Here is a 57,158-nt window from a genome sequence, read left to right as displayed (position 1 = left end):
CGCCGTACCTGTGCCACGTGTTCCCGCAGGCCGTCGGCGAGCGAGCCGGTGAGGTCCCGGACGGCGCCCGGATCCCGGAGCAGCCAGCCGCCGACCGGCAGTTCGATCCCGGCCGCCAGGGTGAGCGGGCCGGCTGCCTGGATCTTGAACGTGCCGGTGAACTCGCCGGCCTGCTCGGTCATCTGGTCCAGGTCACGTTCCCACAGGTCGAGGGCGCGACGCAGGTCACGGCCCGGACGGCCGGCGATCCGCCAACGGCCGGCGTACAACTCGACCGGCAGGTCGACCAGCAGCGCGGCGCCCCGGCCGACCAGGTCGGCGCCGGGGCCCCGAGCGGGCAGCTCGGGCAGGTGGGGCAGGGCGAGTTCACCCAGCACGATCCGCTGTGCCTCGGTGATGTCGGTGCCCGGCATCGACCCGACTCCGGTCGCGGCCCCGGCCGGCCAGGGCCAGGTCGGTCCGGTCGTCCCGGTCGGTTCCGCCGTCTGCTGTTGATCGGTCACGTCGGCAGGTTATCCCGACGTCGGGCGTCAGCTCCGCGCCTCCCCGGCACGTTGCCGCGCTCTCCGGCGCCGGCCGTCAGCTCCGCTCCTCCTCGGCCGCCCGCCGCTCTGCTTCAAGCCGCTTGGCGTGAGGGCTGGGCAACAGGACGAGGAGAAGGGTCAGGGCCAGCAGTACGACGTCGACAACCAGGCCCACCGCCAGCGGCGGGAGTCGGACCAGACCGGGAGCGCCGGCCAGCAGGAGCACCAGTGTCCCGAGACCGCGCCAGGGCAGGTGCGCGTAGACGAGCAGGGCGAGCAGAACCCGCCCGACCAGGAACAACACCGCACCGCCGATGATCGCCGTCGACCAGGAGATCCGCACCTCGCCGAGCGGATGCATAATCATCAACTCGGCGCCGACCGCGGTGAGCACCGCGCCCGCGACCATGATCGCGTGGCAGTACGCCGCGTAGACCCCACCTCGGGCCTGGTTGCGTTCGATCGCACCGCCGAGCCGCCCACTGGACGGCACGAAGTACAGCCAGAGCAGCAGGCCGGCGTTGACGAAGACCACGGTCAAGGCCACCACCCGGAGCAGTCCCAGCCCTTCGCGGGTGTACGTCAACCCGCCGACCAGGATGACCTCGCCGAGCGCGACGATGAAAATCTGCCGGTACCGCTCGGACAGGTGCTCGCCGACCACCCGCAGTTGGGCCGCTGGCAGGCGCCCGAGCCCCGGCACCCGCCAGCCCTGGGTGGGGATGAAGTAGTCGATCAGGATCGCCACCAGCCAGAGTGCCAGTCGCACCGGACCGGTGAGAAAGCCGCCGAGCAGCCAGAGGATCCCGGAAAACCCGAACCAGACCGCGACCAGCACGCTGCGGCGCCGGATCGGGTGCTCCCGCACCGACAGCAGCAGCACGGCCCGACCAAAATGGATCCCGACGTACGCCCCGGCGAAGAGCAGCCCGTGCGGGCCGTACGCCTCGGGGATGGCTGCGGCCGCCAGGAGGCCGACGAACATCGCGCCGAGGACGAGTACCCGGATCCGTGGATGCTGGGGGTTGTACCAGTCGGTCGACCACGCGGTGGCGATCCAGATCCACCACATCGCGGCAAGCAGGATCGCCGTCTGCCCGGCGTTCCACCAGTCGAGGTCGTCGACCAACCGCCGGGAGAGCAGGGCGAACGAGACGATGAAGGCCAGGTCGAAGAAGAGTTCGAGGAAGGACGCCTGGCGGGAGTGCGCCTGCCGGCGGAGCAGCCGTTCCGAGCCCAACCGTTCGCCGCCCGACCGTGCCGGATCCGACCGTTCGTCGCCCAGCCGTTCCGATTCTGGCCGTTCCGGCCGGCGCTCCTTCGCCAATTCGTCCGCCTTGCCTGGTCTGCCCAGGTATTCGTACCACGCGTGGGCGGAGCGAGCAGCGACGAACAGGCATTTCCCCGTCACCGCGAGGGCGACGGACGCGGTCAGACGGTGTCGCTGATGGTCGCCGAGCCGAGCACCACGTCACCGGCGGGATCCGGTCGGTAGGCGACGATCGCCTGACCCGCCGCCACTCCCCGGACCGCACTGTGCAGCTCCGCCCGCAGCGACCCGGCGTCGACCCGGACCGTCGCCGGGACCACCTGGCCGTGCGCCCGCAACTGGACCAGGCAGTCGACCGGGTCGGTCGGCACCGGTCCGCCGGTCCAGACCGGCCGCTCGGCCCCGACGGTGGAGACCTCCAGCGCCTCGGCCGGCCCGACGGTCACCGTGTTGGTCTTCGGGGTGATCGAGAGCACGTACCGGGGACGGCCGTCCGGGGCGGGCACCCCGAGCGCGAGCCCCTTGCGCTGGCCGACCGTGTAGGCGTAGGCACCGGCGTGGGTGCCGACCACGGCACCGGTCCGGGCGTCGACGACGTCACCGGGGGCCTCGCCGAGCCGGTCGGCGAGGAAGCGCCGAGTGTCGCCGTCGGCGATGAAGCAGATGTCGTGCGAGTCGGGCTTGTCGGCCACGCCGAGGCCCCGCCGGGCCGCCTCCGCGCGTACCTCGGCCTTGGTCGAGTCGCCGAGCGGGAACATCGACCGGTCCAGCTGCTCGCGGGTCAGCACGGCCAGCACGTACGACTGGTCCTTGGCCTCGTCGACGCTGCGCCGCAGCAGCCCGTCCGGGCCGAGCCGGGCGTGGTGGCCGGTCACCACCGCGTCGAAGCCGAGCGCCACCGCCCGGTCCAGCACCGCGGCGAACTTGATCTTCTCGTTGCAGCGCAGGCACGGGTTCGGGGTACGACCCGCCGCGTACTCGGCGACGAAGGTCTCCACCACGTCGTCGTGGAACCGGTCGGCCATGTCCCAGACGTAGAACGGGATCCCGATCACGTCCGCGGCCCGCCGGGCGTCCCGGGAGTCCTCCAGCGTGCAACAGCCCCGGGCCCCGGTGCGGTACGTCTGCGGGTTACGGGACAGCGCAAGGTGCACGCCCGTCACGTCGTGCCCGGCCTCCACCGCCCGCGCGGCGGCGACCGCCGAGTCCACTCCGCCGGACATGGCTGCCAACACCCTCACCGGTCCACCTCCATCCCCCGAGGGTAGCCGGCCCCACCAGCGGGATATTCCCGGCGTCAGCTCCGGGCGGACCGGATCGCACCGGCCCGGCGGGCCCGCTCGACCGCGCCCGGCAGGGCGGCGACCAGCGCGTCGACATCTTCGGTCGTCGAGGTGTGGCCGAGCGAGAACCGCAGCGACGACCGGGCCCGGTCGTCGTCGGCCCCCAGCGCGAGCAGCACGTGCGAGGGTTGGGCCACCCCGGCCGAGCAGGCGGACCCGGTCGAGCAGGCGATTCCCTGCGCGTCGAGGAGGAGCAGCAGCGCGTCCCCCTCGCAGCCGGGGAAGGAGAAGTGGGCGTTGCCGGGCAGCCGGTCGTCGGGGGCCCCGTTGTAGACCGCTTCCGGTACCGCCTGCCGCACCCGGGCGACCAGGTCGTCGCGGAGCGCGGCGACCCGGGTGGCGTACTCCTGCTGGGTCTTGACCGCGGCCTCGACCGCGACGGCGAAGGCGACGATGCCGGGCGCGTCGAGGGTGCCGGAGCGGATGTCCCGCTCCTGCCCGCCGCCGTGCAGCACCGGGGTCGCGGCCACGTCCCGGCCCAGCAGCAGTGCGCCGACCCCGACCGGCCCGCCGAGCTTGTGCCCGGTGACGGTGAGTGCCGCCACCCCGCTGGCGGCGAAGTCGACCGGCACCTGGCCGACCGCCTGGACCGCGTCGGTGTGGAACGGGATGCCGTGCGCGGCGGCGACCTCGGCCAGCGCGGCGATCGGCTGGACCGTACCGACCTCGTTGTTCGCCCACATCGCCGAGACCAGGGTCACCTCGGCACCGTGTTCGTCGAGTACGGCGGCGAGTGTCTCCGGGGCGAGCCGACCGGTGCCGTCGACCGGCAGCCAGCTCGGGGTGGCGCCCTCGTGCCGGGCCAGCCACTCGACCGGGTCGAGCACCGCGTGGTGTTCGATGGCGCTGGCCACCACCCGGATCCGGGCCGGTTCGGCGGCCCGCCGCGCCCAGAAGATGCCCTTGACCGCGAGGTTGTCGCTCTCCGTGCCGCCGCCGGTGAAGATGACCTCGGAGGGCCGGGCACCCAGCACGGCGGCGACCCGCTCCCGGGACTCCTCGACCCGGCGGCGGGCCAACCGCCCGGCGGCGTGCAACGACGAGGGGTTGCCGACCTCGCGGGCGGTCGCGACGTACGCCTCCAGTGCCTCGTCGAGCATCGGAGTGGTCGCCGCGTGATCCAGGTATGTCATCGGGTCCAGCCTAGTGCCAGGTCCGGGCCGACCGGCTCGGCCGGGACCAGGAGATGGCGGCGCCGGTGCCCCGGACCGGTCGGACCACCGTCGGTGGTGGTCCGACCGGTTCCGCCGGAACCGCCGGCCCGGCACGGGTCACCGGCGCTTACGGATCTCCTCGGCGGTCTGTGGTACGACCTTGTGCAGGTCGCCGACCACGCCGAAATCGGCCAGTTCGAAGATCGGCGCCTCGGGGTCCTTGTTGACCGCGACGATCGTCTTCGAGGTCTGCATGCCGGCCCGGTGCTGGATGGCGCCGGAGATGCCGAGGGCGATGTAGAGCTGTGGGGAGACCGTCTTGCCGGTCTGCCCGACCTGGAACTGGTGCGGGTAGAAGCCCGAGTCGACCGCGGCCCGGGACGCGCCGACGGCACCGCCGAGCAGGTCGGCCAACTCCTCGACCAGCTTGAAGTTGTCCGCGTTGCCGACTCCGCGACCGCCGGAGACCACCACGGACGCCTCGGTCAGCTCCGGCCGGCTGCCCTTCTGCTCGGCCACCCGGTCGACCACCCGGACCAGCTTGTCGGCCTCGCCGAGCACCACGTCGAGCCGTTCGACGGCGGGCGTCGTCGGAGCGGAAGCCGGGGCCGGGGTGACCGAGTTGGGGCGCAGCGTCGCCAGCGGCAACCCCCGGGTGACCCGGGAGGTGACGATGGTCGAACCGGCGAAGACGACCTGGGTGGCGGTGCCCTCCGTGGTCAGTTCCGTCACGTCGGTGAGCAGGCCGTTGTCCAGCTTGACCGCGAGTCGGCCGGCGATCTCCTTGCCCTCCTGGCTGGAGGCGAGCAGTACGGCGGCCGGCTGTACCCGGCGGACCAGGTCGGCCAGCACGGTCGCCTTCGGTGCGACCAGGTGGCCGTCGATCTCCTCGTGCTCGGCCGCGTAGATCTTCTCCGCGCCGTACTCGCCGAGCGTGCCGGAGAGCGCGTCGACCGCGCCGGGGCCGCCGAGCACCACGGCGGACGGGCTGCCGAGCTGGCGGGCGAGGGTGAGCAGTTCGAGCGTGACCTTCTTGACGCCGAACTCCCGGGTGGCTTCGACGACGACAAGTACCTCAGGCATGGCCATTCCTCTCCTGTCTCTCCGGCCCGCTCACACGAACTTCTCGGTGGCGAGGAACTCGACCAGTTTGATACCGCCGGCGCCGTCGTCGGTGATCCGCTGCCCGACCGAACGCGGCGGACGGCGGTGGTGGCTCAGCACCTCGGTCGTCGCGCCGGCGGCGCCGACCTCGCCCGCCGGCACCCCGAGGTCGGCCAGGGCGAGGGTCTGCACCGGCTTCTTCTTGGCGGCCATGATGCCCTTGAACGACGCGAGGCGAACCTCGTTGATGGTGTCCCAGACCGAGACGACGGCCGGGGTGACGGCGGTGACCACCTCGTAGCCCTCCTCGGTCTGCCGTTCCACGGTCAGCGTGGCGCCGTCGATGGTCAGCTTGCGGGCGCCGGTCAGCGCCGCGACACCGAGGCGTTCGGCGAGCATGTGCGGCATCACCTGGACCCGGCCGTCGGTCGACTCGGCGCCGCAGAGCACCAGGTCGGGGTTGAGCTGGCCGAGCGCGGCGGCGAGCACCCGGGAGGTGGTCACCGCGCAGGAGCCGGCCAGCGCGTCGTCCAGTACGTGCACCGCCTTGTCGGCGCCGAGCTGCAGCGCCTTGCGGATCGACTCGGTGGCCTGGGCCGGTCCCATGGTCAGCACGGTCACCTCGCCGCCGTGCGTCTCCCTGATCCGCAACGCCTCCTCGATGGCGTACTCGTCCATCTCGTTGATGACGTTGCTTGCCGACCCCCGGTCGACGGTGTTGTCGTCACTGCGCAGGTTGCGGTCCATGCTCGAATCGGGCACCTGCTTGACGAGTACGACGATGTTCATCGCGCTTCGACGACCCTCCTGTTGATGGCGATCCCGCCGTCGGTGAACAGCGGTCCCGCCGTCTGCAACGCTGCCCGCCCGGTTAGGTCCGGGCACCCCTCTCGTTACCTTAACGATCGGTCAGGCGTCCCGGGCGACCAGCATTCCGGTCGACGGCACGACGCTGCCCACGCGGCTATGTTACCCACAAGTAGCATAGGGTCCCGAAACCTCCGAAGTGACCCGGGTCACCGCCCGTCGCACCACCGGCCGGGACCGCTGACGCCGACCGGTCAACCCGGAGCAGCGGACGACCGCCCGTCAGCCGGCGGAGTCGAGCGCCTCCCGGATGCTCGCGATCATCGCCGCCTCGTTCGGGCTGATCCCGTCGTGCGCCCGGGCCACCTCCTCGGTGGCGTCCAGCACCGTCGAGCGGTAACGGGTCGCCTCGTCCGGCGCCTTCGCCCGCAGGACCTCCATCGCCCGCCGCAGCCCGGGCAGCACCGTCGCCCGTACGTCGTCCGCGCCGGTCGGCAACTGTGGCAGCGCACCGGTGGTGAGCACCTCCTGGACCAGACCGGAGGCCTCGGCGAAGGCGTTCGACGCCGCGAGGCTCTCCTTGATCATCGAAAGCGCGCCCGGTTCGGCATTGGACACCAGGAAAACCGCACCGAAGGCGGCCCGCTTCAGGTCCGCCCGTTCCTCGTCGGTCAGCGTCTGCGTCACGGCTTCGGAGTGTAGACGTAGGGGGTCGTGGTGGTGACCGTGACAAAGCCGAGCCGCTGCAGGATCGGCCGACTGTCGTCCGAGGCGTCCACCTGCAACAGTCCGAACCCGCGCGCCTCGGCCAACCGCGCCCGGTAGGCGACCAGCGCCCGGTAGATCCCCCGACGCCGCCACTGCGGCAGGGTCGAGCCGCCCCACAGGGTGGCGAACCGGGTCCCCGGGACGTACCGCACCCAGGCGGCGCTGACCAGCTCACCCTCATCGCTCTCGGCCACCACGATGGTCAGCGGCGGCTGGTCCAGCATGGCGCCGGCAGCCAACTCCCGGGCCAGACCGTCGGCCAGCCAGCCGCCGTCGCCGCCCCAGATCACCGACTTGAACCCACCGATCCGGTCCAGGTCCGCCCGGGCGGTCACCTCACGCAGACGTACGCCCTCCGGCAGGACCGGCAGCGTCGCCGCCAGCGACGCGACCGGACCGATCACGACGGTCTCCTGCTCCTCCGGCTCGAAACCGGCGGCCCGCAACCGCTCCGGCAGGTCGGCCGGCTCGTCGTGGCCGTGCAGCTTCCACTCCACCTGCTGGCCGAGCGCGGCGAAGTGGTCCCGCTGCCGCACGATCAGCTCGTCCAGCTCCGCGCCCTGCAGTCCGCCGAGGTCCCGGTAGGTGAGGAAACCACCCCGGTCCAGTCCCTGGATCCGCAGCAGCGGACCGTCCCGGTCCACCGTCACCCCCTCCGGCACCGGCTCCGGCGGCCGGGCCCGCAGCTGGGCGTCATACGCGGTGAGCAGCAGATCGGCGTCGAGATCAGTCACCTGACCAGGCTATGCCGCCCGTCCACCGGATAATCGTGATCGTGCTCCGGGCGATCAGAAACTGGTTCGACCCACGGGAACTCCGTGAGGTCGGCGAAACTCCCGACTACCGCTTCTCGCTCGCCAACGAACGGACCTTCCTGGCCTGGCTGCGTACCGGACTGGCGCTGGTCGCCGGCGGACTCGCGGTCGCCCAGTTCCTGCCGCCGATGCCGGTGGCGCACCTGCGCGAAGCACTCGCGGTCGCCCTGCTGCTGCTCGGCGGGACGGTCGCGGTCCGCGCCGTCGACCACTGGGCCCGGGCCGAACGCGCCATCCGGCTCGGCGAGGAACTGCCCGCCTCCCGGTTCCCGGCGCTGCTCGCCCTGCTCGTCGGGCTCGGCGCGGTACTGCTGGTCGTCGCCGTACTGGTCCAGGCGGTCCAGCGCCGGTGACCGGCGCCCCGGATGCTCCGCGCGCTCCGGCCTCGTCCCGGGACGCCGGACTGGCCCGGGAACGGACCCGGCTGGCGTGGCGGCGTACCACCCTGTCGGTCACCGTCGTCGCGGTGCTCGCCGGACGGCTGGCCCTGACCCGGGGCACCGTCGGCGCGGTGGCCGCCGCGCTGGCCGGGCTCGGCTGGCTCGCCGTACTGGTCTGGACCGTGCCCCGGTACGGCAGCCGGACCCCCGGCGCCGGACGTACCCTGCCGCTGATCGCCCTGGTCGTGGCCGGATTCGCCATACTCGGCGTGCTGCTCGTGCTGACGCCGGTGCGCTGAGCTGACCCGGTACGTCATCATGGCCACATGGTCCGCCTCTATGCGCTCCTCGCCATCGTGCAACTCGTCCTGGCCGTCGTCGCCCTGATCAGCTGCCTCTCGGCGGAGGAGGACGAGATCCGGGCGCTTCCCCGGATCGCCTGGGTCCTGATCATCCTCTTCTTCCCGCTGGTCGGCTCGATCGCCTGGTTCGTCGCCGGTCGACCGCAGCCCGCCCCGGGCAGCGGCGCCGCAGGCCTCCGGCCGAGCGGCGGAGGTGCCGGGCGCGGTCATCGTCAGGTCGCGCCCGACGACGACCCCGAGTTCCTCCGGTCGCTCGACGAGAACCGGGCGAAACAGGACCGTCAGATGTTCGACCGCTGGGAGCAGGACCTGCGCCGCCGGGAGGAGGAACTCCGCCGCCGGGAGGCCGGCGACCCGCCCCGGGAGCCGGACAAGCCGGAGAGCTGAGCCCGGCACGCCGGTCCGCCCCACGGCACAGCCGCACGCCACACCGGCGTCATGTCGGTACGGCGGACCGGGGTCACCCAGGCACAATCGACGACGTGCAGATCGGGGTGCTCGGCCCGCTCGAGGTGACCGCCGACACCGGGACACCGGTGGCGGTCGGCGGTGCCCGACTGCGCCGGCTGCTGATCCTGCTCGCGCTGGAGCCGGGCCGGATCGTCGACACCGGCCGGCTGATCGACGGTCTCTGGGCCGACGCCCCGCCGGCCGGCGCGGCCAACGCGCTGCAGGCACTGGTGTCCCGACTGCGGCGGGCGATACCCGGCCTGCCGGTCGAATCGCACCCCGTCGGCTACCGGCTGGCGGTGGATGCGACGGCGGTCGACGTCCACCGGTTCGAACACCTCGTCCGCACCGGGCGGGACCTGCTGGCCTCCGACCCGCCCGGTGCCGCGACCGTGCTGGCCGACGCGCTCCGGCTCTGGCGGGGACCGGCGCTGGCCGACGTCGCGGACGCCGACTTCGCCCGCGCCCCGGCGGCCCGCCTCGACGAACTGCGGCTCACCGCCACCGAGCAGCGCGTCGAGGCCCGCCTCGCGGCCGGCGAGGCCGCCGCCCTGGTGCCGGAACTGCAGGCCCTGGTCACCGCCCATCCACTCCGGGAACGGTTCGCCGGGCAGCTGATCCGGGCGCTACGGGACACCGGCCGGGCCGCCGAGGCGCTCACCGCGTACGCCCGACTGCGCGGCACCCTCGCCGACACCCTCGGCACCGAGCCGTCAGCGGAACTCGCCACCCTGCACCTGACCCTGCTCCGCGACACGGCACCGCCACCTCACCCGACCGCCAGCGACAGCAACGGCGGCCCGGTCCCGGCCCGGTCGTCCACGGCGGCGCCGGAACCGACGCACAACCTGCCCACCCCGCTGACCAGTTTTGTCGGCCGGGCACCGGAGATCAGACGGGTCGGCGCACTCCTCACCGACGCACGTCTGGTCACGCTCACCGGCCCGGGCGGCGCGGGCAAGACCCGGCTGGCGATCGAGTCGGCGCGTACCCTGCTCGGGCAGGTGCCGGACGGCGGATGGCTGGTCGAACTCGCCCCGGTCACCGACGGCGCCGAGGTGCCGCAGACCGTGCTCCAGGTGCTCGGCCTGCGGGAACCGGGCCTGCTGGCCACCGCGCGCAACCGGGCCGCCATCCCCGAACCGTCGCCGGTCGACCGGCTCGCCGCCGCCATCGGCACCCGGCGGATGCTGCTGCTGCTCGACAACTGCGAGCACCTCGTCGACGCCGCCGCCCGGCTCGCCGACCGGCTGCTCGCCACCTGCCCCCGGCTGCGGGTGCTGGCCACCAGCCGGGAGCCGCTGGGCATCACCGGCGAGACGCTCTGCCCGGTCGACTCGCTTCCGCTGCCACCGCCGGACGCGGATCCGGAGATCGCGCTGACGTACCCGGCGGTGGGGCTGCTCGCCGACCGGGCCCGCGCGGTACGCCCCGACTTCACGGTGAACACCGGAAACGTCGCCCCGGTGGTCCAGATCTGCCGCTCCCTCGACGGCATGCCACTCGCCATCGAACTGGCCGCCGCCCGACTGCGCAGCATGACCCCGGCCCAGGTCGCGGACCGGCTCGACGACCGGTTCCGGCTGCTCACCGGCGGCAGCCGGACGGCGCTGCCCCGGCACCAGACCCTGCGCGCGGTCTTCGACTGGAGCTGGGAACTGCTCGACGACGCCGAGCGCGCCCTCTGGCGTCGGCTGGCGGTGTTCAGCGGCGGCGCCACCCTCGACACCGTCGAGCGGGTCTGCGCCGCCGACGGGCTCACCCCGGCGGTGCGCCCGGAGGACGTCCTCGACCGACTGGCCGCGCTGGTGGACAAGTCGCTGGTGGTGGTGGGCGGCGACGGCGAGCCGCGCTACCGGATGCTGGAGACCATCCGGGAGTACGGGCTGCGCCGGCTGGCCGAGGCGGGCGAGGCGGAGGCGGTACGCCGCAGCCACGCCACCGATTTCCTGGCCGTGGCCCGCCGCGCCGACCAGGGGCTGCGCCGGGCCGACCAACTGCGCTGGCTCGGCTGGCTGGACGCCGAGCACGACAACCTGCACGCCGCCCTACGCTGGGCGATCGGGGCCCGGGACGCCGGCCTCTCGGTCGGGCTCGTCGCGGCCCTCGGCTGGTACTGGTGGACCCGTGGCCTACGGATCGAGGCGGTGGAACTGGCCAGGCCGGCGCTCGCCCTGCCCGACGTCGAGCGGGTCCCTCCCGAACAGCTCGGCGTCGCGCAGCTGATGGCCGCGATGAACCTGCTCAGCACCGGTGAGTTCACCGAGAGCGTGCACTGGCTGGCCAGCGCCGCACGGACCGCCGCGGGGCACGAGGCCGACGAGCCGATGCTGCGCCTGATCGGACCGGTCTCCGTCGTCTTCCACGTTGACAAGGCGGCGACGGCGGTCGACGTCCTGGTCGACGGCTTCGCCGACCCGGACCCGTGGGTCCGGGCGGTGAACCGGATGTTCCGCGCCCACCACGAACTCAACTTCGGTCGGTCCCTGGAGGTCGCGGAGGCCGACACCCGGGCCGCGCTCGACGGGTTCCGGTCCATCGGCGAACGCTGGGGTACCGCGTACACCCTGGCCGCCCTCGGCGATCTGGCCAGCCGGCGCGGCGAGCCGGCCCGGGCCGCCGCCCTGCGCGGCGAGGCGCTGGAACTGATGCGGGTGGTCGGGGCCGCCGAGGACCTGCCGGTGATGCAGGCCGGACTGGCGCACGACCGGTGGCGGCTCGGCGACCGCGACCAGGCGTACGCCCTGCTCGCCGACGCCGACCGGCAGGCCGGGCGGATCAGCGACAACGAGTGCCGGGCCGCCGTCGCGCACATGTACGCCGAACTGCTCCGGCTCGACGGCGACCTCGTCGGGGCGCAGCGGCGGCTGACGCAGGCGGGCGACCTGGTCAGCGAACGCCTCCTGGCACCGCAGTGGCGGGCGACGCTCGCCTCGTCGAACGGCTACCTGGCCGGCATGCTCGACGATCTCCCGGCGGCCCGCGGGCACCACGACCAGGCGCTGACCTGCGCGCTGGAGTTCTACGACGCTCCGGTGCTGGCCACCGTGCTGGTCGGCTACGCCGACCTGGCCCTGCGCACCGGTCGGTCGACCGCCGCCGCCCTGCTGCTCGGCGCGGCGTACGCCCTGCGGGGTGGCGCCGACCTGTCCAGCCTCGACGGGCTACGGGTCGAGTCGACGGCCCGCGAGATCCTCGGTGAGGCCGCCTTCGCCGAGGCGTTCACCCGAGGTCGGAACAGCGACGTCACCCCCGCCGCACTGCCACACCTGGTCCGGACCCAGCTCGACTGATCAGGTCCGAACCGGCTCGACCACCCAGGTCCGGTTCGGCGGATCCGCCGCGGCTGCGCCGAGCCGGACCGGGTCGGCGGGTCAGACCCGGCGGCGGACCGCCCGGACCGCCAGCGGGGCGAAGACCAGCACGATCCCGAGCGCCCAGAGCAGCGAGGTGACGATCGGCCGCGGCTGCGGACCGGAGACCAGCAGCCCACGCAGCGCGTCGGCGAGGGTGGTGACCGGGTTGACCTTCACCCAGGCCTGCAACCAGCCCGGCATGCTCTCCGTCGGTACGAAGGCGTTGCTGGTGAAGGTCAACGGGAAGATCACCACGAAGCCGAATACCTGCACCTTCTCCGGATCGCTGGCCAGCACCCCGACCAGCACCGAGAGCCAGGACGCGGCCAGGGTGAAGACCAGCAGCAGGGCGACCGCACCGAGCAGGCCGGACACCCCGGTGCCGACCCGGAAGCCGAGGATCACCCCGACCCCGAGCAGCAGCCCGATCGACCACGCCTGCTTGACGGTGTCCGCGAGGATCCGGCCGGCCAGCGGCGCCCACCGGGCGATCGGCAGCGACCGGAGCCGGTCGAAGAAGCCCTTGGTCAGGTCCATGTTCAGCCCGAAACCGGTGGTGAGGGTGGCGAAGAGGGCGTTCTGCACCACGATGCCGGGCAGCATGAACCGCAGGTACTCACCCGGGCTGTTCGCGATCGCGCCACCGAAGACGTACGTGAAGAGCAGCACGAACATCAGCGGCTGGATGCTGAGGTCGATCAGCTCCATCGGGTTGTGCTTGATCTGCACCAGGCTCCGCCAGGCCAGGGTCATGGTGTGCCGCAGCCCGGTCAGTGGTCCCGTCCGGTGGCCGGGCAGGGCAGCCGGTGCGTTCAGAACGCTCATGCCCGCGCCCCTTCCAACTGGTCGGCACGGGAATCCCCGCGTTCCGGTTCTCCGGCGCGGTCGGCGTCCGGTTCCTCGGCCCGGTGGCCGGTCAGCGACAGGAAGACCTCGTCCAGGCTGGCGCCCCGCAGAGCGAGCTCGGCAACGGTCACCTCCGCCTCGTCGAGCCGGCGGACCACCGCCGGCAGGGTGTCCCCACCGCTCACCGCCACGGTCGCGATCTGCTGGTTGAGTTGCGGCTCGGCACCGGTGACGTCGCGGAGCACGGCGAGCAGCACCGGCAGGTCGGCCGGGTCTGCGGGGCGTACCACCAGGGTCTGCCCACCGACCCGGGACTTGAGCTCCTCCGGCGGTCCGTACGCGATCACCCGACCGTGGTCGACCACCGCGATCTCGTCGGCGAGCTGGTCCGCCTCCTCCAGGTACTGCGTGGTCAGCAGCACCGTCACCCCCGAGTCGACCAGGTCCCGCACGATCCCCCACAGCTCGGTACGACTGCGCGGGTCGAGCCCGGTGGTCGGCTCGTCCAGGAAGAGCAGCCGGGGCCGGCCGACCAGGCTCGCCGCCAGGTCCAACCGCCGTCGCATCCCCCCGGAGTACGTCTTGGCCGCCCGGTCCGCCGCGTCGGCGAGGTGGAAGTCGGTGAGCAGCTGCCGGGCCCGGGCCCGGGCGTCGGCCCGGGACATGCCGAGCAGCCGGCCGATCAGCAGCAGGTTCTCCGTCCCGGTGAGGGTCTCGTCGACCGAGGCGTACTGGCCGGTGAGGCCGATCGTCTGCCGGACCTGGTGCGCCTCGCGGTGGATGTCGTACCCGCCGACGGTGGCGGTGCCGGCGTCCGGGCTCAGCAGGGTGGCGAGCACCCGTACGGTCGTGGTCTTGCCCGCGCCGTTCGGCCCGAGCAGGCCGAAGACGCTGCCGGTACGGACCGCCAGGTCCACTCCGGCGAGCGCCGTGGTCGCGCCGAAACGTTTGACCAACCCTTCGGCGCGGATGGCGTGACTCATCAAGGTTCTCCCATCGGTGTCCTGGTTCCCACCCTGACCAACGGGGCTGACTCGGCGCTGACATCGGGCGGAGCGCGCTGACATCCGGCTGACAGGGGCCGGTTCCATCGGGTTCCGGCAGTAGCGGATCCGCCGGGAGTCGGACATTCCGTATACCCGGGTACGGCGGCGGCCATAGCATGGCCCATCGGTGCACCCCTCGTACCGCTGTTCGGCGCGCCCCCGTGGCGCCCGGGGCGAAGGAGAGGGTGCGATGACGCACGAGGTGGTCGCCGGGCCGGTCCGGCCGCCGGACGGGCCGACGGGGTCGACGGGCCAGGCGGATCGGCAGCCCGACCACCGACGGCTCCGGCCGCCCCGGATACCGTTCGGCGTCGGCACGTACCTGCTGGTCCAGGCGGTGCTGTTGTTCTGGTGGGCGGCCCGCTATCCCGGACTGTTCAGCCCGGACTCCCTCGACCACGTCTGGCAGGCGACCAGCGGCAACTGGAACACCCACCATCCGGTCGCGTACACCGGGCTGGTCTGGCTGTCGATCCAGCTCACCGGCGGGGTCGGCGCGTTGACCCTGGCGCAGTGCTGCGGCCTGGCGGCGGCCCTGACGTACGCGGTCACCGGGCTGCGCCGGCTCGGCGGACCGGCCTGGGGCTGGACCACGGCGGCGGTCGTGGTCGTGGTGCTGCCACCGGTCGGCACGTTCGCCGTCTGTGTCTGGAAGGACGTGCCGTTTGTCATCTGCCACGTCTTCCTGCTCGGCACCCTGGCCCGGCTGGTCGACCGGCGCCGTGCCGGCGCCGGCACCCCGCTGCCCGGGGCGCTGCTCGGCGCGCTGCTGGCCGGACTGACCCTGGTCTGTCTGTTCCGGCAGAACGGTTTCCTGGTCGCGCTGATCGTCACCGGGCTGGTCGCCGTCCTGGTCCGGGGCACCGCACTGCGGGTACTGCTGGCCGGGGTGCTGGCCGCCACCATCGCGCTGCTCGCCAACTGGACCCTGCTGCCCGCCCTCGGCGTGCGGGACAGTGGCTCGGTCGTCGCCTACGAGTCATTCCTCGGCGACCTCGCGGTCGGCTACGACGCCGCGCCGCAGGACTTCCCGGCCGCCGACACCGCGCTGATGGCGACGGTGGCCCCACTGGCGCACTGGCGCGGGTCGGCGAACTGCTACACCGTCGACCCGACGGTCTACGATCCCGACTTCGACCGGCAGGCCGCCGCGGCGCACCGCGACGAGCTCCTCTCCGCCTGGTGGCGCCTGGTGCGCCGGGCCCCCGTGACGGTGTTGGAGGCACGCCTGTGCCGGGCCTCGGTCGCCTGGCGGCCGACCCCGGCCGGGATGCTTTCCGGCAACCCGACCGCCTGGGCGTTGCCGATCTACCTGGAGCGGGATCCCCGGTTCCACACCGCCGAGGTACGGGCGGTCGCCTTCACCCAGCCGGTCAGCGAACGGGCGAGCCGGCTCGCGGACAGTCTGTCCAACCGGATCGCCGGGCCGGAGTGGCTGCTGTGGCGCGGTGCCACCTGGGCCTGGCTGGCGTACCTGGTCGTCGGGCTGCTCGCCTGGCAGCGACGGGAACGGGCGGTACTGGTCCTCGCCGGGCTGAGTCTCGGCAACCAGCTCTCCGTGCTGCTGGTCAACAACGCGCAGGCGGCCCGCTACATGACCGCCCCGGTTGTCCTCGGCATCCTGCTGTTGCCGCTGCTCGCCGCCGGGCCGCCCCGGCCGCGTTCCGCCCTGGCCGACCCGCGCCGTGACACCGGCCCCGAGCCGACTTCGCCGCCACTGCAGGTCAGCAACGTCACCATCACGCCCGCGTCCGCCGCCGACCCCCCGCCCGACGACTGGTTCTGGTCACCGGACCGCTTCGGCCCCGGCCGGTAGGTGTGCCGGATGGTCTGGTAGGTTTCGCCGCTGCCGTGACCACGAACGACCTCAGGAGGTGAGACCCATTACCGCTATCCGGCCGGGTGCTCCCCTCCCCACGGCTGAACGGCCCCGCTGACGGCGGCCGTCGGGAGCGCCCACGAGGCATCCCGAAAGGCGACGAATGCCCACCTACCCCGGCTCCGACGGAGCCATGCTCTACTTCGACGACCACCGGACCGGCGACCAGCGGACCGGCGAACGGCGCCACGACCAGCAACACGACAACAGCGACGACGGCGGTAACCGGCTGCCGGTCGTCGCGCTCGCCGGCGGCGCGGCCCTGCATCCCGCCTACCTGGGCGACCTGGCCGGGCTGGGTGACCGGGAACGGCTGATCGTGCCGCACCTGCGGGGCGTGGGACGGTCCCCGCTGCCCGCGTCGGTCGAAGCGGCCTCGTACTGGCGGCAGGCAGAGGACCTGGAACGGCTCCGACTGCACCTCGGTCTCGACCGGTTGCTGCTGTTCGGGCACTCCGCCGGCACCCGGCTGGCGACCAGCTATGCGGTGCGGTACCCGCGACGCCTGGCCGGTCTGGTCCTGGTCACCCCGCCCGCCGGTCATCTGGTCGACGTACCCTCCGACGTCGGGGAACTGCGGGACCGGCGGCGGACGGACCCGGCGTTCGCCGCCGCCGTCGCCGCCTGGGAGGCCGGACCCGAGATCCTCGACGATGCCGGGTTCAACGCCTGGCAGCAACGGGTGGCGCCGCTGGCGTACGCCGCCTGGGGCGGGACGGAACGGGCCCACGCCGCCACCGCCCGGTACAGCTACCGGGCGAACCGGGCGTACTTCAGCGTCGAGCCGCCGCCGGACCTCGCCGACCGGCTCGGTGTGGTCACCGCCCCGGTGCTGGTCGTCGCCGGCGCCGAGGACTGCAGCGCCGGGGTCGCCCCGGTGGTGGCGCTGGCGAAGCTCTTTCCGGCCGGCGAGGTCGCGGTGATCGAGCGGTGCGGCCACCATCCCTGGGTGGAACAGCCGGCCGCGTTCCGAGACGCGGTCGACGGTTTCCTGCACCGGCTGCGGAGCTCGGCGGCGAGCTGACCGACCGGCGTGCGGCCCGGCGGGCGACAGTACGCCCGCCGGGCCGCTGCAGGAGCAGAGTCAGGCCAGGTTGGACGATCGCGGGTACGCGTCGGCCGGGTCGGTCAGCACGTTGACCAGGTACGGCACCCCGGCCGTGAAGGCCCGTTCCAACGCCGGCCCCAGGTCGGCGGCCTTGGCCACGGTCTCCCCCGCCCCGCCGAGCGCGGTGACCACCTGGTCGTACCGGAGTTCCGGTTGCAGGTCGGCGGCGACGTCGTAGCCGTAGATGGCCTTCATCGGGTGCTTCTCCAGGCCCCAGATGCCGTTGTTGCCGACCACGATCACCACCGGCAGCTTCTGCCGGACCAGCGACTCGACGTCCATCAGCGAGAACCCGGCCGCCCCGTCGCCCATCAGCACACAGATCTGCCGGTCGGGGTAGCTGACCCTGGCCCCCATCGCGTACCCCATGCCGGTGCCGAGGCAGCCGTACGGGCCGGGGTCGAGCCAGGTGCCGGGCTGCGCGGGTTCGAGGTAGCGGCCGGCGTACGAGACGAAGTCGCCGCCGTCGCCGATGGTGACCGCGTCCGGGGCGAGGATCCGGCGCAGTTCGCCGTAGACCCGGGCCGGTTTGATCGGGTCGGTTTCGGCGGCCATCGCCGCCGCGTCCTTGGCCCGGGCGGCGTCCTCGGCGGTCCGCAGGTCGGCGATCCACGACTCGTGGTCGGCCCGGTCGCCGGTGTGGTCGGCGAACGCGGTCAGGATCAGCCGCAGGTCACCGGCGGGGCTGACCGCCGGCTCGACGTGGCTGGCCCGCTGGCTCGGCGCGTCGACGACGTGTACCACGGTCGCGTCACCGAAGTCGCCGAAGCCGAGCCGGAAGTCGAGCGGGGTACCGACGACCACCACCAGGTCGGCGCCGGCGAGCGCGACCCGCCGGGCCTTGGCGAAGCCGAGCGGATGACCGGGCGGCAGCGCGCCCCGCCCCATGCCGTTGGTGAAGACCGGTACCCGGAGTGCCTCGGCGGCCGCCCGCAGCGCCTCGACGGCGTCTCCGGCGTACACGTCGGAGCCGGCGATCAGCACCGGACGCTGCGCCCGGGCGATCAGGCCGACGGCGGTCGCCACCTCGTCCGGGTCGGGCTCCAGCACCGGTACGGTCGGCGCCACCGGGTCCGCCCCACCGGTCGAGAAGACCACTTCGAGCGGCAGGTCGAGGAAGACCGGTCCCCGGTGCGGGGTGAGCGCGGTGTCCAGCGCGCCCGCGACCGCGCCGACCACGTCGTCGGGGTCGAGGACCGTGCCGGCGTGCTTGGTCACCGGGGCGACCAGCGGCACGTGGTCGATCTCCTGGAGGCTGCCGGCGCCCCACCGGAAGGCGGGTGCCCTGCCGCCGAGCACCAGCACCGGTGACGCGTTGAAGTACGCGCTGGTCAGCCCGGAGATGCCGTTGGTGACTCCGGGGCCGGCGGTGAGGACGGCGAGCCCGGGCCGGCGCTGGAGTTTGGCGACCGCCTCGGCGGCGAAGACGGCGGACTGTTCGTGCCGGACGTCGTAGATCGGGAACCCGGTCCGGTGCGCGGCGTCGTAGAGCGGGAAGACGTGCCCGCCGGAGAGGGTGAACATCTCCCGTACGCCGTATCCGCGTACCGCCGCGAGGGCGAGGTCGCCGCCGTGTCCTTCGATCCGTCCGGTCATCGCTTCGCCGCTCCCGTCATCCGCCTCCGATGTTGCTGCGAGGTTACCGGCCGGTCAGGAAAAACGTGAGGATCGCTCGCCTACCCTCGTCGGGTTGCTGTGCCCCTCCGGGGTCGGCCCGGCTCAGCGCCCGGTGAAGTCCGGCTTGCGCTTCTCGACGAAGGCGGCCATCCCCTCCCGCCGGTCGTCGGTGGCGAACAGCGCCGCGAAGAGCTGACTCTCCCAGGCCAGCCCGGAGGCGAGGTCCATCTCCAGTCCACCGTCGACGGCCAGCTTCGCCGCCCGCAGCGCCTGGGCCGGGCCGGTGACGTACGGCCGCACCATGGCGACCGCCTCGGCGTACACCTGGTCGGCGGGGACCACCCGGTCGGCAAGGCCGATCCGCAGCGCCTCGGCCGCGTCGACCATCCGGCCCGTCATGATCAGCTCCTTGGCTCGGGCCGGGCCGACGAGCCGGGCCAGCCGCTGGGTGCCACCCGCGCCGGGGATGATGCCAAGTTTGATCTCGGGCTGGCCGAGTTTGGCGTCCTCGGCGACCACCCGCCAGTCACAGGCAAGGGCGAGTTCGCAGCCGCCGCCGAGGGCGTACCCGGTGATCGCCGCGACGACCGGCTTCGGGATCCGGGCGAGTGCCCCGATCGCGCTGGAGAGGTCGGCGGCCCGCTGCGCCACGTCGACGTACGACATGTCGGCCATCTCCTTGATGTCCGCGCCGGCCGCGAAGACCTTCTCGCCGCCGTAGACGATGACCGCCCGGACCCCGGGGTCGGCGGCGACGACGGCAGCCGCCTCCCGCAACTCCTCCTGGACCTGAATGTTCAGGGCGTTCATCGGTGGCCGGTCCAGCCGGACGGTACCGATGCCCTCGCTGATCTCCACCCGGACGAAGTCGCCCACAGCCCACCTCCACGTCGAAGTCGCGAGGCTCACCCTAACGGGCGTACCGGCCGGCCGAACCCGAACGGGTGGTCTGCGGATGTCCGCCCCGGGCGGCGATTCACCCTGGCCCATGGCGGGTAACTTTGACTGTCGGGCCCAGCACGTCGAACTCGGTCGAGGCGGAACGACGATGACCACGTACTACGACGACCGTCAGGTCCGGATCACCTCGGAGGCGGTCCGGGTCGCCGGGCGGGCGTACCCGCTGCGGGAGATCAACCGGGTGTGGCACGTCCGGGCCGGCCGGCGCTGGGGGGTCCTGGCCGGTCGGGGTGCGCTGCTGGCCGCCCTCGCCGGCCCGCTGGCCGCCGCCGTGCTCGGGCTGCTGATCGCGGTACGCCTGCACGCCTCCCTCGCGGTCACCGTCGGCGTCGTCGGGGTCTCGGTCCTGCTCGGACTGGCCGCCGCACCCGTCGCCGACCTGCTGCTCGACCGGGTTGACCGCAGTTACGACCGGGGCAGTCACCGGCTGGAGATCTGGGCGCAGTGCCGGGGCGGACCGGTCCGACTGCTGGTCACCGCCGACGCACTGCGGTTCGGTCAGATCTACCGCGCGCTGGAACGGGCCGTCGAGCAGCGGACGGTCCACGCGGTCCGCCGATGATCCGTTACAGAAACTGTTCCATGCCCGTCCGCTGCCGTAAACAAATTGCCTGGCCGGCGGCCGGTCGTTACCAAGTCGGCAAGGTCATCTCAAGGATTCGCGAATGTCGTTCATCTAACAGAGATGGTCACTTCTCGGGGCGGGACGGCAATCGACGCCCGTCGCTAGCATCGAGCCACTCCGACAACAGACCTCGGGAGGTTTGATGCTGGCGATGCGCACACCTGCGCGCATTCTGGCCGTGGGGGCGACCCTTGCCTTCGCGGCGCTGCTCACACCGACGTCCGCGTTCGCCGCGGTACCCTCCACGGCCGAACTGGCGGGCATCGCGGAAAGCGTGCTCGTCACCGAGAACGCGGCCCTGCTCTCCGGGGCCGCCCAGAGCCGGGCACTCGCCGGTGCCCGACCGGCGGTCGCGCCGAGCGCGGCCGACACACTCGCCGCCCGGCAGGCCGTCCAGGCCGACCGGGACTTCGCCCGGCGACTCGCCGGCGCCGAGTTCAGCTCCGTCGACACCACCGTCACCGTCGTGTCGAGCACCGGCAGCGGCACCCGACGCGACGCCGAGGTGGTGGAGGAGACCACCTACCGGTACGCCGGTTCGGCGCAGGAATACCACTACACGGCCCGGCACCAGGTGCGCTACCTGCTGGTCGACCAGAGTTGGCGACTGGCGGGCATCACCGCGCTCGACCCGGCCAGCGAGTTCGGCGCGGCGCAGCTCACCCGGGTCGCCCGGGTCCCGGAGGCGGTCCGCCGGGCCGAGATCGCGCAACGGGTCACCCCCCTGCGCGCCTCACTGGCCACCAACCGGAGGGCCCTGGCCGCCGGGGACGCCACCAAGCTGGCCAACCGTCGGGTGCCGGCCGCCGACGCGGAACGCGCCACCCCGGACAAGACCGAGCGGGTCGGCGCGACGAGTACCGTCGGCCGCCCCGCCGACCGACCGCTGCCCGCCCCCGACCGGGTGGCGCAGCCGATGGGCGGCGAGGGCCCGCCCCACAACTACCAGGCGATGGTCGACTTCGCCCTCTTCTACGCGACCGACAACCCGGTCACCTACACCCGGGACACCAACGACTGCACGACCTTCATCTCCTGGGCCCTCTGGACCGGCCGGTACGCCGAGGCCGGCTCCGAGGACTACCCCGCGGTGCTCTGGAACCACGACGACTACGACGTCTGGTACTGGCGCTGCAACGACTGCACCCCGATCCACTCCTACACCTGGGGTGGCGCGACGAACTGGAACATCTACGAGAACAACTACGGCGGCCGGGTGACCTTCATGCCGTACCTCGATGATCTGCTCATCTCCGACGTCATGCAGATGGAGATCGACGGATACGGGGAAACCGACGCACCCGACCACACCATGATGGTGACCGGACGCGCTTCGGACGGCTGGCCACTGCTCAGCTATCACAGCACCGACACCGAGAACAAGCCGCTCTGGGACATCATCTCCCAGAACGACGGGCCGTACTGGGCCGCGCGTACCTGACGTAGCGGTCTACCATCTGAACAATCACACATGCCATTTCCGAATGGGACGAGGGAGGCAGCCGAAATGTTTTCCGGTCTGCGTGTGGCACCGGCCGTCGCTGCCGCCTCCGTCACGCTCGTCACCGCCGCTTCCCTGAGCGCCTGCGAATCCACCGGGGCCGCGCAACAGGCTGGCGAGCAGTGTCCGACGCCCACCGCCGCCGCTGTCCGGGAGCACGCCTCCCGGGCGGCGGCGGTGTTCCGGGCGACGATCGAGGAGCAGCCGCTCATCACCGACGGGGTGACCACCACCCGGGGCCTGGTCGCCCGGGTGGACGGGACGCTCGCCGGTGCCGGCGTGCCGGAGCGGGTGGCGGTCTGGCCCGGGGTGGACACCCCCGCCGAGAGTGACCTGCTCGGTGTCGGCACCGTACTCGTGGTCTTCGCCCGGCCACACGATCGGCCGACCACGGTCGACGGCACCCCGCTGCCCGGCTACGACATCACCGGCACCAACGCCCTGCTCTCCCCGGTGCCGGAGGGCGTCGTCCGGATCTGCAAGGGCGGACGCAGCGCCCCCGCCGCCGCCTCGGTCCTGGACGAGGTGTGAACCGCGCCGCCGTACCGACCATCGACAATCGTTGACCGGCACGCTTTGCTGGACTGGTGACGCTCTATTACCGGGACGACACGGTACGCGTAACCTCGGCCGCCATCCACGCCAACGGTCACGCGGTGCCGATCTCCGAGCTGACGTACGTCTGGCACGTCCGCGGGCCCGGCACCGCCCGGACCCGGTCCCGGCTGCTCGGCCGGGGCGTCCTCATCTTCCTCTTCTCGATCCCACCGCTGGTCGCGATGATCTGCGTGCTCTCCCTCGCCTACTCGGCGCACGACCGGGGGCAGTGGCAGCTCGCCGCGATCATCCTGGCCGCCTGCGTGGTCGGCGCGTTCGCCCTGACCCCGTTCCTGGAACTGCCGCTGACCTGGCTGGACCGCTCCTACGAGCGGGGTGTCCGGGTGCAGGAGCTCTGGGTGCAATGGCACGGCCACGAGATCATGCTGGTCCGGACCTCCGACGCGCTCCGGTTCGGCCAGATCTACCGCGCGGTGCAGCGCGCCATCGAGCAGCACGGCGGAGATCGCTGAGCGGAGCCGGGCCGCGGGGCCGAACGAAGCCGCAACAGGTCGGGTACTGCCGGCCATAGTTGGACGTGACCATCCAGATGCAACCGTCGGACCAGGAGCTGTGGTCGGCCTCCGAGACGGGTGACCCGGCCGCCTTCGGCCGGCTCTTCGACCGGTACGCCCGGACGGTCCACAACCACGCGTTCCGGCTCACCGGGTCGTGGACGACCGCCGAGGACGTCACCCAGTCGACGTTCCTGGTCGCCTGGCGGCGCCGGGGCGAGGCCCGGCTGGTCGACGGTTCCGTGCTGCCCTGGCTGCTGGTGGTGGCTATTAACACGGCCCGGACCGAGTGGCGGTCGGCACGACGGTGGCGGGCACTGCTGCACCGGATGCCGCCCGAGCGGAATGTGGACGGGGATCCGGCCGACGAGGTCGCCGGGCGGCTCGACGACGAACGGCGGGCAGACGGTGCTGGCGATGGGAGCGGACGAACTCTCCCCGACGCTGCGCCGGGCCACCAACTGGTGCCTGGAACGCAACGACGAGATCCACCAGATCCCGCTCACCGTGGACAACCTCGCGGTGGCCGCCCAACGGTCCCACAAGGCGGTGATGCTGTTCCTGACCGGCTCGGCGTACTTCGAGTGCAGCGTCGACCTGACCCCAGGCGGGGAACTCACCGGTGCCGTGGGCAGCGAGCCGGGTTGCGGGCCAGAGACTGGCTGCCCGGTCTGGTCCAGCGGATGTTGCTCACCTCCACCGAGATGGACAGCGGCGAGGTGGCGGTCGGCGGTCGGGTCAGTGTCCCGGGTGCGGCGGCTGGTATTGGAGCACGGCGACGGTCGGCAGACCCGGGCGCGGCTGACCAACGGCGCCTTCGGCCTGGTGAGCAGGGGGGACGTGACCGACCGGGCCGAACTGGTCGGCTACGACCGCGAGGGTCGGGAGATCGTCCGGCAACTGCTCTTCCCTCCGGACGAGGAGCAGGACCGCTGCTACACCGCCCCGGACGGCACCGTCGTCTACGGCAAGGCCGACCAGGACTGTCGTCCGGCGGAGCCCTGGGGGTTCTGAGGCGCGACGGTCACCGGTCGCCGGCGGCCGGCCGGACCACCGGCCGTCGGCACCCTCGGTAATGGATCTTGCGGGCTTGATGATCTTCGTTTGATACTCGCTGCGGCCTCGTCCCCCGGGCCGGGTCACGGTCGGCCGCTCGGCTGACATGGCCGTCGACAAACAGCGAGGAGAACCCTTGAGGCTCAACCGATCGCGGGCCGGCCACGCGGCCGTCAGCGCGGTGGTGGCGGCCGCCCTCACCACGGCGCTGCCGCTGCCCGCCACCGCGCAGACCCCCACCGAACCCCCGCCGACCACCGCGCCCGGCCGCCTCGGCCAGGCCGACCCGCACAGCCTGGAGATCCCGCTCATCACCGGCGACCGGGTGCTGTACCACCCGGCCGGCCGGGTCACCGGCCTGATCCGGGCGAAGGGCCGGGAGAACGTACCGGTGCAGATCCTCGACAACGGCAGCTCGGTCGAGGTCGTCCCCGCCGACGTACGACCACTGATCAACAGCGGTGTGCTGGACGAACGGCTGTTCAACGTCACCGAACTGAGCCGCCCCGAGTACCGGGACCGCGACGGCCTGCCGATCATCGTCACCTACCGGGAGAACCGGTCGGCCCGGCTGCGGGCCGGCGACGGTGTCGACGTACACGCCGCCCTCGACTCGATCAACGGCGAAGCGCTGACCGTCGACGCCGACAAGGCGGCGGACGTCTGGACCCGGCTGGCCCGGCCGACCGGCGCCCTGCGGTCCCTGGACGTCGCCCCCGGGATCAGGTCGATCGCCCTGGACGGGATCGTCGAGGCGGCCCTGGACGAGAGCGTTTCGCAGATCGGGGCGCCGGCCGCCTGGGCCGCCGGCTACGACGGCAGCGGGGTCAAGCTGGCCGTCCTCGACTCCGGTGTCGACACCGACCACCCGGACTTCGCCGGCCGGATCGGCGCCGCGGTGAACTTCACCGACGCCGCCGACGCCGAGGACCACAACGGGCACGGTACGCACGTCGCCTCCACCGCCGCCGGCACCGGCGCCGCCTCGGACGGCCGCTACCGGGGCGTCGCCCCCGGAGTCGAACTGCTCAGCGGCAAGGTCCTCGACGACCGCGGCTCGGGCTTCGACTCCGGCATCATCGCGGGCATGCAGTGGGCGGTCGACCAGGGCGCCGACGTCGTCAGCATGAGCCTCGGCCAGTACGTCGGCGCAAACGTCGACCTGAAGGAGGCGGCCCTCGAACAGCTCTCCGCCACCTCCGACACCCTCTTCGTGGTCGCCGCCGGCAACGCCGGCCCGAACGACGGCATCCTCGGTTCCCCCGGCACCGCAGACGCCGCGCTGACCGTCGGCGCGGTCGACGGTGCCGACCGTCTCGCGCCGTTCTCCTCGCGCGGTCCCCGGGTCCGGGACGGCGGCATCAAGCCGGACGTCACCGCCCCCGGGGTCGACATCACCGCCGCCCTCCCCGGCGGCGGCTACGGCACCATGTCCGGTACGTCGATGGCGACCCCGCACGTCTCCGGCGCCGCCGCGCTGCTCGCCCAGGCCCGTCCGGACTGGACCGGCCAGCAGCTCAAGTCGGTCCTGGTCAGCTCCGCCCGCCCCGGCGGCCACACCCCGTACCAGCAGGGATCCGGGCGGATCGACGTCGCCGCCGCCCTGCGGCAGACGGTGGTCGCCGAGACCGGCTCGGTCAACTTCGGCGCCGTGTCGGCCCCGGACGACAACGTACCGCCGGTCACCCGGGAGATCAGGTACCGCAACCTCGGCGACCGGGACGTCACCCTGGACCTCGCGGTCACCGGTGACAACCCCGCCGGCATGTTCAGCCTCAACGCCGACCGGGTGACCGTGCCGGCCGGTGGCACCGCCACCGTCCAGGTCACCGCCGACAGCCGGGCCGGTGGCGACCGGTACGGCAGCTACGGCGTCTACGTCGTCGGCACCGGGGACGGGCAGACCGTCACCACCGCCGGCGTACTGCGCCGCGAACCGCCGGTGGTCACCCTCACGATGAAGGCCGTCGACCGTACCGGCGCACCGGCGACGAACTGGAACGCCACCGTGTACGACATGAACAACCTGCGGGTCTACTACCCGGACATGCACGACGACGGCACCGCCACCGCCGAGCTTCCGGTCGGCGACTACCGGATCGAGGCGTTCCTGCGCTGGCAGCCGGACGGCACCGAGACCGGCGACGACTGGCTGGTCATGCCCAGTTTCGACCTCACCGAGCAGAACACCAGCGTCACCTTCGAGGCGAACGACGCCCGACCGGTCCGGCTCACCCCGCCGGACAAGAAGGCGAAGCAGGCCGGCATCACCGTCGGCATGCTCTGGACCCGGCCCGAGGACGGCTTCCGGTACCTCAACCAGTGGATGGGCGGGCCCAGCCCGGACGGGTTCCGCACCGGACAGCTCGGCCACGCCCCCGACAGCTGGGACATCACCGGCCTGGCCATCACCGACTGGCAGCGCGGCAACGTCGAGTACCACCTGTCGGACCGGCGGGACGGCTCGTTCTACACCGGGCTGAACCGGCAGACGCCGCAGAAGAAGCTCGCGCTGATCCGTACTCGGCTGGGCGCCTGGCTGCCCGACCGGACCGGCTGGCTGTTCACCGGACCGACGCTGCTCGGCTCGTCCCAGGCCACCGCCCAGCCCCTGCCCCGGGCCGTCGACGTCTACGTCGAGACCGGGGTGACCGCCTGGGGCCTGAGCCTCATGCAGAACGGCCCGGACGGCGTCGAGGCGTACTACTCCGGGGAGAATGTCAACTTCGAGGCGGGCCGGACGTACCAGCAGGACCTGAACATCGGCGTGTTCGGGCCGTACCTGCGGGAGGGCAACGGCGTGCTGCGCCGGGGCGACCAGATGGGCGGCATCCTCAACCCGACCACCGACGGTGCCGGCAACTACGGCGACAGCCTGGTCACCTCGGCGCAGACGGTCCTCTACCGGGACGGCAAGGAGTACGCCACCGCCGACACCCACCTCGACCTCGTCGTCTTCGACGTGCCGGCGGAGCGGGCCAGGTACAAGCTGGTCAGCACGATCCACCGGGACGCCCCGGTCTCCAGCGAGATCAGCATGGCCTACACCTTCACCTCGGCCCGGCCGGCCGGGGAGGAGACGGTGACGCTGAACGGGACCGTCGTCCGGTTCACGCCGAAGCTGGGACTGGACTCGACCGCACCGGCCCATCGGCGGTTCAGCGTGCCGGTGGCCGTACAGGGGCCGGGCGCGGAGGACGTGGCCGAACTGACCGTCTCGGTCTCCACCGACGGTGGCCGTAGCTGGCGGGAGGCCCGGCTCAAGCACGGTGAGATCACGGTCAAGAACCCCGGCCGGGGCGGCGGCGTCTCGCTACGGGCCGAGGTTGTCGGCCGGGACGGTACGACGTTGACCCAGACCATCATCAACGCGTACCGGACCGCCTGAGTCACATCGGACGGGTCCTCCGGGCCGTCCCGCCGAGCGGCGGAGCGGCCCGGAGTGTCAACCGGTCACTGCCGAAGGATCACTGGCCGGGCTGACCGGAGCCGCCCGGCAGCACCGGCAGGGAGTTGAGTCCCCGGATCAGTACGCTGGGCCGCCACACCAGCTGCTCGGGCGGGGTCGCGAGCCGCATCCCGGGGAACCGGCGGGCCAGCGCGGCGAACGCGACCTGCCCCTCCAACCGGGCCAACGGCGCGCCGAGGCAGTAGTGGATGCCGTGCCCGAACGCCAGGTTCGGGATGCTCGGCCGGTCCAGCACAAGCTGGTCCGGGTCCGGGAACCGGGCGGCGTCCCGGTTCGCCGACGACAGCGACACCACCACCGTGGCGCCGGCCGGGATCATCTGCCCACCGATCTCGACCGGCTCCAGCGCGGTACGGAACGTCGAACTCTGCACCGGCCCCTCGTAGCGCAGCAGCTCCTCGATCACCCCGGGCAGCAGCTCCGGCGCCGCCACCACCTGTGCCCAGCGCTCCGGCTCCGACAGCAGCACCAGCATGCCGTTGGCGATCAGGTTGGTGGTCGTCTCGTGCCCGGCGATCAACAGCAGGTAGACCATCGAGGTCAACTCGTCGTCGCTGAGCCGGTCACCCTCGTCCCGGACCGCCAGCAGGTCGGAGAGCATGTCGTTACCGGGCCGCTCCCGCTTCGCCGCCAGCAGCTCCCGGATGTAAGTGATCATGGACCGCACCGCGGCCGGCCACTCGGTCAGGTTCATCGGGCCGGCGAGGATCGCGGTGACCCAGCCCCGGAAGGCGGACTGGTCCTCCGGCGGGACGCCGAGCATCTCGCAGATCACCTGGATCGGCAGCGGTGCCGCGTACGCGTCGAGCAGGTCGACCTCGGCGGCGTCGCCGATGTTGTCCAGCAGCCGCTCGGCGATCTCCTCGATCCACGGCCGCATCGCCGCCACCTTGCGCGGTGCGAACGGGCCGGCGACCAGTCGGCGCAGCCGGGTGTGGTCCGGCGGGTCGCTGGCCAGCATGTGCCGGGTCAGTGCCTGCTCGACATCCTCGGAGACCAGCGTCCGGTACTCCACCCCGCCGGCTGGCGAAACACCCTTGCTCAGCCGTGGGTCGCTCAGTGCCCGCTGCGCGTCTTCGTACCGGGTGACCAGCCAGGCGTTCTTTCCGGTCGGCATGGTCATCTCGAGGACCGGACTGTCCCGGCGAAGCCCGCCCAGCACCTCGTGCAGGTCCCAGCCGGCGGTGAACGGATTGCTGACGGGTGCGGTCGTCACAGCTTCTCTCCCCGCTCTGGTGTCGGTGAGGATCCGGCTCCGGCGCCGCACGGGTCGCCGCGCCGGCCCGCGTCCATCCTTCCGACATCCGGTCGCCTTGTCGATGCCCAATTTGACGGTTCGCAACGACGTCGACTACCCAACGTGAGTTGACGTGATGCGTGGCCTGATGTCCGGGGCGTCGCCCCGGGTTGACCGAACCTGCGAGGATCGTGGGGTGGACACCGCTGTGCGCCGTACCAATTTGCGGAGCCTTGTCGGACTCGCGGCGGTCGCGTTGGCGCTGGTCGCCGCCGTACGCCTGGTCCCCTCGGACGAACCGACGACCCCGGCGCCGGCGTGGCAGCCACCCGACGGATTCGTCGCCGCGCAGACCGTGGACCTCGGTGACGGCCGTACGCTGCGACTCTGGACCGCGACGACCGGCTGGAGCGTCGAGAGCCTGGTCGAGGGTCGACACGCGGGCGCGGTCAGCGCCTGGGGCGGCGGCGACCAGTACACGGTCGCAGCGGTCCTCGACGGTTTCCTCGGCGACGTACCGGTGACCGGCGCCCACACCGTCTCCGTCCGGGTACCCGACGGCGCCGCCGTACCGGCCCGGGTGCACGACGGGAGGTTCCTCGTTCCCGGGTACGTCGCCGGGCCGACCGCACCGGCACTCCTGGTCACGCCGCTCGACGCCGCCGGTCGGGCGCTCGACGCCGAGACCTCCGTACCGATCGCCGGCCGTACCTGACGACGTCGAAATCGTAGCGGCGACGTGCCGTCGCGTACGAGGTTCCGGTGGCCGCTGCCCATTCCTTCAAGTTCACGGCCAACTAGAGCCGACTAGTGAGCACCCATGACGACCGCCACGCCATCAGCTGCTAACCCTCTGCGGGCCGCTGAAGCCACGTGCCCAGTTGCGGGCCGCTCGCAGGCTTGCAAGACAGGCCCCACGCGCAAGCTGCGCGCGAGACGCCCACGCCGGGGCGCGCTTCTAGCCGTGATCCGGATACCACGGAAGGCATCCAGATGTTCACGGTCAACGGCGCGTGCTGACCACAAGTCTGGCGAGCGCGCCGCATGGCGACGATCTTGGCTCGGCTTACGCCACCAGCTCCTCGCTGAGGGTCCATAAACGCGCGGCCGCCTCGGGGTCGCGGGCCAGGGAGCTCGGCTCGATCTGCTTGCCGCGAAAGAAGTAGCCTCCGGTGACCTCGGCCGCCTCTGGGGCGCTGGCCAGGTGGACCGGGGTGGCCGCGCCGGTCTGGACCGTACCCATGAAAGGCTTGGCGGCCGTGACGAGCAGCTTCGCGACGCCGCGGGCCTCACGGCCCAACTGGGTGCGGATGAGGCCCGGGTGCAGGCAGTTGGCGACCACGCCGGTGCCGGTCAGGCGCTTGGCCAACTCGGCTGTGAACAAGATGTTCGCCAGTTTCGACAGCGGGTAGCTCGGCTCGCCGCGGGCCAGTTCGTCCCAGGGAATCTGCTTGGCCGAGCGATGCACATTGGACGAGACCGTGATCACGCGGGCCGGCGCGCTGCCTACCAGCCGTTCCCGCAGCAGGCTGGTCAGCAGGAACGGCGCCAGATGGTTGACGGCGAACATGGTCTCGTAGCCGTCGACCGTGAACTGCTGCTTGAGCATGATCACACCAGCGTTGTTGTCAAGCACGTCGAGCCGGTCGTACTTCTCCAGCACCTCGGCGGCCAGCCGGCGCACTTCGGCCATGCTCGACATGTCGGCCGTCAGAAGCTCCACCTCGGCACCGGGCGTCCGATGCCGGATCTCCTTGACCGCCGCTCGCCCTCGCTCGACGTCGCGCCCGACGACGACCACGGTGGCCCCCAACTCGGCCAGCCGGGCCGCCGTCTCCCGGCCAATCCCGCTGGTCCCGCCGGTCACCAGACACACCTTGCCGAACATTGTGGTCATCGGCCCTCCCGGATGCACTTGCCGCAGCGCCATTCTCTCCACGGCGACGCCTCGGGTACCAGGGTTGGCTCGACGCCGTCAGCGGACGTGCCCAAGACCACGAGCACGACGAGCGCTCCCTCCGTCGAGCGAACGCGTGTGCCCCCGTACATCTGGCAAACGCCTGAAGACGTGCCAGCCCTCAGGTGAAGTGACCCCTATCGGCCGGACACCTCGATGTGTGTCAGGGACTCTCGGTGGATCTACTTGTAGGTCTCGTGGTTGACGCCCAACTCCCGGCCCACGTCACGGATCGTGCGACCAGAGTTCAACACCAGCGCCGCCGCTTGGCGACGGAACTCCTCGGGGTACTTGCTCTGTCGAGCCACAGCGATTTTTTTCCTCCTCGGCAGAGTGCCGAGCCAGGAGGTGTCCGGTCTCAGGGGATCACTTCATACCGATGGACCGCGCCGGTCTCCCCCCTGCCACACCGACAACTGGGCTGCGGTCACGGAAGTCAGCGACCGGGGCTGTCGTGCCCTACCTTTCGGGCTCCGATGGCGGCCTCCAACCGCAGGCCGGTCCCGACGAGGACGAGCAGCCAGGCCAGCGTGAATGGACGGTCGGTGGTCGTACCGAGGGTGAGGTCGAGATTGGCCGTCCCCGGCGGGACGGCCAGCTCCGCTACAACCACCGGACCGACCACAATGCGAGACGAGACAGACACACCGCGCGTCAACCCATCGAAAGTCGTATCCCTCTCATAAGGTGTCCGCCATGCCAAGCGCCGAACATGAGACCCCGGTCGCCCTGGCCAAGCTCGATCCGAGTCTGGTGGCCTGGTTGCTGACACACGTCTTCGACGTGAAGGTGCCCGACTACCACCACGCCCGGACGCACTCCACGGACGTACGGGTGCTGGTTCCGCGCACCTACCACGCGGACAGCATGCTGCTCTTCTGCGATCCGGCCGACCGGCCGCTGCTCGCGGTCGTCCTGGAGATCCAGCGCGGCTGGGACTCCGGGAAACGACGCACCTGGAAGCTCTACGTGGCCCAACTCGAGGCCGAGTTGGATGTCGACGCCGCGTTACTCGTCTACTGCCCTGATTCCCGGATTGCCGGGCGCTATCGCGACCTCTTCGAGTTCACCGGACTGAGTCTGACGCTGCGCCCGTTGATCTTCACTCCGGGCGACGTACCGCTGGTCGTGGATGTGGACCTGGCCCGGAGCAACCCGGCCCTGGCCGTGCTCTCGGCCATCTGCCACGGCAACGATGCCCAGGTGGAAGCCACCTTCCCAGCGCTGATGGAGGCACTTCGTGCGGTCAGTCCGAAGACGGCAATCTTGTATTATGACGTTGTGCTGGCCGGGCTGCCGACAGCGGCCCGGACTCGTTGGGAGGCTTTCATGACCACCACCGTGGGCCACGAATACCGCAGCGAACTGCTGCGTGAACTGGCCGCTCAGCACGAGGAGCTGGGCGAAGCCCGGGGCGAAGCCCGGGGCGAAGCCAGAGGTGAGGCCAGAGGTGAAGCCCGAGGCCAGGCAAAGGGTAAGGCCCTGGCGATCGTGACCGTACTTGAGGGGCGCGGCGTCGAGCTACCCACCGAAGCCCGCGAGCAGATCCTCACCTGCACCGACCTCACCCAACTCGACACCTGGCTACACCGGGCCATCACCGCCACCACCATCAACGACGTCCTCCAGGGATAGCCGACGGACCGGTCCCGGGGCTACCCGTACCGGGCGGCCAGGTCGACGGTGCGGCGGGCGGCGGCGACCATCGCCCGGTCGGCGAACCGGCCGTCCGGCAGCACCACCGTCCCGGAGTCCCGGGTCTGCGCCTCGGCGACCGCGTCCAGCAGCTCCCGGGCCCGGGACACCTCCGCCTCGGCCGGCCGGAACGCCTCGACGATCACCGGCAACTGCCGGGGATGGATGGCGGTCCGACCGAGAAAACCGAGCCGCCGCCCGTACGCGCACGACGCGGCGAGCCCGGTCAGGTCGGTGACGTTGGCATACACCGGCAGCATCGGCGGCGGCAGTCCGGCCGCCCGGGCCGCGACCACGATCCGGCCACGTACCCAGGTCAGGCCCTCCTCGACGGTCACCCCGAGATCGGAGCGCAGGTCGGCCTCGCCGAGCCCGAGCGCGGCCACCGCCGGGTCCGCGGCCGCGATCTCGTACGCCCGCTCGACGCCGACCGCCGACTCGACCAGCGGATACAGCGGTGCCGGCAGCCGCGCGGCGACCCGGCGGACCGCCTCGGCCGACTCCACCTTCGGCAGCCGCAGCCCGGCCAGCCCCGGTGCCCCGGCGACCGCGTCGAGGTCGGCGTCGACGTCCGGGCCGGTCAGCTCGTTGACCCGGACGTGCACCGGTACCGCGTGCACCGAGCCGACGAACTCGGCGACCGCGTCCCGGGCGTACGCCTTGCGGGCCGCCACCACCGCGTCCTCCAGGTCGAGGATGACCGCGTCGGCGCCGGAGTCGACCGCCTTGCCGAACCGGTCCGGCCGGTCGCCGGGCACGTAGAGCATGGTCAGCGTCATCAGATCGCCCCCTCCGCGCGGAGTGCGGTGATCTCCTCGGCGGTGAAGCCGAGCCCGGCCAGCAGCTCGTCGGTGTCCTGCCCGTGCCGCCGGCCGGTGTGCCGGATCCCGCCCGGGGTCGCCGACATCCGGAACGGCACGTTCTGCATCCGGACCGGGCCGAGGTCCGGGTCCGGCACCGAGACCACCGTGCCGAGTGCGGCGTACTGCGGGTCGGCCAGGATGTCCCGGACGTCGTAGATCGGCGCCACCGCCGCCTCGGCCTGCTCGAACGCGGCCACCACCTCGTCGCGGTCCCGGGCCGCGACCCAGGACCCGACGGCGGCGTCGAGCTCGTCGGCGTGCGCGGCCCGGCCGCTGCCGGTGCCGAACCACGGCTCGTCGACCAGGTCCGGCCGACCGACCAGCCGCATCACCCGTTCGGCGATGCTCTGCGCGCTGGTCGAGACCGCCACCCAGCGCCCGTCGGCACACCGGTACGTGTTCCGGGGCGCGTTGTTGTTCGACCGGTTTCCGAGCCGGGGCTGCAGGTAGCCGAGCTGGTCGTACCAGGTGATCTGCGGCCCGAGCATGGTCATGATCGGCTCGATGATCGCCAGGTCGACAACCTGCCCGGCCCCGGTGACGTCCCGGGACCGCAGCGCCAGCATCACCGCGTACGCGGTGGCGAGTGCGGTCACCGAGTCGGCGAGCCCGAACGGCGGCAGGGTCGGCGGGCCGTCGGGTTCACCGGTGGCGGCGGCGAAGCCGCTCATCGCCTCGGCGAGGGTGCCGAACCCGGGCCGCCGGGCGTACGGGCCGACCTGGCCGAAGCCGCTGATCCGGGCGATCACCAGCCGGGGGTTGACCGCGTGCAGCTCGGCCGGCCCGATCCCCCACCGTTCCAGGGTCCCGGGGCGGAAGTTCTCCACCAGGACGTCGGCGTCGGCGACCAGCCGGCGCAGCACCTCGGCGCCGGCCGGGGCGGAGAGGTTCGCGGTGACCGTCCGCTTGTTGCGGCCGAGCACCTTCCACCAGAGTCCGATCCCGTCCTTCGCCGGCCCGTGTCCCCGGGACGGGTCCGGCTTCGCCGGATGCTCGACCTTGACCACCTCGGCGCCGAAGTCGCCGAGGAAGGCGGTGGCGAGCGGGCCGGCGAAGAGGGTGGCCAGTTCGACCACCTTCACCCCGGCCAGTGCGGCGGGTGCCTGCCCGGCCAGCGCGGCGGGCCGGTCACCGTCGGACGCGGAGAACCCGGCGGTCATGCCGCGCCTCCGTCCGACAGGTCGACGGCGCAGCGGAAACCGATCGACGGCGACCGGGTGAGGCCGGCACCGAGCGACAACAGCTTGATCGACATCTCCGGTGGTTGCGGACCGCCGTCGAAGTACCAGTCCGAACCCTCGGCCCGGTACGCCGCACCGCCCTTGAGGATCACGAACCGGGTACGCCCGTCGGTGTGCTCGCTCTCGGTCAGGTTCCACACCAGCGGTTCGGCCCGGTGCAGCAGTCCCGCCTCGGCGGCGACCTGCCACTCGTCCTCGGTCGGCAGCCGCAGCCCGGCCCAGGCCGCGTACGCCCGGGCGTCCGCCAGCTCGACGTGGGTGGCCGGCGCGTCGGGGGCACCCCAACCGGCGCCGCCGTCGGCCCACGGCCAGCGTTCGGGGCGGACCGGCCGGTAGCCGGTGGCCCGGACGAAATCGGCGTACTCGGCGTTGGTCACCTCCCGCCCGGCGATCCCGAACCGTCCAAGATGGACGGTTCGGTGCAGGGTCACCGGCTGGTGCAGCCTCGGCGGCAGCGGCTTCCACTCGTCGACGTACGGCGCCTCGCCGTACAGGCCGGTCTCCCGGAGCCGGTACCGGACCAGCAGCTCCCGTCGCCCGCCGTCGACCGCCACCAGTCCGGCCGGTACGTCGCCCCGGCGAGGTCGGCCTGCCCCGGGCGCCGGCGCGGGGATCCGGACCGCTGCCCGGGCTGGGAAGTCCGGCGCCCCGGCCGGCGGCTCGTGACGCGGCACCGGCTGCCCGTCCAGGATCTCGGCCACCGCGGCGATCCCGCCCGGCGGCAGCGGGAAGCCCCGGACGGCGTACCGGCCGTCGGGGAGCCCTTCCTCGGTCAGCGGGGTGCCGGTGACCAGGTCGTGAAGCCGGTGGCCGGGCCGGGTCGCCGTCTTCTCCAGCCAGGTCTCCTGGGCCTGGTCACTCCGGTTCACGACCGTCCACAGCGCGGTGCCGTCGTGCACCCACCGGGAGGCGTACACCCCGTTGCCGGCGTGGTCGGCGAGCGGTGTCCAGTCCTCGGACCGCAACCACGCGGCGTGGCTGCCCTGCACCCGGCGCATCGCCCGCAGCATCGCCCGGTCCCGGTCGTTCCAGCCGACCCAGACTCCGAAGACGCTCTCCCAGACCAGCACCCCGACCCCGTTCAACCAGGCCGAGTGCAGCTCGTCCAGGTGGCTGCGGTGCCAGCGGCGGGTGTGGTGCAGCATGTGCCGGCGCTCGAACCACTTGGCCCGGAGCACCCCGGGCACGGACGAGTCGGCGAACCACTGCGCCCAGGACATCGCGTGGTCGGCGATCCGGGCCAACGGCACCCGCGACTCACCCTCCAGGACCAGGCCCGGACGGACCGAGTCGAGGGTTTTCCGCAGCTCACCGGCACCCTCCTTGAGGGTGTCCAGGAAGATCCCGTCCACTCCGAGCCAGCCGGCGAGCGCGGCCACCTCCTCGGCGTCCGGGCCCGGTTCGCGGCGGGTCCCGACGTCCCACGGGTTGTAGTCGACGAAGACCCGTACCCCGCGCGCCTGGAAGGTCCGGACCACCTCGGGCAGCTCCGGCACCTGACGGTAGTAGTCGAACTGGTTCCGCTCGTCGAGCCCGATCACCGGGTACGCGTGCCAGAGCACCACCCCGTCGAAGCCGCCGAAGTCCCGTTCCGCCGCCGCCAGGAAAGCGTCGACGGTGAAGATCCCCCGCTGGTGGTCGTAGAGCGTCTCGTCCCAGAGCCAGACCAGGCCGACACTGAAGTTGTCCCCGGCGACGGTGTCGTAGTGCCCGCCGTCGTAGGCCAGCCGACGCCGCGCCTCGGCCCGCCAGCGGGTGATCCGGTCCCGCCAGGCCGGCCAGTCCGCCGGGTCGTCCGGAGCGGCGAAAATCTTCGCCTCGTCCAGCACCGACAGGTCCGCCTCCGGCTCCAGCGGCACCGCCGTCGGCCGGTCGATCGGCCTCGGCACGTACGGGTTGAAGGTCACGCCGCCTCCTCGCTGCGTTGGTAGGACTGGGCGAAGAGTTCGTTGATCTCGTCCCGGGTGGGCAGCGCGGTCGAGGCGCCCGGCCGTCGGGCGCAGGCGGCTCCGGCGGCACAGGCCCAGCTCAGGGCCGACGTCACCGCCGCCGCGTCGACCGGGCCACCACGTTCGGCCCAGGCCACCGCCAGGGCACCGGTGAACGCGTCCCCGGCCGCCGTGGTGTCGACCGCCTCCACCGTCGGCGACGGCACCGACAGCCGCAGCCCGAACCGGTCCGCGTACCGCACGCCCCGGGCCCCGAGCGTGACCACCGCCCGGGGCACCAGCGCCAGCAGCGCGTCCAGCAAAGCGTCCAGTCCGCCGTCGGGACCGCCGGTGTCGTCGACACCGGCAATGACCGCCGCCTCCACCTGGTTGACCACCAGCAGGTCGACCACGTCGAGCAGCTCCGCCGGCAGCCGCCGGGCCGGCGCCGCGTTCAGTATCACGGTGACCCCGGCGGTACGCGCCCAGGCGGCCGCCTGGACCACCGCCTCGACTGGCACCTCGAGCTGGGCCAGGAGTACGTCCGCCGCCTCCACCACCGCCTGGTCCGGGTCGGCGAGGCTGGTCAGTTCGCCGTTGGCGCCGGGCGCCACCACGATCAGGTTCTCGGCACCGGCGTCGACCGCGATCAACGCCACCCCGGACGGCCCGGGCACACTACGCAGCCGCCGTACGTCCACTCCCGCGTCCGCGAGGCTGGCCCGCAACTGGTCGGCGAACCCGTCCTGGCCGACCGCCCCGACAAACGCACACCGGGCACCGGCCCGGGCGGCGGCGACCGCCTGGTTCGCCCCCTTGCCCCCGGGTACGGTGCTGAATCCGTTGCCCAGCACCGTCTCCCCCGGACGGGGCAGGGTCGGCGCGGTCACCACCAGGTCCAGGTTGGTACTGCCGACCACCACAACTCGGGCATCCATCACAGAATCTCCTCGCTGACCAGCCGACGGGTCCGGTCGGCCAGGTCGACAAAACCGATGCCGTCGAAACCGGCGATGCTGCTGTGCAGCCGCCCGCGCAGCGGACCGGTCCACTCGGCCGGCAGGTCGGCGGCCCCGGTCAGCGCACCGGTGATCGAGCCGACCGTGGCCCCGGTCGAGTCGGTGTCCCAGCCACCGCTGACCACCGCGCAGATCGACCGGACCAGGTCACCCCGGCCGTACGCCAGCGCGGCGGCGACCAGGGCCGCGTTGTTCCGGACGTGCACCCAGTGCAGGTGCCCGTGCCGGGCGTACAGCGCGTCGAGCACCGACTCCCAGTCGTCGTCGCCGGACGCCGCCGCGCCGAGCGCCCGGGCCTCCCGGACCGCGGTCGCGAACCGGCTGCGCGGCGGCAGCACCGACTCGCCCGCGTCGAGCACGGTCGCCACGTCGTCGGCGACCACGGCGGCGGAGGTCATCGCCGCCACCCAGAGTGCCCCGTACACCCCGGATCGGACGTGGCTGACCACCGCGTCCCGGTACGCCAGCTCCGCCGCCCGGTCCGGCCGGCCCGGGTTGACCCAGCCGTAGACGTCGGTACGGATCTGCGCGCCGATCCACTCCCGGAACGGGTTGTGCCGCCGGGCCGTCTCCGGCGGGGTCAGCCCGAGCAGCAGGTTCCGGTACGCCACCCGTTCGGCGGTGAAGACCCGACCGCCGGGCAGCCAGTCCAGCCACGCCTGGGCCACGTCCACGCTGCCGAACTCCGGCCCCCGGGTCTCCCGGATCCGCAGCGCCAGCAGGGCGAAGTTGAGGTCGTCGTCCTCCGGCATGCCGTTGATGTTCTCGGCGAGGCTGTTCACCGCGCTGCGCCGGTTCCACGGCCAGCGGGCCGCCACCTCGGCCGGCAGCCCGGCGGCGGTGAAGTAGCCGCGCAGCGGCCACCGCCCGGTCGCGGTGAGGATCTCCCGGATCCCCTGCCGGGGGATCTTCTCCACCGGCTTGCCGAGCAGGCAGCCGACCGCCCGGCCGAGCCAGCCGCCGTGCAGCCGGTCCGGGTCCGGCGGCCCGGTCGGCAGACCGGACTCCGCCGGCCAGGTCGCCCGGATGTCGGCGAGCGCCTGCGGCTCCGTTGCCGGATCCGGGTCCGGCAGGGCGTCGCACTCGTCGAGCAGTTCCGCCGCCAGTCTCCGCAGCTCCGGACCGGCCGCCACCGCCGACGCCCCGCTCACCGGCGGCACCGTCGACCCGCCGGCCGCCGCCCAGCGGGCGGCGACCGCCGAGACGTCCCGGCCCTCGTCGGCGCTGGCCGCCAGCTCGTGCGGCAGCAGGTCCTCCGGCTGTACCCAGGTCAGCCGCAGCGAAGCGGCAGCGGCCGGGGCCGCCGACAGCCCGGCCGGGCCCGGCGCCGCTGTCCCGGCCAGCTCCGCCGCCGTCCCGGTCCTGGTCCCGTTCATGCCAGCCCGGCGAAACGCTCGGCGCGTCGGTCGAACCGCTCCCGGTCCCGCGCGAAGATCTCCCTCGCCACCCCGGCGAGCTGACGGGCCGGCTCGACCAGATCGGTCCGGGACGCCTCGGCGACCACCTCGGACCACTCGGTCGGCACCGCCGCCGCGCCGCCGAGCGCCCCGGCGATCGCCCCGGCCATGGTGGCCGTCGAGTCCGCGTCCCGGCCGTAGTTGACCGCCCCGAGCACCGCCTTCCGCAGGTCGCCCCGGGCCACCACCAGCATGCCGAGGGCCACCGGCAGTTCCTCGATCGCGTGCAGCCGGCTTGGCCGCCGCGCTCCGAGCCCCGGGCTGCGGTACTCCTCCCCCACCGTGTCGTACGGTGCCATCGCGGCCCGCAGCGGGGGGATCGCGTCCCGCCAGTCGGCGTACCCCTCGGCCTGCCTGACCACGGCGGCGATCGCCGCCCGGGTGCCGTCCCGGGCCAGGTCGAGTACGGCGGTCAGCACGTCGTCGACCCCCGCCCCCGGGGCCATCGCGGCGGCGACCGCGGCGGCGAAGACCGCCGCCGCCTCCCGCCCGTAGCTGTGCTGGTGCGCGCCGGCGATCTCCACCGCCTCGGCGTACGCGGCGGCCGGGTCGCCGGCGTTCACCACCCCGACCGGGGCCATGTACATGGCGGCCCCACAGTTGACGATGTTGCCGACGCCGCCCTCCCTCGGGTCGACGTGCGCGTGGTGCAGGCGGGTGACCAGCCACCGCTCCGCCGCGGCGAGCCGGTGGAAGGTCACCCCCTCCCGCTCCAGGTCCGGGATGTAGACCACCCGCTCGATCAGGTCGGGTACCAGCAGCTCCGCCACGTCGTACGCGTCGAGGTGGTCCCGCTTGCGCAGGTACGCCCGGACCAGCGCGTGGGTCATCAACGTGTCGTCGGTGATGTGCCCGTCGCCCTTGTGGTACGGCGCCAGCGGTCGCGCGGTGGCCCAGTCGGCGTGGAACGGGGGCACGATCCCCTCCACCCAGCCGCCGTACCGGGCCCGGATCTGCTCGGGCAGCGCCGTTTCCGTGGCACCGCCGAGGGCATCGCCCACCGCGGCGCCGACCAGGCAGCCGACCGACTTGTCGAGCAAGAGTTCCATGGTTACCTCAGGACCTGCTTCCCACCGTCGACCAGCTGCGTGGCGAGCTGGTCGAGCGTGATCTTGTTGGCGAAGTACTGCTGCAGTGCCGGGGTGGCGTACTTGGTCTTCCACTCCGGGTAGCCGTCGACCATCTGGAACGGTGCCACCGTCAGGTCGGCGGCGCTGGCCGCCGCGACGTCCCAGCCCTGCTTGCCGCCGGTCGCCTTGACCAGCTCCTCGTTCGCCTGCTTCCCGGTCGGCACCAGCCAGTCGCCCTTCGCCAGCTGGGCCATGTTGGCCGGGTTGAGGAAGAACTCCAGGAACTGGGCCGCCTCCTTCGGGTGCGCCGAGTCGGCGGAGACCGACAGCGTCTGCGGGTTGGCGGCCTGGTTGGCGGAGAGTCCCCTGACCGGCGGCAGGGTCACCCAGTCGAAGTCCTTCGGCGCCTGCTCCACCATCTGCTGGCGCAGCGAGACCGAGCCGGGGATCATCGCGTACTTGCCGGCGAAGAAGCCCGGCAGGGTGTCGGCGCCGCTCATCCCGAGCGCCTCCGGCGCGGCGGACTTCGCGGTGTAGAGCATGTCGTGGATCCGCTTCGGCACCTCGGTCTCCGGGGCGCCGATCCGGACCTCGGTCTTCCCGCCGTCGGGGTAGAAGTACTTGCCGTCGAAGTTCAGCGCGAGGTTCAGTACCCGGTTCGTCGGTGACTTCAGCGCCCAGGCGACACCGTACTGGCCCGGCTTGGTGAGCTTCTGGGCGTTGGTCTGGAACTCGTCCCAGCTCCAGCCGCTCTCGGCCGGCGGCACCGTGATCCCGGCAGCGTCGAGCAGCTTCTTGTTGGCGATGACCACCTGCGACTCCAGCAGGAACGGCACGCCGGTGACCTTGCCGTCGAAGGTCGCGGTGTCCCAGACCCCCTTGTCGATCTGGCCCTTGAAGTCGTCGGAGAGCAGCCCGGAGAGGTCGGCCAGGTAGCCCTGCCTGCTGAACTCGCCGATCGAGGCCGCCTCGTAGTGCACGATGTCCGGCGCGTCACCGCCCTCGAACGAGGTCAGCAACTGGTCGTGTACGGAGTTCCAGTCGCCCTGGACGTACTCGACCTGGATGTCCGGGTGCTCGGCGTTCCACTTCGCGACCAGGTCCTTGTTGGCCTGCAGCGACTCCTTCTGCCAGGCCAGGCTGAGGAACCGCAGCTTGACCGGCCCGGAGCTCTCGTCGTCACCGCCGCTGCCGCAGCCGGCGAGCGTGCCGAGGCCGACGGCCCCGGCGAGTGCGACGGCGAGGACCCGCCGCCGGGTGAGTCTGTGGAGCATGGGGGATACCTCCTGGTGGTGGGGTGTGGGTGGGTCGGGTTGCTCAGCCCTTCACCGCGCCGGCGAGCGACCCGGAGGCCAGTCGGCGCTGCATGAAGGCGAAGAAGACCAGGCTGGGCAGGGTGGCGAGCAGTGAGCCGGCGGCCAGCGGGCCGAGCCGGGCGGTGCCCTCGATGCCGACGAACCGGGCCAGCGCGACCGGCAGGGTCGCCAGTTCCGGGGTCTTGATCAGGACCAGGGCGAAGAAGAACTCGTTCCAGGCGGAGATGAAGGCGAACAGCGCGGTCGCGACCAGGCCGGGGGTCAGCAGCGGGAAGATCACCCGACGCAGGGTCTGCAGCCGGGTGGCGCCGTCGACCGACGCGGCCTCCTCCAGTTCCCGGGGGATGTTGCGGACGAAACCCTGGAGCATCCAGAGCGCGAACGGCAGCGCCCAGACGACGTAGATCAGCACCAGTCCGGCGTGGGTGTTGGCCAGCCCGACCTGCCGCAGCACCAGGAAGATCGGGATGATCAGCAGGACGAACGGGAAGAGCTGGGAGAGCAGCACCCAGCCGAGGGCGACGGTGCCGAGCCGGGTCCGGAACCGCGCCAGGGCGTACGACGCCGGCGTCGCGATCAGCACGGTGATCACCGCCGAGGCGAGCGAGACCTGGAGGCTGTTCCACGCCGCCCGGCCGAGTTCCTGTTCGGTGAAGGCCTGGACGAAGTTGGCCAGCGTCGGGTGGTCCGGAATCAGCGTCGGGTGCAGCTTGACCAGTTCGCGGGGCGGCTTGAACGAGGTGGAGACCAGCCACACCAGCGGGAAGGCCAGGAAGACCAGGTATCCGGCCAGCGCCAGGTACTGCAGGCCCCGGCCGACCCGGTTGCGGCGCTTCCGGTTCCGCCCCGGTTGCGCCCGGGTCAGGGTCGCGTCGGTTGTCATCAGTTCGCCTCCCTGAGCCGGCGACGCAGGTACACCGCGAGCAGCGCCACGACGATCACCACCATCACGTTGCCGAGGGCGGCGGCGTAGCCGTAGTTGCCGTACCGGAACGCCTCCTCGTACGCGAAGAGCATCGGCAGCATGGTCTTGCCGCCCGGTCCACCGGCGGTGAGCACGTAGACCAGGCCGAACGAGTTGAAGTTCCAGATGAAGTCGAGCGAGGTGATCGCGACGACCACCGGCATCAGCGACGGCAGCGTGACGCCGCGGAACCGCTGCCAGGCGTTGGCGCCGTCGACCTCGGCCGCCTCGTGCAGCTCGCGCGGCACCCCCTGCAACCCCGCCAGGAGTACGACGGTGGTCTGCGGCATGCCGGCCCAGACCCCGACGATGATCACGGCGGGCAGTGCGGTGCTGAAGTCGCCGAGCCAGGTGGTCCGCAGTCCGTCCGCGCCGACCCGGTGCAGGAACTCGTTGAGCAGCCCGGCGTCGGGGTGGTACACCAGCCGCCAGAGGATGCCGACCACCACCGGCGGCATCGCCCACGGCACGACGGCCAGCACCCGGGCCACCCCACGGAACCGCAGCCGCTGGTTGAGCAGCAGGGCCAGGCCGAGGGCGAGCACGAACTGCAGCACGGTCACCGAGAAGGCCCAGAGCAGGCCGATCCGGAACGAACTCCAGAACAGGCTGTCGTGCAGCAGTTCCCGGTAGTTGGCCAGGCCGGTGAAACCGATCTCCACGTTCCGGCCGGCGCGGGCGTCGGTGAACCCGAGGTAGATGCCGCGCAGCAGCGGGAAGACGGAGAGGACGAGGACCGGCAGCAGCGACGGGAGCAGCAGCAGGTAGACCGTCGTACGGTCGGAGCGCCCACGTCGGGACGGCCGCCGGCCGCCGGTCCGGTCGACCTCCGGCCGCTCGGTCAGCGTGGTCATCAGATCACCTCCATCGGCGTGGTGACGGGTTCCGCTCCAGCGGGCTGGCTCGGTGCGGCGGGTCGGGGGGCCGCGCCCGGGGGAAGGCTGGAGGCGCGGACCGCCAGGCTCGGCGCGACGTGCGCCCGCCGGGGCGGGAGGTCGGGTTCGGCGATCCGCTCCAGCAGCAGCTCGGCCGCCCGGCGCCCCCGGTCGGCGGAGCCGAGCGAGACGCTGGAGAGCTGCGGGAACGCCATCTGGGCCAGTTCGGTGTCGTCCATGCCGACCAGTGCCACGTCCTGCGGCACCCGCCGGTCCTCGCTGAGCAGGGCGTGCAGGGCGCCGACCGCGATCAGGTCGTTGGCGCAGAGCAGCGCGTCGGGTTCGGCCCGGGCCAGCAGTCGGGCGGCGGCGGCCCGGCCGGCGGCGTACTGGAAGTCGCCGACCTCGATCAGGTTCTCGTCGACGGTGATGCCGTGGTTGGCCAGCGCGGCACGGAAGCCGGCGTCCCGGGCCGCGCCCGGGACGGTGTCGAGTGGACCGTTCAGGAAGCCGATCCGCTGGCGGCCGGTGGCGAGCAGGTGGTCGACGGCGAGCCCGACACCGGCCCGGGAGTCGGTACGGACGTTGTCGACCGGCGCGTCGTCGGGCAGCTGGCCGACGACGACCACCGGGACCGGGCTGACCACCATCGCCTCCAGGTGGTGGTCGGTGAGCCGGATCGGCGAGACGATCATGCCGTCCACGTACCGGTGGGCCAGGCGCCGCAGCAGCGAGATCTCGCCGGCGACGTCGCCGCCGGTGGCGTGTACCAGCAGTTGCCGGCCGCTGGCCGCGACCACCGCCTCGATGGCCCGCATCATCGCCACGTAGACCGGGTTGCCGATGTCGGCGACCGCGAGGGCGACCAGACCGGTGCGCTGGGACTGCAGCGACCGGGCGATCGCGTTCGGCACGTAGCCGACCTCGGCCGCCGCGGCACGGACCCGGCGGACGGTCTCGGGGCTGCCGCCGACGCCGTTGAGCACGCGTGAGGCGGAGGCGATCGAGACGCCGGCCCGGGCGGCCACCGTGTGTACGGTCGGCCGGCCGTCGGCGGAGGGCTGTAAACGTTTACGACCCATGCACCGAACCTCCACCCCTGACTTGTAAACGTTTCCAGGGAGTCTGCTCCCGCGTCAGCAAGGCGTCAAGACCCTGTTACAAAAATGTTTCTCCGCAGCTCAGCGGCTTCGTTGGCCCCTTCGGCGGGACGACACGGACAGGGCGCGGCATAGCGGCGACCCCGATACTGGCCGGATGACACCCCCGTTTCCCGAACCCACCAGTCCGGCCCCCGGGCGTGCCGAGGTGTTCCTGCGCTACCTCGACTACTTCCGGGAGACCGTGGCGACCAAGGTCTCCGCACTGCCGGACGCCGAACTGCGGCACAGCCGGCTACCGTCCGGCTGGACGCCGCTGGAACTGGTCAAACACCTGCGGCACGTGGAACTTCGGTGGATCGAATGGGGATTCCAGGGACACGACGTCGGTGACCCGTGGGCCGACCGCCGCGACGACCGCTGGTACGTGGCACCCGCCGAGACCCGCGACGACCTGCTCGACGCGCTGCGCACCCAGGGCGCGCACACCCGGGCGGTGGTGACCGGCAACGACCTCGACACCCGGGGCGCCCCCGGCCCGCGCTGGGACGGTGCGGAGCCGCCGCCGCTCGAACGGGTGCTCTTCCACCTGCTGCAGGAGTACGCCCGCCACGCGGGGCACCTCGACGTGGTGACCGAGCTGTCCGGCGGCCCGGTCGGCGAGTGACCCGGATCCGACGAGATTTTCCGGCCGGAACGTGTCGATCCGCAGTCCCCTCGTTCGTACAGAGGGTAAGAGGCCGTCGGCGCGGTGCCGGCGGCCGTGACCGAAGGAGTTGGCATGCCGCAGTACCTGCTCAGCATCTACCAGGGCGACGGCGACCCGCCCGGCCCGGAGATCCTGGACCCGATCATGGAGCGGCTGGCCGCGCTGAACCAGGAGATGAAGGCCGCCGGGGCGTGGGTGTTCAGCGGCGGCCTCCATCCGGCGAGCACCGCGACGGTGCTCCGGGTCGACAGCGGCGACGTGCTGATGACCGACGGCCCGTACACCGAGGGCAAGGAGCATCTCGGTGGCTTCACCGTCGTCCGGGCGCCCGACCTGGACGCGGCGCTGGTGTGGGGTCGCAAACTCGCCGAGGCGATCGGCCTGCTGCCGATCGAGGTACGGCCGCTGGCCGACGAGGCCGACAGCTGTGACCCGGCCTCGGCCTGACACCTCCCGCGACGGCATCGCGCAGGTGTTCCGCGCGGAGTACGGCCGCGCGGTCGCCGTCCTGGTCCGCGTCCTCGGCGACATCACCCTGGCCGAGGACGCGGTCCAGGACGCGTTTGTCACCGCCCTGCGGCAGTGGCCGGAGCAGGGCCCGCCACCGAGTCCGGCCGGCTGGATCATCACCACCGCCCGGAACCGCGCGGTCGACCGACTCCGTCGGGAGGCGGCCGGACACCGGGCGGTCGACCGACTGCACCGCGAGACGGTCGGGTCCGTGTCGCACCTCGACGATCCGCCGTACGTCGACGATCCGCCGCCCGCCGAGGAGGGACCCGTGCGCGACGACCGGCTCCGCCTGATCTTCACCTGCTGCCATCCGGCGCTCTCGCCGGCCGCCCAGGTCGCCCTGACACTGCGTCTGCTCGGCGGGCTCAGCACCGCGCAGATCGCGCACGCGTTCCTGGTACCCGAGCCGACCATGGCCCAACGGCTGGTCCGGGCCAAGGGCAAGATCCGGGCGGCCCGCATCCCGTACCGGATTCCGGCCGAAGCCGACCTGCCGGACCGGCTGCGGGCGGTACTGGCTGTCGTCTATCTCGTCTTCAACGAGGGGTACACGGCCAGTACCGGTGACCGGCTGGTCCGCGAGGATCTCGGCGCCGAGGCGATCCGGCTCGGCCGGCTGCTCGCCGACCTGATGCCGGACGAGCCGGAGGTGCTCGGGCTGCTCGGGCTGATGCTGCTGGTCGAGGCACGCCGGTCGGCCCGTACCGGCCCGGACGGCACCCTGGTCCGGCTGGCCGACCAGGACCGTCGCCGCTGGAACCGTCACCTGATCGACGAGGGGCACGAGATCGTCCGCCGCTGCCTACGCCGGGACCGGCCCGGGCCGTACCAGTTGCAGGCGGCGATCCAGGCGGTGCACACCGACGCACCGACCGCGGCCGGCACCGACTGGCGGCAGATCCTGATGCTCTACGACCACCTGCTGGCGGTCGCGCCGAGTCCGGTGGTGGCCCTGCACCGCGCGGTGGCGGTCGCCGAGGTCGACGGGCCGGGTCCGGCGCTCGCCCTGGTCGACGGGCTCGCCCTGGACCGCCACCACCTGTTCCACGCCGTCCGGGCCGACCTGCTGCGCCGCCTCGGTCGCACCGGGGAGGCCGCGCGGGCGTACGACACCGCCGCCGACCTGACCGGCAACAGCGTCGAGCGGGACTTCCTGCGGCGCAGCCGGGCGGCTCTGCCGGCCGATGGGTGATCCTGGCCGGCGGCCGGGCGGCCCCGACCGGCCGGGTCGGGCGGCGCTCACGCCCGGCCGGCTCAGCCGGCGCTCACGCCCGGCCGACGCAGGTCGTCGACCTCCACCACCTCCCGGCCGAGCGGCCAGAACGCGGCCGGAACCAGCTTGAAGTTGGCGATGCCGAACGGGATCCCGATGATCGTCACGCAGAGCGTCACCCCGGCGACGATGTGGGTCAGGGCGAGCCACCAGCCGGCCAGCACCACCCAGAGCACGTTCGCCAGCCCCGAGCCGAGACCGGCGCCGGGCTTCGCCACCAGGGTCCGGCCGAACGGCCAGAGCGAGTAGTACGCCAGCCGCATCGCGGCGACTCCGAACGGGATGGTCACCACCAGGACGAAGCAGATCAGCGCCGCGATGCCGTACCCGATCGCGAGCGCGATGCCGCTGCCGAAGATCAGCCAAAGGATATTGAGGACGAACCGCACCATGCTCCCATGGTGCACATCCGGATCAAGCCGCCGATCGGTTATTGCCCGGGCCGCGCCGGCGGTACGTAGAGTTCGTCGATCTCCGACCGGAGCGGCAGCGCCACCGAGGCGCCGAGCTTGCGGGCGCAGGCGGCACCGGCCGCCGCCGCCCAGTGCACCGCGTCGACCAGGTCCCGCCCCTCGCCCCAGGCCACCGCCAGGGCACCGGTGAACGCGTCCCCGGCGGCGGTGGAGTCGACGAGATCGACCTTGACCGCCGGCACGTGCATCCGGACGCCGTCCCGCTCGCCGTACCAGGCACCGTGCCGGCCCAGGGTCAACACCGCGTGCGGTACGACGTCGAGCAGCGCCTCCGGCGCCTCCCGGCCCCGCCCGGTGATCGCCCGCGCCTCCGCCTCGTTGACCACCAGCAGGTCCACCAGGTCCAGCAGCTCGGTCGGGACCGGCTGCGGCGGGGCCGCGTTGAGCAGCACCTTCGTCCCGCCCTCCCGGGCGGCCCGGGCCGCCTCGGTGACCGTGCCGACCGGGATCTCCAACTGCGCGACCAGGACGTCCGCCTCCCGGACCGCGGCCAGCTCGCCGTCACCGAGCCCGACGAAGGCCGAGTTGGCGGCCGGGGTCACCACGATGGTGTTCTCCCCGTCGGCGTCGACCGTGACGACCGCGACTCCCGAGGCGCCGTACACCACCCGGACCCGTTCGGTGTCGACCCCGGCGGCGGCGATCCGGGCCTTCAGGGTCACCCCGAACGAGTCGGAGCCGATCGCCCCGAGCAGCGCCCCGTCCCCGCCCGCCCGGCTGGCCGCGATCGCCTGGTTGGCACCCTTGCCGCCGGCGACCATCACGAAGTCGCTGCCGAAGACGGTCTCCCCGGGCTTCGGCAGGACCCCGGTCATCACCACCAGGTCCATGTTCGCGCTGCCCATGACCACCACCCGTGGCCGTTGCCGTTCCACCGACACCTCCCGTTCGCGCAGAGATCGAGTCTAGAGCGGGCCGCTGCCGGCGCCGTCTGGCAGGCTGCACGATATGGGTCAGATGCCGATCGGAGTCATGTACCGCTGTGACACCCCGCCGGAGCAGCTACCGGCGTACGCCCGGCTGGTGGAACGGCTGGGCTACGACGAGCTGTGGGTGGTCGAGGACTGCTTCTTCGGCGGCGCGGTCTCCACCGCCGCGGTGGCCGCGGCGGCGACCGAGACGCTGAAGATCGGCATCGGCATCCTGCCAGCGGCGTTCCGCAACCCGGCGCTGGCCGCGATGGAGCTGGCCAACCTCGCCCGGCTCTTCCCCGGCCGGATCCTGCCCGGTTTCGGGCACGGCATGCCGGACTGGGTACGCCAGGTCGGCGCCGACCACCCGTCCCCGCTGGCGGTGCTCGGCGAGACCGTGTCGGCGGTCCGCGCGCTGCTCGCCGGCGAGACCGTCACCGTGGCCGGGCGGCACGCCCAGCTCGCCGAGGTGGCCCTGGAGTTCCCGCCCGTCCAGCCACCGCCGATCGCGACCGGGGTTCGCAACGCCCGCTCGCTGCGGCTCTCCGGACAGGTGGCCGACGGCACCATCCTCGCCGAGTGCGCCAGCCCCGACTACGTACGCTGGGCCCGCCGTCTGATCGACGAGGGGCGCCGGGAGGCCGGCCGGACCGACGACCACCGGCTCACCGTCTACGCCCACCTGGACTTCGACGACGCCCGGGCCAGCGCCCGCCGGGAGATCGCCGCCCGGCTCGTCGACGGCGGGCCGCTCTCCCCGGCCGACGCCGAACTGGCGGCGGAGTTCACCGCGCTGCTGGCCGCCTCGCCCGGGGTCGCCGCGCTCGCCGAGGCGCTGCCCGAGCACTGGCTGGAACGGTTCGCCGCGGCCGGCAGCGCGGAGCAGTGCGCGGCGGCGGTGACCCGGCTCCGCGACGCCAGCGCCGACGCGGTGGTCTTCATCCCGCCCCGGGACGCCGCACTGGCGGTCGCCCAGATCACCCTGGCGGCGGAGTCGCTGGTCCCGATGGTCCGCGCCGCCACGGTGTGAGGAGGGCGGTCAGGCGGCCCGGGCGGTGAACCGGTCCCCGGGTCGGTCGACCACGAGCGGCAGCCCGAAGGTCTTCGACAGGTACTCCCCGGTGATCGTCTCCGCGACCGGACCCTGCGCCACGACGCCGCCCTCGCGCAGCAGCAGCGCGTGGGTGAAGCCCGGCGGGATCTCCTCCACGTGGTGGGTGACCAGCACCATCGCCGGGGCCTCCTCGTCGTGGGCCAGTTCGGCCAGCCGGGCGACCAGGTCCTCCCGGCCGCCGAGGTCCAGTCCGGCCGCCGGCTCGTCGAGCAGCAGCAGCTCCGGGTCGGTCATCAGGGCGCGGGCGATCTGCGTCCGCTTCCGCTCCCCCTCCGAGAGGGTCCCGTACGTCCGCTCGGCCAGTCCGGCGACGCCGAGCTGGTCGAGCAGCGCGACGGCGCGCGCCTCGTCCATCGCGTCGTACTGCTCACGCCAGCGGCCCACCACCGACCAGGCCGCGGTCAGGACCACGTCCCGGACCCGTTCCTCGGCCGGGATCCGTTCGGCCAGCGCCGCCGTGGTCACCCCGATCCGGGTACGCAGTTCCGCCAGGTCGGTGCGACCGACCCGCTCACCGAGCGCGTGCACCACCCCGGTCGTCGGGTGCAGTCGTCCGGCCGCCAGGTTCAGCAGGGTCGTCTTGCCCGCGCCGTTCGGGCCGAGCACGACCCAGCGCTCGTCGGCCGTCACCCGCCAGGTCACGTCCTTCAGCAGCGGGTTGCCGGAGCGTTGCACCCCGACCCGGTGAAGGTCGATGACCACGTCCGGGCTCAGCGGTGGCGTCTCGGCACCGGCGTCGGCGGTCTGGCCACTGTTGGAGAGGGAAACGGGCTCTTCACGCACCCTGCCATCCAACCACGCACCGCACCGCCCCCCACGGGCGCCGTCCGGACCGTAGGGTGGGGCGCCGTGTCCGACGTCACGGCGTACGGAGGTGTGCGGTGTCAGCGGTGATCGAGATCGCCGGGCTACGCAAGTCGTTCACCAGCCTGCGGCACGGTCGACGCGTCGCCCTCGACGGCTTCGACATGCTGGTCGAGACGGGTCAGGTGCACGGATTCCTCGGGCCGAACGGGTCCGGCAAGACCACCACGTTGCGGACCCTGCTCGGTCTGGTCCGGCCGGACAGCGGCCGGATGGCCCTGTTCGGCGAGCCGACCCCGGAACGGCTGCCGGCGGTGGCCCCCCGGTTCGGCGCCATTGTGGAGAGTCCCCAGTTCTTCGGGAACTTCAGCGGTTGGCGCACCCTGCACCTGCTGGCCGTCGCCGGCGGAGTACCGACGACCCGGGTCGACGAGGTGCTCGAGCAGGTCGGGCTCCGCGACCGGGGCGAGGACCGGGTCAGGACGTACTCGCTCGGCATGCGGCAGCGACTGGCGGTGGCCTCGGCGCTACTCAAGGAGCCGGAGCTGCTGATCCTCGACGAGCCGGCCAACGGCCTCGACCCGGCCGGCATCCGGGAGATGCGTGACCTGATGCGCGACCTCGCCGCCGCCGGGGTGACCGTGCTGGTCTCCAGCCACATCCTGGCCGAGATCGAGCAGATCTGCGACCATGTGACGATCATCTCGCGGGGCCGTCGGGTGGCCGCCGGCCCGGTCGCGGAGGTGCTCGCCGGCTTCGACCACGGCGAGTTCCGGGTCCGGGTGGCCGACCAGGACCGGGCCGCCGAGGTCCTGACCGCGGCCGGGCTGACCGTCGCCACACTTTTCGACCAGCTGGTGGTCGGCGGGGTGGAGGATCCGGCCCGGCTCAACCAGCTCCTCGGCGAGCAGGACCTCTGGGTCTCCGAGCTGACTCCGCTCACCCCGGATCTGGAGAGTGTCTTCCTGGAGTTGACCGGTACCCGACCCGAGCCGGGGGTGCCGCGGCAGGTCGACGAGTCGGTGCTGCCGGCGGCCGCCGGGGACGACCCGGTGGCGGCCACCGTCGACGACGACCGGGCGGCGGAAGCCGACGTTTCGGAAGGGGTACGGCAGTGAACCTGGTCCGGGCCGAGTTCGGCCGCCTCGCCGCCCGCCGCTTCGTCCAGCTGATGGTCGTGCTGCTCGTCGCCGCGTTCACGGTCACCGTCCTGGCGACCCTGGCCGGCTCGCGCCAGCCGGACGCCGGCGAGATCCAGATGGCTCAACAGCAGGCCGACGAGCGACGCATGGAGATTGGCGGCCTGTACGACGACTGTCGCCAACTGGAGGCCAGCGGGCAGTCACCGGCGGACCACTACGCCCGCGACTGCGAGGACCTGAACCCGGCCCGGATCGACGCCTCCGACCACCTGCCCGGGGTTTTCGTCTTCGACCGGCAGATCAGGGAACTGGCGTACTTCCTCATCGCCTTCCTCTGCCTGTTCGGCTTCCTGGTCGGCGCCTCGTACATCGGTGCCGACCTCACCTCCGGCGGGATGACCAACCTGCTGCTCTGGCGACCGCAACGGCTGCTGGTGCTCGGCACCAAACTCGGCGCACTGCTCGCCGGGGTCCTGGGGCTGTCGCTGGTCAGCACGGTGCTCTACATCGCCTCGTTCCGGCTCGTCGGCGAGGTACGCGGAATGCCGGGCGTCGCGGACGCGCAGTTCTGGGCCGACCTGCTGCTCCTGCTCGCCCGGGGTCTGACGCTGGTACTGGTCGCCAGCACACTCGGCTTCGCCATCGCCACCCTGGGCCGGCACACCTCGGCGGCGCTCGGCGCGGCGGCGGCGTACGGCGTGGTCTGGGAGGGCGGGCTACGGATCGTGCTGGAGATCGTCGACGCGGCCCGACCCGACGTGTGGATGCTCAGCAGCTATCTGGGGGCCTGGATCTCGGGCGGGCTGCGCTTCTTCGCGAACGTGGACTGTTTCGTGACCCCGGAGCGGCCCGTCTGCGACACGTCGTACACCATCGGTTGGCCGGTCGGGCTGGCCGTGCTGCTGGGCCTGGTGCTGGTGGTGGTCGGCGCCGCGTTCGCCACCTTCCGCCGCCGCGACCTCGCCTGACATGTCAGGAAGGGCCCCTTCCCGCAGCACCGGCTGCCGCCGTGCGGCACGAAGAGGCCCTTCCCCGACTCAGACGCGGGTGATCCGGATCGCGTCCGCGATCACCAGGCCGGCGCCGCCGGTCCAGCGGCTCACCCCCACCTTGTTGCCGTCCCCGGCGGCCAGGGTGAAGGTGCCGAGGTTGCGCCACGCGCCGCCGCCGGAACGCTGGTCGACGTGGACGGTCTGGTTACCGCTCGGCGTGACGATGACGTACGGCGCCGAGCTGTTGTAGCCCGGGTCGTCCGGGTACCACGCCTCGACCCGGTAGCTCGCGGTGGTCGGGATGTTCGCCCGGTACCACGCCGGGTCGCTCGCCTCGGCCGGGTCGGCGAACCGGTAGTCGGTGCCGTGCCGCTGCGCCGAGTACGCCGAGGTGCCCCAGTTGGCGCTCGCGGTGAAGGCGCCCGCGGTGCTGTTGTCGATGGTCACCGACCAGCTGGGCGGCGGGGTCGAGCCGGTGACCAGCTGCATGTAGTAGGTCCAGTTCCAGTTCGGCCCCGGGTCGGTGTGGGTGGCGCCCGGCACCTGGTTGTGCCCGATGATGTGGCTACGGTCCTTCGGGATGCCGTACCGGTCGCAGAGGTGCCGGGTCAGCGCGGCCGAGGAGCGGTACATGGCGTCGGTGAACCAGGAGGGCTGGTTGACGTACCCCTCGTGTTCGATGCCGATCGACTGGGTGTTGTACGTCCAGTTGCCGGCGTGGTACGCGATGTCCTTCTCCCGGACCGACTGGGTGACCGCGCCGTCGGAGGAGCGGATCGTGTAGTGCGCGCTGACCCCGGCGGCGGGGTTCTGGAACCAGCTGACGGTGCCGGCGTACGACCCCTGGGCCACGTGGATGACCACGTAGTTGATCGGGTAGGTCGACTCCCGGCTGGAGACGGTGTAGTTCTCCGCGTGCGCCGGTGCCCAGGCGGCCGGGCCGTAGTCGGTGCTCATGATGCCGACACCGTCGCCGGTGCCGAGCGGGGCGACGGCGGCCAGGGCACCGCGTTCGGGGGCGACCGGGCGGGGCGCGACCCGGACCGGTCCGCCGCCGGTGGTCGTCTGGAAGCCGGTGCCGAGCAGGTCGTAGACGGTGTCCGCGTAGAGCCGGGCGACGGCGGGGGTGCTCGCGCCGCCGTACCGGACGACGGTGGTGTACCAGTGGCCGGGGTCGGCGCGCTGGGCGGCGGTCAGTCCGGCCCGGTCGGCGTACGACCGCAGCACGGCGGCCGCGCCGGTGACGTTGGCGGCCGGGTCGGTGCGCAGGGTCACCGGTGCGAGGCCGGTCAACGCGGCCGCCTCGTCGAGCGTACGGAGCTTCGGGTTGCTGGCCAGGTGCATCACGCCGTACCCGTTGGACGCGCTGGGCGCGCCGTCGTGGCCGTCGAGGTGGGTCTCGGCGTAGCCGACCGCCACCAGCAGGTCACGGGGTACGTCGTAGCGGGCCGCGGCCCGGTCGAAGGCGGTGGCCAGCGGGCCGCCGACGGTGGCGGTCGTGGCGCCGGCGGGGCTGTCGGTCGCCGGGGCGGCGTTGGCTGCCGGGCTGGTCAGACCGGTGGCGAGGGAGACGAGCAGGGTGGCGCCGAGCAGTTGGCTCAGGCGCGACTGGGGGTACCGAACGGTCACCGTCACTCCTCCCGAGTGATCGGACGCCCTGGGGGTGGGGGCGCCGGTTGGCCGTACGGTATAGCGTCACAATCTTCTATGTCGAGAGATTGCAGCACGTTGGCGATTGGTGAAAACTATCTACATGCCACGCCGACCTGGAGCCGTCGCCGACACCGGCCCGATGGTCGAGGACTCCGGTACGGCAGCGTTGAACTGCGCCGACACCTCGCGGAGGGGGGCCGCCCCGGCAGCGGCCTCAGCCGACGGTGGAGCCGAACACCTCGTCCCGGACGGCGTCGAGCGCGACCCGCAGCGCGCCACGCAGCACCGGTTCCTCGGTCAGCGTGGTCGGCACCACCCGGGGCGTGACCAGGGTGATGGCGGCGACCTCGTGCTGCACCCGTTCGGCAAGGGCGGTGCCGCCGGCCTGACCGATCTCGCCGGCCAGCACCACCAGCGGCGGGTCGAGCACCACACAACTGCTGGCCACGCCGAGCGCGAGGCGGCGGGCCACCTCGTCGAGCACCGGGCCCCCGGCGGTGCCCGCCGCGATCGCGGCCCGCAGCGCGTCCGCCCCCGAACCGGCCCGGAAGCCGTGCTCCCGAGCCACCGCGCGGACCGCGTCCGAGCCGGCCAGCTGCCCGAAGGCCGGCTTCGCCCGGCGCGAGGCGTCCCTCGGGATCGGTACGCCGGGCACCGGCAGGTAGCCGATCTCACCGGCCGCGCCGGTGCTGCCGTGGTGCAGTCGCCCGTTCAGTACGATGGCCAGACCGATGCCGACCCCGAGCCAGGCCAGGACGAAGTCGTCGACGCCCCGGGCCGCGCCGGACTCCGCCTCGGCGACCGCGGCCAGGTTGACGTCGTTCTCGAAGTGCACCGGGGTGTGCAGGTCCTCGCGGAGTGCGGCCAGCAGGCCACGGTGCCAGCGGGGCAGGTTGAACGCGAAGGTGATGTCGCCGGTGCCCGGGTCGACCAGACCGGGGGTGCCGAGCACCACCCGACGTACCGTGTCGAGCTCTGCCCGCGCCTCCTTCGCCGCCTGCATCACGGCGTTGTGGACGACGCCGACCGGGTCGTCGGTGTCCCGGGTGGACTGTTCCACCCGACCGCGTACCTCGCCGGTGATGTCGGCGCAGGCGGCCACCACCCGGTCCGGGCCGACGTCGACGCCGACCACGTGCGCGCTGCCCGGCCGCACCGCGTAGAGCTGTGCGTTCGGTCCGCGCCCGCCGGCCTGCTCGCCGACCCGGGTGACCAGTCCGCGTTCCTCCAGCCGTTCGACCAGTTGGGAGGCGGTGACCTTGGACAGCCCGGTCATCTCACCCAGTTGGGCACGGGTGAGCGGCCCCCTGGTGAGCAGCAGCTCCAGCGCCGCACGGTCGTTGAGCGCGCGGAGCAGACGGGGGGTTCCGGGCAACCGGGTGCTGGCCATGCGGGTCCTCTTACCTTAAGAAACTTTCTTTATCAACAGGCTAACCTTCGTGGGAGTAGACGTAGCGTAATGGGCCGACGGTCCCCAGGCGGTAAGCCGATCCGGTGCCGCTCGACCCCGGGACGGCCCTGCCCGGTGCGACACTCGGCCTCGGAAGAGGAACCAAAGGGGGAATCGTGGTAGTCGATCCAGGACTCCGTCGACTGGCGCTACGCACCCTGCTCGCCGCCTTCCCCGGCACCACCCCACCGGGCTGGGCCCTCGACCTGGTCGCCGACGGGCTGGCCGGGCACACCCTCTTCGGCCGGAACGTCGACCACCCCGACCAGCTCGCGACCGCCACCGCCGCACTGCGCGACGCCCGGGCCGACGTACTGGTGGCGATCGACGAGGAGGGCGGCGACGTCACCCGGCTGGCCCACCGCACCGGCAGCCCCTACCCCGGCAACGCCGCGCTCGGCGTGGTCGACGACCCCGCGCTGACCGGACGGATCTACCACGCGATCGGCACCGAACTGCGGGCCGTCGGGGTCAACCTCAACCTCGCCCCCACCGTGGACGTCAACACCGCCGACGACAACCCGATCATCGGCACCCGGGCGTTCGGCGCCGATCCCGACCGGGTCGCCGCGCACGCCGGGGCGGCGGTCACGGGCCTGCAGGCGGCCGGCGTCGCCGCCTGTGCCAAACACTTCCCCGGCCACGGCGCCACGGTCGCCGACTCCCACCTGGAACTGCCGACCGTGGACGTACCGGTGGAGCTGCTGCGGTCCCGCGACCTGCCGCCGTTCGCGGCGGTGGTCGCCGCCGGCGCCAGGGCTGTGATGACCGCGCACATCCGGGTCCCCGCGCTCACCGGTGACGGCCCGGCCACCTTCAGCCGGGCCGTCCTGGTCGACCTGCTCCGCACCGAGTACGGCTTCACCGGCGCGGTCCTGACCGACGCGCTGGAGATGAAGGGCGCGGCCGTCGCCGCCGGCGGCGTCGGGCCGGCCGCCGTACAGGCACTCGCCGCCGGCGCCGACCTGCTCTGCATCGGCGCGAAGGTCGACGCTCCGCTGGTCGAGGAGGTCGTCGCCGCGATCGTGGCCGCACTGCGCGACGGCCGACTCGCAACGGTCCGGCTCGAGCAGGCCGCCGAACGGGCCGCCGCACTCGCCGACTGGGCCCGTACCGCCGCGGCCCGCCCGGTCGGGAGCACGCCGCCGGTCGAGGCCGCCCCACCGGTCGAGGCCGCCAGCCGGGTCTCGGCCACCGAGCCGCCCGGTCAGGTCCCCGCGACGCCGGCCGCCACCGCGCCGGCCCCGGACACCCTCGGGTACGCCGCCGCGCGTCGCGCCGTCCGGGTCGAGGGTGCGCTGACCGGGCTCGACAAGCCGCTCGTGGTGCAGCTCTTCGCCGCCGCCACCCTGGCCGAGGGCCGGGTCCCGTGGGGCCTCGGGCCACACCTGGAAGGCACCGAGCACGTACGGCTGGTCGCCGCCGGAGCGGACGTCGACGCCCTGCGCGCACAGGCCGGGGAACGGCCGATCGTGCTGGTCGGCCGACGTCTGCACCTGCTGCCGGGCGGTCCGGAGCTGGTCGAGGCGCTGGCCGACACACATCCGGTCACCGTCGTCGAGATGGGTTGGCCGTCGAACTGGCGGCCGGCCGGGGTACGGGCCTTCGTCACCACGTACGGTGCGAGCCACGCCAATGGCCGGGCCGCGGCGGAGGCACTCGGCCTGGCCGGCTGAATCCGGTCAAGTCGACCGAACGGGCAGTTCGCACCGTGCCCCCGCAGGCTTGTAAGCGACAGTGGCGCTACGTAGCGTTACCTAACGGATGCGGTCGGCTCGTCGTGGGTCCGCCACCGTTCCGCTGCCGGACCTCGGCCTGGGAGAGGACGCGGGCCGTGGACCCGCCAGGTC

Annotated in this window: 51 protein-coding genes and 1 pseudogene (1 of these 52 running past the window's edge); 22 read left to right on the top strand and 30 right to left on the bottom strand. The window is 72.6% G+C overall.

Annotated elements, in window-relative coordinates; all coding sequences use genetic code 11:
• The 8 genes from ABGB21_RS27465 to ABGB21_RS27430 form a co-directional block, all read right to left on the bottom strand.
• Positions 1 to 503, bottom strand: partial view of a methionine synthase gene (locus tag ABGB21_RS27465; RefSeq protein WP_347654670.1) — the 5' end (the start) only. The gene continues 538 nt to the left of window position 1, outside the view; the window shows 503 of its 1,041 coding nt (coding positions 1–503); it begins with the start codon at positions 501 to 503; the stop codon falls past the left edge of the window.
• Between the two features lie 76 nt (positions 504 to 579).
• A complete protein-coding gene (locus ABGB21_RS27460; RefSeq protein ID WP_347680215.1) occupies positions 580 to 1,851 on the bottom strand; it encodes a low temperature requirement protein A in 1,272 nt (423 codons plus the stop codon).
• A gap of 104 nt (positions 1,852 to 1,955) precedes the next feature.
• Positions 1,956 to 3,035, bottom strand: coding sequence for a tRNA 2-thiouridine(34) synthase MnmA (gene mnmA, locus ABGB21_RS27455; RefSeq protein WP_347654668.1), 1,080 nt, complete (start codon positions 3,033 to 3,035; stop codon positions 1,956 to 1,958).
• 56 nt (positions 3,036 to 3,091) lie between these two features.
• Positions 3,092 to 4,270, bottom strand: coding sequence for a cysteine desulfurase family protein (locus ABGB21_RS27450; protein ID WP_347654667.1), 1,179 nt, complete (start codon positions 4,268 to 4,270; stop codon positions 3,092 to 3,094).
• 138 nt (positions 4,271 to 4,408) lie between these two features.
• Complete coding sequence (locus tag ABGB21_RS27445; protein ID WP_347654666.1) at positions 4,409 to 5,374, bottom strand: electron transfer flavoprotein subunit alpha/FixB family protein; 966 nt, start codon at positions 5,372 to 5,374, stop codon at positions 4,409 to 4,411.
• A gap of 30 nt (positions 5,375 to 5,404) precedes the next feature.
• Positions 5,405 to 6,184 (bottom strand): electron transfer flavoprotein subunit beta/FixA family protein, encoded by a 780-nt coding sequence (locus tag ABGB21_RS27440; RefSeq protein WP_347680213.1) that lies wholly within the window; start codon positions 6,182 to 6,184, stop codon positions 5,405 to 5,407.
• Between the two features lie 300 nt (positions 6,185 to 6,484).
• Positions 6,485 to 6,889, bottom strand: coding sequence for a hypothetical protein (locus ABGB21_RS27435; RefSeq protein WP_347654664.1), 405 nt, complete (start codon positions 6,887 to 6,889; stop codon positions 6,485 to 6,487).
• Positions 6,886 to 7,704: a GNAT family N-acetyltransferase gene (locus ABGB21_RS27430; protein ID WP_347680211.1), complete on the bottom strand. Its 819-nt coding sequence runs from the start codon at positions 7,702 to 7,704 to the stop codon at positions 6,886 to 6,888. Before ABGB21_RS27430 ends, ABGB21_RS27435 begins: the two co-directional genes overlap by 4 nt.
• A 41-nt stretch (positions 7,705 to 7,745) precedes the next feature.
• Between ABGB21_RS27430 and ABGB21_RS27425 the strand changes: the two genes are divergently transcribed.
• The 4 genes from ABGB21_RS27425 to ABGB21_RS27410 all read left to right on the top strand — a co-directional run bounded on the left by ABGB21_RS27425 (position 7,746) and on the right by ABGB21_RS27410 (position 12,270).
• Entirely contained in the window at positions 7,746 to 8,138 is a 393-nt protein-coding gene (locus ABGB21_RS27425; protein ID WP_347654662.1) for a DUF202 domain-containing protein, read from the top strand.
• Positions 8,135 to 8,464: a DUF202 domain-containing protein gene (locus ABGB21_RS27420; RefSeq protein WP_347680209.1), complete on the top strand. Its 330-nt coding sequence runs from the start codon at positions 8,135 to 8,137 to the stop codon at positions 8,462 to 8,464. The genes ABGB21_RS27425 and ABGB21_RS27420 overlap by 4 nt, the downstream gene beginning before the upstream one ends.
• 27 nt (positions 8,465 to 8,491) lie before the next feature.
• Positions 8,492 to 8,914, top strand: coding sequence for a PLD nuclease N-terminal domain-containing protein (locus ABGB21_RS27415; protein ID WP_347654660.1), 423 nt, complete (start codon positions 8,492 to 8,494; stop codon positions 8,912 to 8,914).
• Positions 8,915 to 9,009: 95 nt separating this feature from the next.
• Positions 9,010 to 12,270, top strand: coding sequence for a BTAD domain-containing putative transcriptional regulator (locus tag ABGB21_RS27410; protein ID WP_347680207.1), 3,261 nt, complete (start codon positions 9,010 to 9,012; stop codon positions 12,268 to 12,270).
• 81 nt (positions 12,271 to 12,351) lie between these two features.
• Here ABGB21_RS27410 and ABGB21_RS27405 read toward each other — a convergent pair whose 3' ends face one another.
• Together ABGB21_RS27405 and ABGB21_RS27400 are read right to left on the bottom strand one after the other, a co-directional pair.
• On the bottom strand, positions 12,352 to 13,158 hold the full coding sequence (locus ABGB21_RS27405; RefSeq protein ID WP_347654658.1) for an ABC transporter permease: 807 nt from the start codon (positions 13,156 to 13,158) through the stop codon (positions 12,352 to 12,354).
• Positions 13,155 to 14,162 (bottom strand): ATP-binding cassette domain-containing protein, encoded by a 1,008-nt coding sequence (locus ABGB21_RS27400; RefSeq protein WP_347680205.1) that lies wholly within the window; start codon positions 14,160 to 14,162, stop codon positions 13,155 to 13,157. Before ABGB21_RS27400 ends, ABGB21_RS27405 begins: the two co-directional genes overlap by 4 nt.
• Before the next feature lie 253 nt (positions 14,163 to 14,415).
• On the opposite strand from ABGB21_RS27400, the gene ABGB21_RS27395 reads away from it, so the two are divergent.
• Together ABGB21_RS27395 and ABGB21_RS27390 are read left to right on the top strand one after the other, a co-directional pair.
• On the top strand, positions 14,416 to 16,041 hold the full coding sequence (locus ABGB21_RS27395; protein ID WP_347654656.1) for a hypothetical protein: 1,626 nt from the start codon (positions 14,416 to 14,418) through the stop codon (positions 16,039 to 16,041).
• A gap of 166 nt (positions 16,042 to 16,207) precedes the next feature.
• Positions 16,208 to 17,128, top strand: a complete 921-nt coding sequence (locus ABGB21_RS27390) for an alpha/beta hydrolase (RefSeq protein WP_347654655.1) — start codon at positions 16,208 to 16,210, stop codon at positions 17,126 to 17,128.
• 60 nt (positions 17,129 to 17,188) lie between these two features.
• On the opposite strand, the gene ABGB21_RS27385 is transcribed toward ABGB21_RS27390, so the two are convergent.
• Positions 17,189 to 18,808, bottom strand: coding sequence for an acetolactate synthase (locus ABGB21_RS27385; RefSeq protein ID WP_347654654.1), 1,620 nt, complete (start codon positions 18,806 to 18,808; stop codon positions 17,189 to 17,191).
• Between the two features lie 123 nt (positions 18,809 to 18,931).
• Positions 18,932 to 19,705, bottom strand: a complete 774-nt coding sequence (locus tag ABGB21_RS27380) for an enoyl-CoA hydratase-related protein (RefSeq protein WP_347654653.1) — start codon at positions 19,703 to 19,705, stop codon at positions 18,932 to 18,934.
• 172 nt (positions 19,706 to 19,877) lie between these two features.
• On the opposite strand from ABGB21_RS27380, the gene ABGB21_RS27375 reads away from it, so the two are divergent.
• From ABGB21_RS27375 to ABGB21_RS27345, 7 genes and pseudogenes are all read left to right on the top strand, one after another.
• Positions 19,878 to 20,351 (top strand): DUF6232 family protein, encoded by a 474-nt coding sequence (locus ABGB21_RS27375; protein ID WP_347654652.1) that lies wholly within the window; start codon positions 19,878 to 19,880, stop codon positions 20,349 to 20,351.
• Positions 20,352 to 20,565: 214 nt separating this feature from the next.
• On the top strand, positions 20,566 to 21,855 hold the full coding sequence (locus ABGB21_RS27370) for an amidase domain-containing protein (RefSeq protein WP_347654651.1): 1,290 nt from the start codon (positions 20,566 to 20,568) through the stop codon (positions 21,853 to 21,855).
• 84 nt (positions 21,856 to 21,939) lie between these two features.
• Positions 21,940 to 22,446 carry a hypothetical protein gene (locus tag ABGB21_RS27365; RefSeq protein WP_347654650.1) on the top strand — a complete coding sequence of 169 codons (507 nt, stop codon included), beginning with the start codon at positions 21,940 to 21,942 and terminating at the stop codon, positions 22,444 to 22,446.
• Positions 22,447 to 22,502: 56 nt separating this feature from the next.
• The gene (locus tag ABGB21_RS27360) at positions 22,503 to 22,985 is read left to right on the top strand and encodes a DUF6232 family protein (RefSeq protein ID WP_347654649.1); all 483 of its coding nucleotides are present in this window, start codon (positions 22,503 to 22,505) and stop codon (positions 22,983 to 22,985) included.
• A gap of 77 nt (positions 22,986 to 23,062) precedes the next feature.
• Positions 23,063 to 23,323: pseudogene (locus ABGB21_RS27355) on the top strand (sigma factor); the annotation flags it as partial.
• A 121-nt stretch (positions 23,324 to 23,444) separates the two neighbouring features.
• Entirely contained in the window at positions 23,445 to 24,041 is a 597-nt protein-coding gene (locus ABGB21_RS27350) for a hypothetical protein (protein WP_347654708.1), read from the top strand.
• A gap of 178 nt (positions 24,042 to 24,219) precedes the next feature.
• Positions 24,220 to 27,471 (top strand): S8 family serine peptidase, encoded by a 3,252-nt coding sequence (locus tag ABGB21_RS27345; protein ID WP_347680203.1) that lies wholly within the window; start codon positions 24,220 to 24,222, stop codon positions 27,469 to 27,471.
• Positions 27,472 to 27,550: 79 nt separating this feature from the next.
• On the opposite strand, the gene ABGB21_RS27340 is transcribed toward ABGB21_RS27345, so the two are convergent.
• Complete coding sequence (locus ABGB21_RS27340) at positions 27,551 to 28,768, bottom strand: cytochrome P450 (RefSeq protein WP_347654647.1); 1,218 nt, start codon at positions 28,766 to 28,768, stop codon at positions 27,551 to 27,553.
• A 217-nt stretch (positions 28,769 to 28,985) separates the two neighbouring features.
• Between ABGB21_RS27340 and ABGB21_RS27335 the strand changes: the two genes are divergently transcribed.
• Positions 28,986 to 29,504, top strand: a complete 519-nt coding sequence (locus ABGB21_RS27335) for a hypothetical protein (protein WP_347680201.1) — start codon at positions 28,986 to 28,988, stop codon at positions 29,502 to 29,504.
• Between the two features lie 351 nt (positions 29,505 to 29,855).
• Here the strand turns inward: ABGB21_RS27335 and ABGB21_RS27330 are convergent, their stop codons facing one another.
• Positions 29,856 to 30,686 carry an SDR family oxidoreductase gene (locus tag ABGB21_RS27330; RefSeq protein WP_347680199.1) on the bottom strand — a complete coding sequence of 277 codons (831 nt, stop codon included), beginning with the start codon at positions 30,684 to 30,686 and terminating at the stop codon, positions 29,856 to 29,858.
• Positions 30,687 to 30,928: 242 nt separating this feature from the next.
• Positions 30,929 to 31,054, bottom strand: a complete 126-nt coding sequence (locus ABGB21_RS27325; protein WP_347680197.1) for a transposase — start codon at positions 31,052 to 31,054, stop codon at positions 30,929 to 30,931.
• 388 nt (positions 31,055 to 31,442) lie between these two features.
• Here ABGB21_RS27325 and ABGB21_RS27320 point away from each other — a divergent pair, with 388 nt between their 5' ends.
• Complete coding sequence (locus ABGB21_RS27320; RefSeq protein ID WP_347680195.1) at positions 31,443 to 32,381, top strand: hypothetical protein; 939 nt, start codon at positions 31,443 to 31,445, stop codon at positions 32,379 to 32,381.
• Positions 32,382 to 32,401: 20 nt separating this feature from the next.
• Here the strand turns inward: ABGB21_RS27320 and ABGB21_RS27315 are convergent, their stop codons facing one another.
• From ABGB21_RS27315 to ABGB21_RS27270, 10 genes are read right to left on the bottom strand one after another with little or no spacing between them, the layout of a single operon-like run.
• Positions 32,402 to 33,220, bottom strand: coding sequence for a CoA ester lyase (locus ABGB21_RS27315; protein WP_347680193.1), 819 nt, complete (start codon positions 33,218 to 33,220; stop codon positions 32,402 to 32,404).
• On the bottom strand, positions 33,220 to 34,464 hold the full coding sequence (locus ABGB21_RS27310) for a CoA transferase (RefSeq protein WP_347654641.1): 1,245 nt from the start codon (positions 34,462 to 34,464) through the stop codon (positions 33,220 to 33,222). The genes ABGB21_RS27315 and ABGB21_RS27310 overlap by 1 nt, the downstream gene beginning before the upstream one ends.
• Positions 34,461 to 36,452 carry an SUMF1/EgtB/PvdO family nonheme iron enzyme gene (locus ABGB21_RS27305; protein ID WP_347680191.1) on the bottom strand — a complete coding sequence of 664 codons (1,992 nt, stop codon included), beginning with the start codon at positions 36,450 to 36,452 and terminating at the stop codon, positions 34,461 to 34,463. Before ABGB21_RS27305 ends, ABGB21_RS27310 begins: the two co-directional genes overlap by 4 nt.
• Positions 36,449 to 37,414 (bottom strand): ribokinase, encoded by a 966-nt coding sequence (locus tag ABGB21_RS27300; protein WP_347680189.1) that lies wholly within the window; start codon positions 37,412 to 37,414, stop codon positions 36,449 to 36,451. The genes ABGB21_RS27305 and ABGB21_RS27300 overlap by 4 nt, the downstream gene beginning before the upstream one ends.
• Positions 37,411 to 38,868, bottom strand: coding sequence for an ADP-ribosylglycohydrolase family protein (locus tag ABGB21_RS27295; RefSeq protein WP_347654638.1), 1,458 nt, complete (start codon positions 38,866 to 38,868; stop codon positions 37,411 to 37,413). The genes ABGB21_RS27300 and ABGB21_RS27295 overlap by 4 nt, the downstream gene beginning before the upstream one ends.
• A complete protein-coding gene (locus ABGB21_RS27290; protein WP_347680187.1) occupies positions 38,865 to 39,998 on the bottom strand; it encodes an ADP-ribosylglycohydrolase family protein in 1,134 nt (377 codons plus the stop codon). The genes ABGB21_RS27295 and ABGB21_RS27290 overlap by 4 nt, the downstream gene beginning before the upstream one ends.
• Positions 39,999 to 40,000: 2 nt before the next feature.
• Entirely contained in the window at positions 40,001 to 41,293 is a 1,293-nt protein-coding gene (locus tag ABGB21_RS27285; protein WP_347680185.1) for a sugar ABC transporter substrate-binding protein, read from the bottom strand.
• A 43-nt stretch (positions 41,294 to 41,336) separates the two neighbouring features.
• Positions 41,337 to 42,218, bottom strand: a complete 882-nt coding sequence (locus ABGB21_RS27280; RefSeq protein ID WP_347680183.1) for a carbohydrate ABC transporter permease — start codon at positions 42,216 to 42,218, stop codon at positions 41,337 to 41,339.
• The gene (locus ABGB21_RS27275; protein ID WP_347680181.1) at positions 42,218 to 43,153 is read right to left on the bottom strand and encodes a sugar ABC transporter permease; all 936 of its coding nucleotides are present in this window, start codon (positions 43,151 to 43,153) and stop codon (positions 42,218 to 42,220) included. Before ABGB21_RS27275 ends, ABGB21_RS27280 begins: the two co-directional genes overlap by 1 nt.
• Entirely contained in the window at positions 43,153 to 44,256 is a 1,104-nt protein-coding gene (locus tag ABGB21_RS27270) for a LacI family DNA-binding transcriptional regulator (protein WP_347654633.1), read from the bottom strand. Before ABGB21_RS27270 ends, ABGB21_RS27275 begins: the two co-directional genes overlap by 1 nt.
• Positions 44,257 to 44,431: 175 nt before the next feature.
• Between ABGB21_RS27270 and ABGB21_RS27265 the strand changes: the two genes are divergently transcribed.
• From ABGB21_RS27265 to ABGB21_RS27255, 3 genes are all read left to right on the top strand, one after another.
• On the top strand, positions 44,432 to 44,941 hold the full coding sequence (locus ABGB21_RS27265) for a DUF664 domain-containing protein (protein ID WP_347680179.1): 510 nt from the start codon (positions 44,432 to 44,434) through the stop codon (positions 44,939 to 44,941).
• Positions 44,942 to 45,055: 114 nt separating this feature from the next.
• Positions 45,056 to 45,430, top strand: a complete 375-nt coding sequence (locus ABGB21_RS27260) for a YciI family protein (protein ID WP_347680177.1) — start codon at positions 45,056 to 45,058, stop codon at positions 45,428 to 45,430.
• Between the two features lie 16 nt (positions 45,431 to 45,446).
• On the top strand, positions 45,447 to 46,688 hold the full coding sequence (locus ABGB21_RS27255; RefSeq protein ID WP_347680261.1) for an RNA polymerase sigma factor: 1,242 nt from the start codon (positions 45,447 to 45,449) through the stop codon (positions 46,686 to 46,688).
• Positions 46,689 to 46,750: 62 nt separating this feature from the next.
• Here ABGB21_RS27255 and ABGB21_RS27250 read toward each other — a convergent pair whose 3' ends face one another.
• Both ABGB21_RS27250 and ABGB21_RS27245 read right to left on the bottom strand, forming a co-directional pair.
• Positions 46,751 to 47,161, bottom strand: a complete 411-nt coding sequence (locus tag ABGB21_RS27250; protein WP_347654629.1) for a YccF domain-containing protein — start codon at positions 47,159 to 47,161, stop codon at positions 46,751 to 46,753.
• Positions 47,162 to 47,199: 38 nt separating this feature from the next.
• Positions 47,200 to 48,087 carry a ribokinase gene (locus tag ABGB21_RS27245; protein ID WP_347654704.1) on the bottom strand — a complete coding sequence of 296 codons (888 nt, stop codon included), beginning with the start codon at positions 48,085 to 48,087 and terminating at the stop codon, positions 47,200 to 47,202.
• Between the two features lie 112 nt (positions 48,088 to 48,199).
• On the opposite strand from ABGB21_RS27245, the gene ABGB21_RS27240 reads away from it, so the two are divergent.
• Complete coding sequence (locus tag ABGB21_RS27240; RefSeq protein ID WP_347654628.1) at positions 48,200 to 49,183, top strand: LLM class flavin-dependent oxidoreductase; 984 nt, start codon at positions 48,200 to 48,202, stop codon at positions 49,181 to 49,183.
• A 9-nt stretch (positions 49,184 to 49,192) separates the two neighbouring features.
• Here the strand turns inward: ABGB21_RS27240 and ABGB21_RS27235 are convergent, their stop codons facing one another.
• The gene (locus ABGB21_RS27235; RefSeq protein WP_347654703.1) at positions 49,193 to 49,981 is read right to left on the bottom strand and encodes an ABC transporter ATP-binding protein; all 789 of its coding nucleotides are present in this window, start codon (positions 49,979 to 49,981) and stop codon (positions 49,193 to 49,195) included.
• Between the two features lie 167 nt (positions 49,982 to 50,148).
• Here ABGB21_RS27235 and ABGB21_RS27230 point away from each other — a divergent pair, with 167 nt between their 5' ends.
• A complete protein-coding gene (locus ABGB21_RS27230) occupies positions 50,149 to 51,189 on the top strand; it encodes an ABC transporter ATP-binding protein (RefSeq protein WP_347680175.1) in 1,041 nt (346 codons plus the stop codon).
• The gene (locus ABGB21_RS27225) at positions 51,186 to 52,181 is read left to right on the top strand and encodes an ABC transporter permease subunit (protein ID WP_347680173.1); all 996 of its coding nucleotides are present in this window, start codon (positions 51,186 to 51,188) and stop codon (positions 52,179 to 52,181) included. Before ABGB21_RS27230 ends, ABGB21_RS27225 begins: the two co-directional genes overlap by 4 nt.
• A 69-nt stretch (positions 52,182 to 52,250) precedes the next feature.
• Here the strand turns inward: ABGB21_RS27225 and ABGB21_RS27220 are convergent, their stop codons facing one another.
• Complete coding sequence (locus ABGB21_RS27220) at positions 52,251 to 53,834, bottom strand: N-acetylmuramoyl-L-alanine amidase (protein ID WP_347680171.1); 1,584 nt, start codon at positions 53,832 to 53,834, stop codon at positions 52,251 to 52,253.
• Between the two features lie 238 nt (positions 53,835 to 54,072).
• On the bottom strand, positions 54,073 to 55,248 hold the full coding sequence (locus tag ABGB21_RS27215) for an ROK family transcriptional regulator (protein WP_347680169.1): 1,176 nt from the start codon (positions 55,246 to 55,248) through the stop codon (positions 54,073 to 54,075).
• 176 nt (positions 55,249 to 55,424) lie between these two features.
• On the opposite strand from ABGB21_RS27215, the gene ABGB21_RS27210 reads away from it, so the two are divergent.
• Positions 55,425 to 56,984: a glycoside hydrolase family 3 N-terminal domain-containing protein gene (locus ABGB21_RS27210; protein ID WP_347654623.1), complete on the top strand. Its 1,560-nt coding sequence runs from the start codon at positions 55,425 to 55,427 to the stop codon at positions 56,982 to 56,984.
• The last annotated feature ends 174 nt before the right edge of the window (positions 56,985 to 57,158 follow it).

The sequence above is a fragment of the Plantactinospora sp. B24E8 genome (assembly GCF_039871735.1).
Lineage (GTDB): Bacteria > Actinomycetota > Actinomycetes > Mycobacteriales > Micromonosporaceae > Plantactinospora.
The sequence above is the reverse complement of the archived record's forward strand: the minus strand, read 5'-3'. Positions and strand labels throughout refer to the sequence as shown.

What these genes read in the sequence shown, in the direction of transcription:
- ABGB21_RS27405 (WP_347654658.1), bottom strand. Translation starts at nt 13,158, where the DNA reads ATGAGCGTTCTGAACGCACCGGCTGCCCTGCCCGGCCACCGGACGGGA.
- ABGB21_RS27265 (WP_347680179.1), top strand. Translation starts at nt 44,432, where the DNA reads ATGACACCCCCGTTTCCCGAACCCACCAGTCCGGCCCCCGGGCGTGCC.
- ABGB21_RS27450 (WP_347654667.1), bottom strand. Translation starts at nt 4,270, where the DNA reads ATGACATACCTGGATCACGCGGCGACCACTCCGATGCTCGACGAGGCA.
- ABGB21_RS27440 (WP_347680213.1), bottom strand. Translation starts at nt 6,184, where the DNA reads ATGAACATCGTCGTACTCGTCAAGCAGGTGCCCGATTCGAGCATGGAC.
- ABGB21_RS27250 (WP_347654629.1), bottom strand. Translation starts at nt 47,161, where the DNA reads ATGGTGCGGTTCGTCCTCAATATCCTTTGGCTGATCTTCGGCAGCGGC.
- ABGB21_RS27330 (WP_347680199.1), bottom strand. Translation starts at nt 30,686, where the DNA reads ATGACCACAATGTTCGGCAAGGTGTGTCTGGTGACCGGCGGGACCAGC.
- ABGB21_RS27320 (WP_347680195.1), top strand. Translation starts at nt 31,443, where the DNA reads ATGCCAAGCGCCGAACATGAGACCCCGGTCGCCCTGGCCAAGCTCGAT.
- ABGB21_RS27310 (WP_347654641.1), bottom strand. Translation starts at nt 34,464, where the DNA reads ATGACCGCCGGGTTCTCCGCGTCCGACGGTGACCGGCCCGCCGCGCTG.
- ABGB21_RS27370 (WP_347654651.1), top strand. Translation starts at nt 20,566, where the DNA reads ATGCGCACACCTGCGCGCATTCTGGCCGTGGGGGCGACCCTTGCCTTC.
- ABGB21_RS27215 (WP_347680169.1), bottom strand. Translation starts at nt 55,248, where the DNA reads ATGGCCAGCACCCGGTTGCCCGGAACCCCCCGTCTGCTCCGCGCGCTC.
- ABGB21_RS27245 (WP_347654704.1), bottom strand. Translation starts at nt 48,087, where the DNA reads ATGGGCAGCGCGAACATGGACCTGGTGGTGATGACCGGGGTCCTGCCG.
- ABGB21_RS27240 (WP_347654628.1), top strand. Translation starts at nt 48,200, where the DNA reads ATGCCGATCGGAGTCATGTACCGCTGTGACACCCCGCCGGAGCAGCTA.
- ABGB21_RS27290 (WP_347680187.1), bottom strand. Translation starts at nt 39,998, where the DNA reads ATGGAACTCTTGCTCGACAAGTCGGTCGGCTGCCTGGTCGGCGCCGCG.
- ABGB21_RS27285 (WP_347680185.1), bottom strand. Translation starts at nt 41,293, where the DNA reads ATGCTCCACAGACTCACCCGGCGGCGGGTCCTCGCCGTCGCACTCGCC.
- ABGB21_RS27390 (WP_347654655.1), top strand. Translation starts at nt 16,208, where the DNA reads ATGCCCACCTACCCCGGCTCCGACGGAGCCATGCTCTACTTCGACGAC.
- ABGB21_RS27315 (WP_347680193.1), bottom strand. Translation starts at nt 33,220, where the DNA reads ATGACGCTGACCATGCTCTACGTGCCCGGCGACCGGCCGGACCGGTTC.
- ABGB21_RS27260 (WP_347680177.1), top strand. Translation starts at nt 45,056, where the DNA reads ATGCCGCAGTACCTGCTCAGCATCTACCAGGGCGACGGCGACCCGCCC.
- ABGB21_RS27350 (WP_347654708.1), top strand. Translation starts at nt 23,445, where the DNA reads ATGGGAGCGGACGAACTCTCCCCGACGCTGCGCCGGGCCACCAACTGG.
- ABGB21_RS27375 (WP_347654652.1), top strand. Translation starts at nt 19,878, where the DNA reads ATGACCACGTACTACGACGACCGTCAGGTCCGGATCACCTCGGAGGCG.
- ABGB21_RS27400 (WP_347680205.1), bottom strand. Translation starts at nt 14,162, where the DNA reads ATGAGTCACGCCATCCGCGCCGAAGGGTTGGTCAAACGTTTCGGCGCG.
- ABGB21_RS27445 (WP_347654666.1), bottom strand. Translation starts at nt 5,374, where the DNA reads ATGCCTGAGGTACTTGTCGTCGTCGAAGCCACCCGGGAGTTCGGCGTC.
- ABGB21_RS27395 (WP_347654656.1), top strand. Translation starts at nt 14,416, where the DNA reads ATGACGCACGAGGTGGTCGCCGGGCCGGTCCGGCCGCCGGACGGGCCG.
- ABGB21_RS27280 (WP_347680183.1), bottom strand. Translation starts at nt 42,218, where the DNA reads ATGACAACCGACGCGACCCTGACCCGGGCGCAACCGGGGCGGAACCGG.
- ABGB21_RS27295 (WP_347654638.1), bottom strand. Translation starts at nt 38,868, where the DNA reads ATGAACGGGACCAGGACCGGGACGGCGGCGGAGCTGGCCGGGACAGCG.
- ABGB21_RS27275 (WP_347680181.1), bottom strand. Translation starts at nt 43,153, where the DNA reads ATGACCACGCTGACCGAGCGGCCGGAGGTCGACCGGACCGGCGGCCGG.
- ABGB21_RS27385 (WP_347654654.1), bottom strand. Translation starts at nt 18,808, where the DNA reads ATGACCGGACGGATCGAAGGACACGGCGGCGACCTCGCCCTCGCGGCG.
- ABGB21_RS27270 (WP_347654633.1), bottom strand. Translation starts at nt 44,256, where the DNA reads ATGGGTCGTAAACGTTTACAGCCCTCCGCCGACGGCCGGCCGACCGTA.
- ABGB21_RS27415 (WP_347654660.1), top strand. Translation starts at nt 8,492, where the DNA reads ATGGTCCGCCTCTATGCGCTCCTCGCCATCGTGCAACTCGTCCTGGCC.